Here is a 57671-nt window from a genome sequence, read left to right as displayed (position 1 = left end):
GAGCAAAAAAAAAGGCGCGAGTTCAACACTCGCGCCTCCCTTTACGCCAAACGGCGCAGGACAAGCCCTTACGGACGGTCGTCCACACCCTCGGCCTTGACCGGCGGGATCAGGTCTTCGCTGTTCAGGTTCAGCCAGATCAGCACCACGTTGGCGATGTAGATCGACGAATAGGTACCCGCCATGACACCGATGAACAGGGCCAGGGAGAAGCCGAACAGGTTGTCGCCACCGAAGAACAGCAGCGCAGCGATCGCCAGCAGGGTGGACACCGAAGTGGCGATGGTACGCAGCAGGGTCTGGGTGGTCGAGACGTTGATGTTCTCGATCAGCGAGGCCTTGCGCATCACGCGGAAGTTCTCACGCACCCGGTCGAACACGACGATGGTGTCGTTGAGCGAGTAGCCGATGATCGCCAGCACCGCCGCCAGCACCGTCAGGTCGAAGGTGATCTGGAAGAACGAGAGGATGCCCACGGTCACGATCACGTCGTGAATCAGCGAGACGATCGCACCCACCGCAAACTTCCACTGGAAGCGAAACGCCAGGTAGATCAGTACCCCGCCCAGCGCCAGCAGCATGCCCAGGCCGCCCTGGTCACGCAGTTCTTCACCGACCTGCGGGCCGACGAACTCGACACGCTTGACGGTGGCCGGGTTGTCGCCGCCCAGTTTCTGCAGCGCCTGGGCAACCTGATTGCCCAGTTGCGGGTCGTCGCCAGGCATGCGCACCAGCAGGTCGGTGGTGGCACCGAAGCTCTGCACGATGGCCTCGTGGAAGCCGGACTCGACCAGTTCGGCACGCACCGCCTTGAGGTCGGCCGGACGCTCGTAGGTCAGCTCGATGAGCGTACCGCCGGTGAAGTCCAGGCCGAAGTTCAAGCCCTTGTGCCACCAGCTGAACAACGCCAGTACGGTCAACAGGACAGTGACGGCGAACGCAACGTTGCGCACGCCCATGAAGTTGATGGTTTTCATCGCAGCTCCCTCAAACCCACAGCTTCTTGATGTCACGCCCGCCACAGGTCAGGTTGACCATTGCGCGGGTCACCATGACGGCGGTGAACATCGAGGTGAAAATCCCGAGGGACATGGTGACCGCGAAGCCTTTGACCGGGCCAGTACCCATGGCGAACAGGATGCCGCCGACCAGCAGGCTGGTCAGGTTGGCGTCGATGATCGCGGTGTAGGCACGGTTGAAGCCTTCGTGGATGGCGCGCTGCACCGACATGCCGTTTTTCAGCTCCTCGCGAATTCGCGAGAAGATCAGCACGTTGGCGTCGACCGCCATACCCATGGTCAACACGATACCGGCGATACCCGGCAGGGTCAGGGTCGCGCCCAGCAGCGACATCAGCGCCAGCAGCAGCACCATGTTGCCCGTCAGAGCGATGGTGGCGATCACGCCGAAGCCACGGTAGATGGCGATGATGAACAGCGAGACGAACAGCATGCCCCACAGCGACGCATCGACACCCTTGGTGATGTTGTCGGCACCCAGGCTCGGGCCGATGGTACGCTCTTCAGCGAAGTACATCGGCGCTGCCAGACCACCGGCACGCAGCAGCAGGGCCAGTTCCGACGACTCGCCCTGGCCGTTCAGGCCAGTGATGCGGAACTGGCTGCCCAGCGGCGACTGGATGGTCGCCAGGCTGATGATCTTCTTCTCTTCCTGGAAGCTCTGTACCGCCACTTCCTTCTCGACGCCGTCGACGGTCTGCTTGACGTAGCGGGTCACCGGCTTCTGCTCGATGAAGATCACCGCCATGCTGCGACCGACGTTGCTGCGCGTGGCGCGGCTCATCAACTCGCCGCCGTGGCCGTCCAGGCGGATGTTCACCTGCGGACGACCGTGCTCGTCGAAGCTCGCCTGGGCATCGGTGACCTGGTCACCGGTGATGATCAAGCCACGCTCGACCGCAGCCGAACGGTTGCCATCACGGAACTCGAAGACCTCGGTAGTCGCTTTCGAAGCACCTGGCTCAGCGCCGAAGCGGAACTCGAGGTTGGCGGTCTTGCCGAGAATACGCTTGGCTTCGGCCGTGTCCTGCACGCCGGGCAGCTCGACCACGATACGGTTGGCGCCCTGGCGCTGAACCAGCGGCTCGGCCACACCCAGCTCGTTCACACGGTTGCGGACGGTGGTCAGGTTCTGCTTGATGGAGTATTCGCGGATTTCGGCGACCTTGGCCTGGGTCAGCGCCAGACGCAGCACGGAGAGCTCATTGCGCTCGGTGGTGGTGATGTCGAAATCATTGAAATTCTTGCGGACCAGGGCACGCGCCTGTTCGCGGGTAGCATCGTCGGAGAAGCCCAGCATGATGCTGCCGTCCTGCTGGGGCAGGCTACGGTAGCGCACGCGCTCTTTGCGCAGCAGGGTCTTCACTTCGCCGTCGTAGACCTTCAGGCGGGCACTCATGGCCTTGTCCATGTCCACTTCCAGCAGGAAGTGCACACCACCGGAGAGGTCCAGGCCCAGCTTCATCGGGCTGGCACCCAGGTTGCGCAGCCACTGCGGGGTGGTCTGGGCCAGGTTCAGTGCGACGACGTAGTCGTCACCCAGGGTCTTGCGCACCACATCCTTGGCCGGCAGTTGGTCTTCCTGGTTGGTCAGGCGCACCAGCGCACTGCCCTTCTCGCCCAGGCTGCCACCCTTGACGGTGATACCGGCATCAACCAGCGCCTTGGTAGCGCGGTCGAGGTCGGCCTGGCTCACGTGCAGCGCGGAACTTGCACCGCTGATCTGCACCGCCGGGTCATCCGGGTAGAGGTTGGGAGCGGAATAAATAAAGCCGACCGCCAGTACCACCAGGATCAGCAGGTATTTCCACAGAGGGTATTTGTTCAGCATCACGCCGCCCGTTCAAGACGCGGGGCGCTTTGCGCGCCCCGACTGGAAAAAATGAAACCGGTAACTCAGATAGCCTTGAGCGTACCTTTTGGCAGGGTGGCCGCGATGGCACCCTTCTGGAACTTCAGCTCGACGTTGTCGGACACTTCCAGTACCACGAAATCGTCGGAAACTTTGACAATCTTGCCGGCGATACCGCCGTTGGTGACCACTTCATCACCCTTTTGCAGTGCGCTGAGCAGGTTTTTCTGCTCTTTGGCGCGCTTGGCCTGCGGGCGCCAGATCATCAGGTAGAAGATGACCAGGAAGCCGACCAGGAAGATCCACTCGAAGCCGGTACCAGCTGGGCCGGCGGCAGGGGCTGCAGCGTCCGCGTAAGCGGCGGGAATCAGAAAGCTCATGTAGCACTCCAGTTGCTGAATTTAGTTATGTGTGCGAACAGTCAGTCCAAAGGCGGAACGGGAAGTCCGCGCTTGGCATAGAAGGCGTCGACAAAGGCGGCCAATTTACCCTGTTGAATAGCCTCGCGTAAACCGGCCATCAAGCGCTGGTAATGGCGCAAGTTGTGGATGGTATTCAGCATGCTGCTCAACATTTCGCCGCACTTGTCCAGGTGATGCAAATAAGCGCGGGAGAAGTTGGTGCAGGTATAGCAGTCACAGGTCGGATCCAGCGGCGAATCATCGTGGCGATGGAACGCATTGCGGATCTTGATCACCCCTGTATCGACGAACAGATGGCCGTTGCGCGCGTTGCGCGTGGGCATCACGCAGTCGAACATGTCGACGCCGCGGCGCACACCCTCAACCAGATCTTCCGGTTTGCCTACCCCCATAAGGTAACGAGGTTTGTCAGCAGGCATTTGTGCCGGCAGGTAATCCAGCACCTTGATCATCTCGTGCTTGGGTTCACCCACCGACAGGCCGCCGATGGCCAGGCCGTCGAAGTCGATGTTGACCAGCGCTTCCAGCGAGCGCATGCGCAAGTCCTGGTACATGCCGCCCTGAACGATGCCGAACAGTGCCGCGGTGTTGTCGCCGTGGGCGTTCTTCGAGCGCTGGGCCCAGCGCAGCGACAGCTCCATGGAGGTGCGCGCCACGTCGTGCTCGGCCGGATATGGCGTGCACTCGTCGAAGATCATCACGATGTCCGAGCCCAGGTCACGCTGTACCTGCATCGACTCTTCCGGGCCCATGAACACCTTTGAGCCGTCTACCGGCGAGGCGAAGGTCACGCCCTCTTCCTTGATCTTGCGCATCGCACCCAGGCTGAACACCTGGAAGCCGCCGGAGTCGGTGAGGATCGGGCCTTTCCACTGCATGAAGTCGTGCAGGCCGTTGTGCTTCTTGATCACCTCGGTGCCCGGGCGCAGCCACAGGTGGAAGGTGTTGCCCAGGATGATCTCGGCGCCAATGGCCTCGATGTCCCGCGGCAGCATGCCCTTGACCGTGCCATAGGTGCCCACCGGCATGAACGCCGGGGTTTCCACGGTGCCACGGGGGAAGGTCAGCCGACCGCGACGGGCCTTGCCGTCGGTGGCCAGCAGTTCGAAGGACATTCGACAGGTGCGACTCATGCTTGATCCTCGGGGCCGCGCGGCGCCGGATTGCGGGTGATGAACATGGCATCACCGTAACTGAAGAAGCGGTATCCCTGCTCGACCGCCGCGGCGTACGCGGCCATGGTCTCGGGATACCCCGCAAAGGCCGAGACCAGCATCAGCAGCGTGGACTCGGGCAAATGGAAGTTGGTTACCAGGGCATCGACCACATGGAACGGCCGGCCGGGGTAGATGAAGATGTCGGTGTCGCCACTGAACGCCTTGAGCACGCCATCGCGCGCGGCGCTCTCCAGCGAACGCACGCTGGTGGTGCCGACCGCGACCACCCGCCCGCCACGGGCGCGGCAAGCCTCGATGGCATCGACCACCTCCTGGCTCACTTCGAGCCACTCTTTATGCATGTGGTGGTCTTCGATCTTGTCGACCCGCACCGGCTGGAAGGTGCCGGCGCCCACGTGCAGGGTGACGAAGGCACGCTCGACGCCCTTGGCGGCGATCTGCGCCAGCAGCGCCTCGTCGAAGTGCAGGCCCGCCGTGGGTGCAGCAACCGCACCGGCACGCTCGGCGTACACGGTCTGGTAGCGCTCACGGTCGGCGCCTTCATCCGGGCGGTCGATATACGGCGGCAGCGGCATGTGACCGACGCGATCGAGCAGTGGCAGCACCTCTTCGGTGAAGCGCAGCTCGAACAGCGTCTCATGGCGCGCGACCATCTCGGCCTCGCCACCGCCATCGATCAGCACCGTGGCGCCGACCTTCAGTGCCTTGCTGGCACGCACATGGGCCAGGACCCGATGGCTGTCGAGCACGCGCTCGATCAGCACTTCCAGCTTGCCGCCGGAGGCTTTCTGACCGAACAGCCGCGCCGGAATCACCCGAGTGTTGTTGAACACCATCAGGTCGCCCGGGCGCAGGTACTCGAGCAAATCGGTGAAGCGCCGGTGCGCCAGCTCCCCGCTCGGCCCGTCAAGGACCAGCAGACGGCTGCCATGGCGCTCGGCCAGGGGATGGCGGGCGATGAGGGAATCAGGGAGTTCGAAGGAAAAATCGGCGACGCGCATGATCGTGTTCGGCTTGGCAGGGCCGGGAAGTTTAGCCCAATGCATGAAAATTGACCATGAAAGCCGATTGACCGACTGCAGGAGCCTCTCTATACTGCGGCGCCACAAGCCCTGATGGCGGAATTGGTAGACGCGGCGGATTCAAAATCCGTTTTCGAAAGGAGTGGGAGTTCGAGTCTCCCTCGGGGCACCAAGATCCAGAAAAAACCGACCTTATGGTCGGTTTTTTTGTGGCCGGGATTCAGGGCCTGAAAGCGGTAAGCGTCAGCGGAAATCGCCCTCTTCTCATCTCGCCCTGGTCGTAGTGGGCATATCGGGGCGGCGAACCGCGACGAACACTGGCAATGCCGATGCCACCCAGACAGTCAGTGGCTTCGCGGGTAAACCCTTTAGTGATTTACGTGCCAACTCGGAAACTGTTTGTGGGCTGCCTAGACGGCAGTGAACGTGATTCATTGGATGGATCGGGCGACCGAACTTTTCTGAGCTGCCTACACGGCAGTGAACCTTGATAGAGCGCGCTCTGGCTCATGCCCGTGTGTTTCTGAGCTGCCTAAACGGCAGTGAACAGCTTGTCGGCACCGGCGGCGCCCGTGTCGTGTTTCTGAGCTGCCTACACGGCAGTGAACGAGGACACCTTCTATGATCGCCCTAGCCTACATTTTCTGAGCTGCCTACACGGCAGTGAACAAGGGCACGGCGGCGGCTGTCGCTTCCGTCAATTTCTGAGCTGCCGTGTAGGCAGCTCAGAAAGACGCCCAACAGGTGAATCCCTGCAACTGTCCGTTCACTGCCGCGTAGGCAGTTCAGGAAAGGCAAAAAAATACCGCCAGGCGGCGGTTGTCTGTTCACTGCCGTGCAGGCAGCTCAGAAACAAGCCCAGCCCCGCACTGGGCCGAGGCCGTAGTTCACTGCCGCGTAGGCAGCTCAACAAAATAGTCGTAGCGAAACTACTTCTGGTTACTCGCCGAGGATGGCACGAACTACACCGTGCTCGCGGCGTTTCGACAAGCCCGTGGCTGCAAGGAGTCGTATCGCAGCCTTTAACGTCGGCTCAGTGCCAAACGTGCAGCGAACAGTACAAAGACCATACCTGTTACTCGATCCATCCATTTGATGAGGTTTCCTTTGCGCAGGATGCCTGCAAAGGATTGTGTCGCACTGATCAACCCCACCGCCCAGATCAACCCCAGCAGCACATGAATGCCCACAAGCCCGAAGGTCCATGCAATCAATGGCTGGCCTTGCGGAATGAATTGCGGCAGGAACGACACGTAGAAAATCCCGACCTTAGGATTGAGCAGATTGCCCATCATGCCCTTGAGGAACCAGTTCGCTGCCGGTCTCCCCTCAGCCTCGGCAGGCGCCAGCGACTGGCGTGGGCGCAGGAGCATGTTCACGCCCAACCATGCCAGATAGGCAGCGCCACAGTACTTGAGGATGTCGTACGCCAGCTCGGAGACAGCGATCAATGCGCCAAGGCCGAAGGCGACCGCTGCGCCCCAAAGCAGGCAACCGGCGTTGATGCCCAGGGCCGCGCGCAGTCCCTGCTTGCGTCCTTCGACGGCGGAGGTTCTGAGGATCAGGGCGGTGTCGAGGCCGGGGGTTATCGTCAGCAGGGTAGCCGCGAGCGTGAAGGCAATCAGATTGTCGGCGATGGACATGGGGGCTCTACCTGACGGGAAGTTGCCCTAGATTAGCTTGGGCGCAGCTTTTTTCGTTGTGGATAAGTGGCTCGATTTTCAGTTTTTCCCCATTCCCTGTAGTCCGTTTCCCAAACATACTCTCGGCCGCCTAAAGCCGTTGCGGTGCCATGGGGCGCGTTCTAGTCTCGCCCGGTCGTTGCTCATCAACGACCGGCTATGACAGGCCGAATCAGCATTGCAACTCACACGGCTTCGCTTTTATGGCGGCTGTAGGTGGGGCACCTTCGGGTGCGCCGGGTTTCCTTGCTGACCGGTCTGTCAACCTGCTTACAGCTGCCACCCTCTTGTTTGACAGCAATGGTGGTGGTCCCTTCATCAGCGAGGAGTTCACCATGTTAAAGATCGTCCCCGATCCCCCTTTCTCCCCCGAAAATCCCCACGCCCTCGAAGACCTCGTCCTCCAAATCATCGAACACCTCACCTGCGCCCTCGCCATCACCCACCACAGCACCGCCCTCACCCTCGGCACCCCCGCCCAGCCCCTGACCATCGCCACCGCCCACGAAGTCGATGCCGCTCTGAGGCTGGCGGAAACCGCACTGAGCAGGATCCAGGTCCGTCACTGAAGGAGCATCGAACATGAGCGATACCACTGCAGGCGTCACCGGGTTCGGTTACGGCGATGGCGACAAGCCGCTGTTCCGGGTCGAGCCCGGGCATGATTCGAAACTGGCAATGGAACAGGCGTCGGCAATGATGGCCTGCGCCAAGCGCATGACCTTGCTCGCCTCCACCGATGGCGAAGCCGACCTGGGCTGGGCTGCGCACTTGCTGTGCGACATGGTCAAGGCGGTGATGGATGACGTGGAGATAGGGCGCGGACGGGAAAGCCGCTAGGTCAGAGCCGCATTGTCGATAGGTGGGGCTGCACGTAGCCCCGGCCTATTGAGTCGCATCGGCTACACAGGCTGTGATTCAGTCGCTTGGGCGAACCGCTGGCTTCGCACCAGCAGTACCAAACTCCACACTTTAACGGCTTCCGTGACAACTCCCAGTAGAAAAAGCAGCCAGGGTGCTGGCGTAACAAGGATGTTGGGCCATAGGAAGGCGATAGGTATCGAGGGAAGCAGGATCATTCGAAATGGCGCCTGGGCCAGGCCGACATAGGCCGCAACACGCACACCTTTGATAAACAGCAAACCACTGGCGACTACCGAGAGATGCACCGCTACGCCTGTAAGGCCGATAAACAATGCCAACTCACCATGCTCGCGTGACAAGGCCACAATGCTTTGCAGATCATCCCAAAATGGAATCCGACCACGGCGAATGCTGGCGACTGCGTAGAGCACGATGATGAGCGCATCCATCGCGCCCCAGCATAATTGGGTGAATCGCTGAATACGATCGTTCATCAGGGCCAAAAAACACCTCCTTTCTGTTCATAGATAGTGTCCGCGACGACAGGTCGCCAATGCCAAGACTTACCGTCAACAGGCCAATGATCATCAGCCTCGACATAAACCTGTCTAATGTGCCGAATTTCGCCATAGTTACGTTTGGTTGAGCGAAGCGACATCCGCAATTCATGCTCCTCCAGCGGAGTCCATCTCTGTGTGATCGTTCGAACCGTATTCGAGTAATCCTTGCCTTCAGACAAGAACATTCGGTCTTCACCGCGAGACACCAGGAGGTTGGCAGCGAAGGCCAAGGCACTTTTTCCCATATCAACACTGATATCTACTGTTCGCCATTTTCCAGGACCTTCATGCAACACGGAGGTGCTAGGACAACCTGGATTGGATTGGCACCATGACAAATGCGGGTAATGGCCAAGTCCACCGGAGACGAAAGGCCTGAGCGGCCTAGGAGTAATTAACAGCCATCGCCCGTGCTCGACGTGTGCTAGCAAGGTTTCAGTGCAAGACGTACCAGCTCGCAGAGGAGATGAATGAGTACAGGATCGGATCAGCTCATCAAGGCCAACAAGATACTCATCATGCCGAAGAGCGCTTTCAACCCTGCGTCTGGCAAATGTTGGGCTTTCAATTTGCGCAAGATGCTCCGTTTGCACCTTGGTCCACCGGACCAGCTTTTCCATGGCAAACATTCCAGCGTCGAAACGCCAGTTCTAACCGTTTGCCACTTACCAGATCAGCAGTACACATCCCAAATATCAGTCGGATTTTTCCGCATGCAGCCCGCCATTGACGCTCAGCCCAGAATCCTCTGTGCGGTGGTCGCATTGCGCGCCAGTTCCAGCACCTTGCCTTGCAGAAAGTCCGCGTAGTACTCCTTCAACTCATCAGCCCAACCGGCAACCGGGTCCGCCTCATCCTGCGCGGCGGGAGAATAGATGAACTCGCCAGGGCGGTTGCCACTCAAGGTCAGGCGCCCAAGCGTCAGAACCTCACCGGTCTGGGGGGGCTCCGTGTAGATGTAGGCACTGGGCATCAGAAGTCCTCCGGCTTGGCGCGACGTCTGCGCGCTCGGCGGCCACTGGTCTCGTCCTTCAACTCAACGAAGGAGACTGAAGCGTCCTCCAGAGGACGGAAAACCTTGTCTGTGAGACCAAGGTTCCACAACACGAGCATCAACGATCTGACGCTGACGGATGGATCACCACGTTCGATGCGACGCAGCATCTTCTCGGTAACGCCAAGTCTACTGACGACATCCAGTTGCCGGACAACCTGCTCCAGGCGCGCCGTTTTGACTAGGCTCTGTATGAAAAACCTTGATACTCGGTGATGCTGCGTTGAAAACAGCCTCGGAATGCTCATTTACAACCCGTAAACTCCGCTTCCTCGGCTGTTTTCGCCTTGCCTGACCTTCGTCTCAAGGCTTTTCATACAGACCCTAGAAGCCCTATACGCTGGAGGCTTGCGTCACAATCTACCGGAAAAAATCTTTCCATAAGCGGCCAAATATGTCCGACTAATTAAAATAAACGGACGATTAAATCCGTTTATCCATAGGGTTGGGTACGCCTAAACATAGCTGAAGAGCCTGCTTATCGAGAACAATCGGATGATTGGCGTCCGTTTATTTTTGAGCTGCGCGGGTCAGAAGAGGTCGACCTGCTGAGCCAACTAAAAACCAACACATAGCAACTATGGAATTGCTGGTGTTAGACCATCGCCCCATACCGCCCCGCCACCACAATCCGATTTCGCCCCGCACTCTTGGCCTGGTACAGCGCCATATCCGCCTCATGCAACCAGGCCTCGGCGCTCTGAAGATGCCCGCCAAAAGGCGCGATGCCGATGCTCAGGCTCAACCCCTGCTCCGGCAATTCAGGATGGCGATAACACTCCACCGCCTCGCGCAGCCGCTCGAGCACTTCTTCGGCCTGCGCCACGCTGACGCCGGGCAGCATCACGCAGAACTCATCACCGCCATAGCGCGCCACCGGGTCGCTCTTGCGCAGGTGGGTCGGCAGGAACGCGCTGAGGGTGCGCAGGATGTCGTCGCCCATCAGGTGGCCGTGACGGTCGTTGATCTGCTTGAAATGGTCGATGTCGATCAGTGCCAGCACATTGGCCTGATTGTCGCGGCGGCAACGCTGGAATTCGCGCAGCAGCAGGTCTTTCCAGGCGCCGTGGTTGATCAGGCCGGTGAGGCTGTCGGTCTGGCTCAGGCGCGCCAGGGTGCGTTTGTGCTGGGCGAGCTGGACGGTGACTTGATAGCAGATCAGGCCGATGGCCATGGGGTAGATCAGCAGGATCGGCAGGCACGCAAGCATCTGTGCCTGGCTGGTAGGCGGGAATAGCGGTGGCGCGTACAACCAGAGCCCCAGGCCAATGCCCAGCGCCTGGGCGAGGAAGGTCTTGCCGAGCATGTGCCAGCCGCCAGCAGCGATCTTGTCCATGGCGATCATCGACAGGATGATCACGCTCGGCAGCGGGTTGAGCCCCATGACGCCAGCCCAGCAGCCTCCTGCAAAGCCATCGAACACCAGGTTGCGCTGCTCGGCGCGAAAGGGCTGCTTCGACAACCGGGCCAGCTGATAAGCGACGTGCGGCCAGACGAAGCCGTGCAGCGCTAGCAAGGCCCAGGTCCACCAGGCCGGCTGCAGCGGCCAGATGCCGATCAGCACACAGAAGAACCCCAGCCCGGTGCCAATGGCGCGGGGTGGGTACATGCGTTTGGCGAAGGAAAGACCCTTACCCGTTCGCTCGATCATTGAGGGCTCACCGAAAAAATGGACTGTCCTTGAATGCACCGGACAGGCAGCCAGGCGGGAAAATGCCCTGGGGGTCGGCGTTCGAGCATTGTGCCACTATCGAAAACAGGACTTCAAACGTGCTGGACGAAATACACTAACCGTCGGGTTAATTCCGTCTCGACCTCGCGAGAAACACGTCCAGTAACATCCAGTCCACCGAACCTTGCCCCGCCCCCGACGTCGGATCCTTCATCCGCTCCACGAAGAGATCCCTGCGTGAAAAACTACCTCGTGCGCAAGTACCGCCTGGTCCTCAAGACCTTCAACTACATCGGCTGGTCGCTGCTGTGGCTGCTGGTGTGGGACATCCTGGTCACCATCGACTTCATGCTGTTCTTCAACAGCAAGTTCAGCCTGCCGCTGATCCCGCTGACGCTATTGGGTTCGGCGCTGGTGGTGCTGGTGAGCTTTCGCAACAGCAGTGCCTACAACCGCTGGTGGGAGGCGCGCACGCTGTGGGGGGCGATGGTGAACAGTTCACGCAGCTTTGCGCGGCAGGTGCTGACGCTGGTAGACGATCCAGATGACGGGCTCAACCCGGTCAAGGCGACCTTGCTGCGTCGGCATGTGGCCTATGTGAACTGCCTGGCAGCGAACCTGAAGAACGAGCCGTGCCCGCCGGAGCTGATGGCGTTCATCCCGCATCACGAGTTCGAGCGGCGCAATGGTTCGAACAACTTCGCCAACGACATCCTCGCCGGCTCCGCCGCCTTGCTGGCACGCGAATACAAGGCCGGGCGGCTGGACAGCATTCGCCTGGCGCGGCTGGAGTCGACGCTGGTGGACCTGTCCAACGCCCAGGGCGGGATGGAGCGGATCGCCAATACGCCACTGCCCTACCCTTACGTGTATTTTCCGCGGTTGTTCATCACGCTGTTCTGCGTGATCGTGCCGATCGGGCTGGTGGAGTCGCTGGAGTGGTTCACGCCGCTGGCTTCGACAGTGGTGGGCTTCATGCTGCTGGCGATCGAGCGGATCGGCACCGATCTGCAGAGCCCGTTTCGACGCAGCGAGCACCAGATTCCGATGGACACGATCTGCGAGGCCATCGAACGGAACCTGGAGTCGATGCAGCGCGAGGCGCAGTGTGGGGAATGGGTGGATTGAGGTCGATGTGTGGGAGCGGGCTTGTCCCGCGATCACCGGCAAAGCCGGTGCCATCCCCACAGTAGCCAGCGAATCGCCACGCTTACGGAGAGTGCTCAGGCCCGCACATAGCGCTGGCGCAGCACATCGCTGAAGGCATCCACCAGCAACACCAGCACCAGCATGCCGATGATCACCGTGCTGGCCTGGGCTTCCTGGAACAGGCTGAGGGTGGTGTAGAGCATCTGCCCCAACCCGCCCGCACCAACGAAGCCCAGCACACTGGCCATGCGGATATTGTTCTCCCAGCGATACAGGCTGTAGGCCAGCAACTGCGGCCACAGATTGGGCAAGGTGCCGAAGCAGAACGCTGCGACCTGGCTGCCGCCCTGCAAGCGGATCGCCGCCGCCGGCTCTGCGGGCGCGTTCTCCAGCGCCTCGGCGAACAGGCGCCCCAGCACGCCTGCCGTGTGCAGCGCCAGGGCCAGGGTGCCGGCATTGGGCCCGAGCCCGGCTGCCAGCACGGTCAAGGCCGCCCACACCAGCTCAGGGATAGCCCGCAGGGCATTGAGCAGCAAGCGCGCCGCCCCCTGCAGCGGCCAGCCGAAGCGCCCGGCCGCGGGCAATGCCAGCAGCAGGCCAAGCACCATCGCCAGCAAGGTGCCCAGCCCCGACATCGCCAGGGTTTCCAATGCACCACGGCCCACGGCACGCAGATGCTCGGGGGACAGGTCGGGGCTCAGGAAGCGCGAGGCGTACTCGCCCATCTGCGCCAATCCACCATTGCCGACGACGGCCGCAAGGTCGAGTTCCAGGTAGGCGAACGACGCCACCACCGCCGCGACGATGGCGACGATCACCAGCAGGTTGATCGCCCGGTTCATGCCAGCCTCCCACGCAACACGCGGCTCAACACATCGGCCAGGGTCACCAGTACGAGAAACGCCAGCAGCATGCTCGCCACCTCGGCGCCAGCGAACATGCGCATCGACAGGTCGATCTGCTGCCCCAGCCCGCCAGCACCGACAAAGCCCATCACCACCGAAGCCCGCACCGCGCATTCCCAGCGATAGACCGTGTAGGACACGACCTCCGCCGCCGCCACCGGCAGGATGCCATAGCAAAACGCACTCAGCCGTCCGCTGCCGGCCTGCATCAAGGCGTGGGCCGGGCGCTGGTCCACCGACTCGAAGATTTCGGCATAGACCTTGCCAAGCATGCCGCTGTAGGTGATGGCGATGGCCAGTACCCCCGCCGTCGGTCCCAGCCCCACGGCGCGCACGAACAACAGCGCCCAGACGATCTCCGGCACGCTGCGCAGGAACACCAGCAGGCCGCGTACCGGCATGCGCACCAGCCGCGACCAAGGCCCGGGGCGACCCGCGCGGGATGCCGCCCTCAACGACAATGCCCGGCTGCCCAGCAGGCTGGCGGGGATGGCCAGCAGCAATGCCAGGGTCATGCCGGCAGTGGCCACGGCAAGCGTCTGCAGGGTGGCCTCGAACAGCAACGCCAGAAAGTCCCGGTCATGGGCCGGTGGCCAGAAGGCGCCAACGAAGCTTGCCATCTGTTGACGGTTCTCGGCCTGCAACAGCACCCCGGGGTCGAGTTCGCTCAACTGCACGCCCGGCCACAACAGGGCCAGGCACAACAGCGTCAGCAACAGGCGTGGCAACGCCGCAGGGTCGCGGGCATCGGTCTTCAGCATCGCGGGATCTGCACCGTCAGCGTCGGCCCCACGGTCGTTGGCGACGCCAGTTGCTCATTGGCGTAGAGGGCGTCGAGCAAGGCATCGGTCACCGCCACTGCCGGGCAATCGAACACCACGCGCCCTTCGCGGATGCCAATCACCCGGGGGAAATGCGCGAGCGCCAGCTCCACGGCATGCAGGCTGGCGACCAGTGTCACGCCATGGGTTTGCGCGTGGCGATTGAGCAGGGCCAAGCTGTGATCAGCCAGCACCGGGTCCATCGCCGAGACGGGTTCGTCGGCCAGCAGTACTTCAGGTTGTTGATACAGCGCCCGGGCGATACCCACCCTTTGCAACTGGCCACCGGACAACTGCCCGCAATGCACGAACAGCTTGTCGGCCAGCCCCAACTCCGCCAGCACCTGTCGCGCGCCCGGCACATCGCTGGGGTGCAGCAGATTGAGCAGGCCGCGCAAGGTGCCCCACTGGCCAAGGCGCCCGGCCAGGACGGCGGTGACCACCCGCTGGCGCGGCGGCAGCGGCGGCGCCTGGTGCACCAGCGCGACCCGCGCCCGCAGGCGCTGCCGCGCACCCGCCGACAATGCCCAGGGCTGTGCGCCAAGCACCTCCAGGTGCCCGGCGCCGGGCTGCACGGCCGTGGCCATCAGGTGCAGCAGGCTGGACTTGCCCGCTCCCGATGGCCCGATCACCGCCACCCGCTCGCCCTTGTCGATGCGCAGGCTCACGTCTTCGAGGGCGCGTACCTGACCATGCCGAAGCCCTGCCGCGTGCAGTTGAATACTCACTTGAGCAAGCCGGCCTCACGGGCAGCCTGTTCGGTGCCGGCGTAGTTTTCGGGTTTGGTTTCGATGAAGCGGCTGGCCGCTTGCAGGTCGAGGATCGCCTTATGCTCGGGCTTGGCCGGGTCGAGGGCGAGGAAGGCCTGCTTGATCTTGTCTTTCAGGGCCGGGTCCATGTTGCCGCGCACGGTCCAGTTGTAGTCGTAGTAGGTCGGCGTGGTGGCAAACACCTTCACCTTGCTGGTGTCGACCTTGCCCGCATCGACCAGCTTCTGCCAGACGCTGGCGTTGAGCACGCCGGCATCGACCTTGCCCGCCTGAACCCAGGCCACGGTGGCGTCGTGTGCACCGGAATAGGCGACCCGACTGAAGTAGTCTTCAGGCTTGATGTTGTCTTGCTTGAGCATGAAATAGCGCGGCATCAGGCTGCCGGACGTCGAGGAGATCGAACCGAAGGCAAAAGTCTTGCCCTTCAGGTCGGCCAGGCTCTTCACGTCCGGGTTGGCGGTGATGAACTTGCTGGTGAACTGCGCATCCTGCTCACGCTGCACCAGCGGAGTGGCGGTCGGATCCTTCAGGTGCACCTGGACGAAGGTGAAGCCCCCCAGCCAGGCCAGGTCCAGGCGATTGCTGGCCAGCGACTCGACCACCGCCGGGTAGTCGGCGACCGGTACGAACTGCACCTTCATGCCCAGTTGCTGCTCGAGGTATTCACCCAGCGGCTTGAACTTGCGCAGCAGTTCGGTCGGCGCTTCGTCGGGAATAGCGCTGACCCGCAAAGTGTCGGCGGCCTGTGCGATGACGGCGCAGCAGGACAGCATGAGGCCGGCGGCGAGCGCCAAGGGGCGTTTGAGCATGGGAGTTCTCCGGTTCAATAGCGGGGAAAGTGCCGGCGACGCACCGACTGCGGGAATTATAAGAGCCGATGGCGCAAAGGCCAGCTTTGCTACAATCGCGCAACAATTGGACCCCGAGGTGCCTAATGAGCGAGCCGATTCGCCTGACCCAGTACAGCCACGGCGCAGGCTGTGGCTGCAAGATCTCCCCCAAGGTGCTGGATGTGATCCTTGCCGAAAGCGGCAGCCAGGCGCTGGACCCCAAGCTCTGGGTCGGCAACGCCTCGCGTGACGACGCTGCCGTGTACGCCCTGGACGACGAGCGCGGGGTGGTCTCGACCACCGACTTCTTCATGCCCATCGTCGACGATCCGTACGACTTCGGCCGTATCGCCGCGACCAACGCCATCAGCGACATCTACGCCATGGGCGGCGACCCGCTGATGGCCATCGCCATCCTCGGCTGGCCAGTCAACGTGTTGCCGCCTGAGGTTGCCCGCGAGGTGATCCGTGGTGGCCGTGCGGTCTGCGCCGAAGCGGGCATTCCACTGGCCGGCGGCCACTCCATCGATGCGCCCGAGCCGATCTTCGGCCTCGCGGTGACCGGCGTGGTCGGCAAGCGCAATCTCAAGCGCAACGACACCGCGACCGCCGGCTGCACGCTGTACCTGACCAAGCCACTGGGTATCGGCATCCTCACCACCGCCGAGAAAAAGTCCAAGCTGCGTGAGCAGGACCAAGGCCTGGCGCGGGACTGGATGTGCACCCTGAACACACCCGGCAGCCGCTTCGGCAAGCTCGACGGGGTCAAGGCGATGACCGACGTGACCGGCTTCGGCCTGCTCGGCCATCTGGTCGAAGTCGCCGAAGGCAGCGGCCTGACCGCGCGCCTGCAGTTCGAGGCAGTACCGCGCCTGCCGGGTGTGGATCACTACCTGGCCGAGGGCTGCATTCCCGGCGGTACGCTGCGCAACCACGACAGCTATGGCCACAAGATCGGCACCCTGAGCGATGAGCAGAAGCACCTGCTGTGCGACCCGCAGACCAGTGGTGGCCTGCTGGTAGCCGTGAGTCCCGAGGGTGAGGCGGAGTTTCTGGGGGTCGCCGCTGAACTGGGCCTGGACCTGTCGCCGATCGGCACGCTGGTCGAGCGACAGACCTACGCAGTCGAGGTGATTTGATGCGCCCCGACTGCACCGACTTCAAACAGCTGTTCCTCGACGATGCGCCGATGATGGACATGCGTGCACCGGTCGAGTTTGCCAAGGGTGCCTTCCCCAGCGCCATCAACCTGCCGCTGATGAACGACCAGGAGCGGCAGAAGGTTGGCACCTGCTACAAGCATCAGGGCCAAAGCGCAGCCATCGCCCTGGGCCACCAACTGGTCAGCGGCGCGGTCAAGCAGGCGCGCCTGGAAGCCTGGGCCGCATTCGCCCAGGCCAACCCCCAAGGGTATCTGTACTGTTTTCGTGGCGGCCTGCGCTCGCAGATCGTCCAGGGCTGGCTGAAAGACGTGGGCATCGACTATCCGCGGGTCAAAGGCGGATACAAGGCCCTGCGGACCTTCCTGATGGACACCACCCAACAGGCAGTCGAGCAATGCGACTTCGTACTGCTGGGCGGCCTGACCGGCACCGGCAAGACCGACGTGCTGCTGCAACTGGACAACGTGCTCGACCTCGAAGGCCACGCCAACCACCGCGGCTCCAGCTTCGGCAAGCGCGCCACCGCGCAACCGGCACCGATCGACTTCGAGAACCGCCTGGCCATCGATGTGCTCAAGAAGCGGGCGCGGGGCGTGCAGCAGTTCGTGCTGGAGGACGAGGGGCGGATGGTCGGCAGCTGCTCGGTGCCGCTGGCGCTGTACCAAGGCATGCAGCAGTATCCGCTGGTGTGGCTGGAAGACAGTTTTGCCCATCGCGTCGAGCGCATCCTGCGCGACTACGTGATCAACCTGTGTGCCGAATTCGTTGCCCTGCATGGCGAAGAGGATGGGCGCCGCCTGTTTGCCGAGCGCCTGCGTCAGAGCATGGGCAATATCCACAAGCGTCTGGGTGGCGAACGCTTCCAGCGGCTGTATGCGCTGCTGGAGCAGGCGCTGCAGGTGCAATTGCACAGCGGTGAAGTGGACCTGCACCGAGGCTGGATCGAGGGTCTGCTCAACGAGTACTACGACCCGATGTATGCGTACCAGCGTGAGGCGAAGTCAGGCAGGATCGAGTTTGCCGGTGACGCGCTCGAGGTACGGGAGTACCTGAAAACACGGGCGCTGCGCCGGCGCTGATTGCCTCGTGGGGCATGGCACCGACTCTGCCGGTGCGATACCTGGAGGAGCAACTGTCTTGCTCAAAATCTAAAGGCCAGCCCACCCCCCCTGTGGGAGCGGGCTTGTCGGGGCGCCGAACCGCCGCGAACACGGGCGTAGCCCGTGCCAGGCAGCGTGTTGTATTTTTCGCGGGCAAGCCCGCTCCTACAGGGTTCGAGACCATTCACTGCCCAGGGCTGAGAATCCGCTCCAGCTCCGCGGCGCGCTCGCGGGTCATGTCCAGTACGCACATGCCGCCTTCGAGTTGCGCCAGGGTCCCGCCGCTGGCCTGCACGTGGAACTTGCAGTTCTTGTCGCGGAAGCTGATCCAGTCGCGCTGCACTTCGCGCAGGCTTTTCTGCTGCGGCGCCTCGAGCTTGCCGAGCAACTGCTTGTAGACCCGGTTGAGGCGATCATCCTGCAACTTGGTTTCATCCTTGATGCAGGCACTCATCGCAACGGTGCTGGAGGCGTTGTCCATGCATTGGGTATAGGCGGGGGAGTTCTCGTCGGCCTGTGCCTGCGAGGCGAATACCAGCGCGGCAACGACGGCTGCCAGGGAATGCTTGAACATCGAAGAGAACCCTCTGATCGGAAAGATTGCCAGCCTAGCAGCAAGTACGCCGCAAGGCCCCTGTAACCCCGTGAAATCGGACCCGTCCTACGCAGGTGAATGCCAGCCCTGGCAGTGGCGATGGATCAGCTCGCGCAACCACTGATGCCCAGCATCGCCCTCGCGCCGGGCATGCCAGGCCTGGGCAAAGCTGAACGCGCTGATCGGCAGCGGCGGCTCGAAGACCCGCAGGGCCTTGTCTGGCGGGCTTGCTGCCAGACTGCGCCGGGCCACGGTCAGCACCAGGTCGGTCCCGGCCAGCACGGTCTGGGCCACGCCCCAATGCGGCAGAGTAAGGGCAATGCGCCGACGGACACCAAGAGCCTTGAGTGCCTGGTCGATCTCGTTGTCGATGCCAGGACGTACCGCCACCAGTACATGCGGGCGCGCCAGCCAGGTGTCCAGAGTCAGGCCGCCACGTGCTGGCAGGCTGCTGCGATCGGCCACACAGACAAACGACTCCTCGAACAAGCCCTGCTCATGGACCTCCGAGGGCAACTCGGGAAACACCCCCAGGGCAAGATCCACTTCGCCATCGATCAACTGCCCGAGCATCGCCTCGCGGCTGCCCTGGGAGATGACCAGATCGATCTGCGGTGCCACGCTACGCAACTCGCGCATCAGCGCAGGGAGGACCACCTGGGCGCCGTAGTCGGACATCGCCAGGCGAAAGGTGCGGCGCGCCTTGCCCGGCTCGAACCCCGGGCTGCCCAGCAGCCCGTCGAGCTGCGCCAGCGCCTGCTGCAGCGGATCGCGCAGGGCCTGGGCGCGAGGGCTCAGTACCAGGCGGGCGCCACGGCGTACCAGCAGCGGGTCGGCGAAGATGTCGCGCAGTTGCGCCAGTGCGTGGCTCACCGCCGGCTGGCTGCGGTGCAAACGCAGCGCCGCGCGCGAGACGTGCTGCTCGCTGAGCAAGGCATGCAGGGTCAGGAGCAGGTTGAGATCGATGCGACGCAGGTCATCCATATGGCGAATAAAGCCTGTGCAGAATTCGAATTTCCATCATTTAAGCGCATACAAGAGACTGGGCCAAGGTTATCCACAGGAGCTCACGCCATGCCCAACGTCTTTGTCTTGTCCGCCATCCTGCCCTTGCTCGTCGCCCTGCTCGCCGGAGCGGCGGTGCCTTTTCAGGCTGGCAGCAATGCTGCATTGGGGCGCTTGCTCGGGCACCCGTTGTGGGCGGCGGGGGTTTCGCTGCTGGTCAGCCTGATGATGCTGGTGCCAGCGCTGCTGTTGATGCGCGCGCCCATGCCACAGCTGCAGAACCTGGCCCAGGCACCCTGGTGGGCCTGGCTGGGGGGCGTCGCCGGGGTGATCTACATCACCGCCGCGTTGGTGCTGACGCCACGCCTGGGCGCGGCGGGGTTCATCGTCTGCGTGATCGCCGGGCAGGTGCTGTCGTCGTTGCTGATCGACCAGTTCGGCTTGATGGGCCTGCCGGAGAAACCCGTGAACCTGCCACGGCTGCTGGGGGTGGCGATGATCGTCGGGGGCATGCTGGTGGTGCAGTGGGGCACGGCGCGCAGCGCCTGAGGCCAGGGCTCTACAAGCTTTGTGCAGGCTCGGGCGGCATCAGCACCTGATCCACCTCGAAGCGCAGCGAGGGCATCTGCGTGGCGGCATACAGCATCACCCCGAGCGCCGCGATCAGGGCCACGTCCAGCCAGTGCCAACCTGGCATGTCGTCGGCCTTGCGGGCCTTCCAGCACCACCAGGCCTGGCCCGCGCAGAAGGTCAGGATCGACAGCGACCACAGGTAGAACCCGGCACCGAAACCTGTGACATCGTGGAACGCGTAGCTGCGGTTGTCAGGTAGCCGCTCGAGGCCAAGGCTGCTTGCGGCCAGGTACAGCGCCAGCAGACCGAACAGCAGCGACAGTCGCCGCAAGCGCCGATGGCTCAGGACCGCCAGCGCCATCAGGGGGTTGGCGAACCACTGGTACAGCTCGAATGCCACGCCCCAGGGGCCGTAGAGCAGCATCTGCAAAGCGGGCATGTGCCGCCCGGCCCCCATCAGGACGCCGTCGAAACACAGGCCAAGCAGGTAAAGCAGCAGGCTGATACTGAGGTAGTAGGCTGGCAACCGAAGCTCCATCGGATCGGGCGAAACCCCGACCTTACCGCACCCGCGCCTCAGGCGACAGGCGGTTCCAGCAACAGCCCGTAAATCCCCGAGTCGGACAGCTCGCCCGCCACGCACCAGCGGGCGCGCAGCGTGCCTTCGAGGACGAAGCCCTGGCGCTCCAGGGTGCGCGCCGAGCCTTGGTTGCGCGGGTCGATCTCCGCCTCCAGGCGGCGCATGTGCAGGGTGTGGGCCAGATAGTCGATGAAGCAGGTCAGCGCCTCGTCCATGTAACCCCGACCTTGCACGGCCTTGGCCAGGCAGTAGCCGATCTCGCCGCGACGCGAATCGTCATCGAGATTGAACAACTGGACCATGCCGATCAGCTCGCCGTTGTCGCGCCGGTACATGCCGAGCTTGAGCAGGGTGCCGGCGGCATAGGCTTCACGGTCGGCGGCCAGGGCGCTTTCGGCCTCGGCCAGTTCTTGCCAGGGGGCATGGTGCCAGAAACGCATGACCTCCGGGTCGGCCATGATCGCCAGCCACTGCGCCGCATCGCCATGACGCATGGGGCGCAGTTGCAGGCGCGGGCTGTCCAGGCACAGGTCGCTGGGGAAACTGCGGGGGTGGGTCACGCAGGGACTCCTGTCCGACTTTGGGAAGATGACAGTCTAGCGTCAGCGGCGTGACGAAAGTAAGTCGAGGTGGCGGTGAAGGCTCCGTCACGTAGCAAGCCCGCGCCCACAGGTCTTGTGGCGCGGGCTTGTTATGTAACGGGGCTGCAGAACAGCCCCTGTGGTTCAACCGATCAGAAGCCCATGCTGAAGCTCAGCACCACGCCATGGTCGCGGTTCTCGCTGGACAACTGCCCGGAGTAACCCAGGCCCAGCTTGCCGCTCTGGCCCACGGCCAGGTCGACACCCGCCTCGACCACCGCCGCATCCCGCGCGATCGGCACCCCTTCGGTGCTGAAGCTCGCACCTCCGGCGATGAAGCGTGCATCGGCATCGGGCTTGGTATCGCCGAACGCGTGGCGCCAGCCGACCGACAGGCGCGGAGTGATCTCGCTGCCGTTGTCCAGCTTGATCCGCTTGCCGGCGCGCACCCCGACGGTGGAGAAGGTCACGTCCTGATCGACGCTGGCCTTCAGGCGACCGTCCCCACCCTTCTCACGGGCACTGTCACTGTCGTAGTTGACGTAGGCAAGGCCCGCGAACGGCTCCAGGGCGATACCGCCAGCGTCGATGGCGTAACCCACCTCGCCGAACACCTGGGCGCTGCGTGCCTTGTACTTGGCTTTCAGGCGGTCGTCGTAGCTGCCCACCTGGACATCGCGCTTGGTATCGATGTCGTGCCAGGTGTAGCTGGCGCCCAGGCGTGCGGCGAAGGCATCCATCTGGTAACCCAGGTAGGTGGCCAGGTGGTAGCTGTCGACGCTGGCGTCCGACTGACGACGGTGGGCATCGATGCTGCTGCGGGTGTACCCGGCAGCGATACCGACCTTCCACTGATCGTCCAGGGCACGATCGACACCGAGCATGAAGCCCGACAGGTCACGGTCGACGCTGGCATGGCTGCTGCTGCCGTCGTAGTCACCCCAGCCGCCGATGGCGCGGATCCAGCCCACGGCCTGGCCCTGGCAACCTTCGCTGGTCAGCTGCTGGTTGGCGGTCGGCGCCAGGGTGCGGCGTGGGTCGTCCTCGCGGCTGCAATCCGGTTGACGCATACGGTCGTTGACCGCGTCGCGGATGTAGCGCGAATCCTCGATCAGCACGGTCGCGGTGCTGGCGTGGATTTCCCCGGACAGGCTGTCGAACGCCGACTGCGCGGCCTGACGGTCGAGCGGCAGGATGTTGTCGCGCAGGCTGGTCGGCGCGCCGGTGCTTTCCAGGGCCGTGGCGACACCACGCTGGTTGCTGGAGGCAGCGACATCGGCGAACGAGTTGCCGTTGCGGCTGACCGACAGGGTCACCTGGTTGGCGCCATAGTCGATCGAGCTGTTGAGGAACGCCGAGTTCACCAGGTTGTTGCTGGCGAAGGTGCCGTTGATGCCGCCAGCTGCACTGACCACGGTGTACTGCCCGTTGCCGCCGGAGAGGTTGGCAACCGTCAGGCTGCCGCCCAGGTTGGCGGTGCCGCCGACATTCAGGTAGTTCACCGGGGCGGTGCCCAGGTCGATGACCAGGTTGCCGTCACTGGCGTTGGTGAAGTTGCCACTGACATTGAGGTTGCCCGCAGGCCCTGGCAGCACGGTGCCGTGGTTGGTCAGGCTGGCGACGGTGCCGTTGCCGGTCAGCGCCGCGCCGTTGGCCACGGTGACCTGGGCGCCAAGGTTGGTGCCCGGGTTGTCGGCATTGCCGACCTGCAGCGTGCCCTGGTTGACGTTGAAGGCGCCGCTGAACGGCTGGTTGCCGGTCAGCAACAGGCTGCCCGCCCCTTGCTTGGTGGTGGTGCCGGTGCCGCTGAGGGTGCCGTTGAAGGTGCCGTTGGTGCCCTGCGCGAACACCAGGTTGGCGTTGTTGGTGATGTTGCCTTGCAGGCTGGTGGTGTTACCGGCCAAGGTGCCGCCGCTGACGGTGGTGCCGCCGCTGTAGGTGTTGGCACCGGTCAGCACCAGGGTGCCTGCGTCGAGTTTTTCGATACCGCCAGTGCCAACCAGTGGCGCACTGATCACGGCGCTGGCACCTGCGTTGACCCGTACCGGCGCCAGGCTGCCATCGGCGCCGTTGACCGGGGTCAGGCTGCCACCTGTACCCGGCACCACCTGGTAGCCGTCGCTGAGGAACTGCATGCCGCTGAACGACTGATTGCCGACCACGGTGACGGTGCCAGGCTGGCCACCGAACACGGCGAAGGCATCGCTCCAGGTTTCGCCAGTGGTGCCGTTGGCGTTGGTCCAGTTGGTACCAGGGCCCCAGGTGCCACTGCCGCCGCCGATGCTGCCGTCCGGATTGGTCTTGCCGCCGTTCCAGAACTGCAGCTGGTCGCCCGCGCCCTGCACCACCAGGTTGATCTGGTTGGCGATGGCGGTCTGCAGGCTCAGGTCGCCCAGTGCCACGCTGCCGGGGACAGCGCCGAAGACCAGACCGTTGTTGGTCAGTACCCCGCCATAGTTGAACAGCTGGTAGACACCGGTGCCGAAGCCGCCGGCATTGGTGATGTTCAGCGTACCGTCGAGCACCAGGTTGCCGTCGACCTTGACTACGGTAGTGGACGCCGCTGGCGCCCCGAGGGAGAAGTCCAGGGCACTGCCGGAACTCAGGTTCAGGCTGCCTACCGTCAACGGTGTGCTGCTCTGGCCTGCGGCCAGGGTGGCGCCGTCGGCGATCTGTACGGCGCCGGCATAGGTGCCGCTGCCGCCCAGGCGAGCGCCGGTAGCGACCTGTACCGTGGCGCTGTCCAGGCGTCCGTTGACCAGCAGGCTGCCGGCATTGACGGTAGTGGCCCCGGTCAAGCCGTTGACCCCGGTCAGCAGCAGTTCACCGCTGCCGTTCTTGGTCAGCGTACCGCTGCCAGTGAGGTTGCCGGTGTAGCTGCCGTTGGCGTTCTGCTCGAAGGTCAGCGCCGCGTTGTTGAGGATCGCACCCTGCAGGCTGGTGGTGTTGCCGACCACGCTGCCCGCGTTGATCTGGGTGCCGCCGCTGTAGCTGTTGCTGCCGCCCAAGGTCAGCAGTCCTGCGCCATTCTTGACCAGCCCGCCGACACCGCTGATGTCGCCGTTGAGGGTCAGCGCGTTGCTGCCGCCGATGGCCAGTGCGCCGTTGAGTACCGCGGCGTTGGCCAGGGTGACGGCGGTGTTGCTGTCCAGGGTGGTGCCCGCGGCGGCCGTCAGCGTGCCGCTACCCAGCGCACTGTCGTTGCCGACCACCAGGGTGCCGCCGTTGAGCGCGGTGCCGCCGCTGTAGCCGTTGGCGGCGTTGAGCACCAAGGTGCCAGCATCGTACTTGGCCACGTTGCCGGCACCGTTGAGGGCGACGTTGAGGGTGGCGGTGACGCCGCTGTCTACCCGCAGGTTGGTGGTGCCGCTGGTGCTGGTGAGCAGCTCGCCCCCCGTCCCGGCATCGAGCACATAGCCGTCGGTGATGAACTGCAGGCCGGTGATGCTGTGGCTGCCGTTCACGGTGACGGTGCCGGTGGCGCCCTGGAAGACGGCGAAGGTGTCGTTCCAGGTGGTGTTGAGTACGCCGTTGGCATCGGTCCAGTTGGTATTGGTGGCATCCCATGTACCGCTGCCGCCATCGATCAGGCCGTTGGCCACGCTCTGGCTGCCGTCCCAGAACAGCACGTTGCTGGCACCGCCCACCACCAGGTTGACCTGGTTGGCAATGGCCGTCTGCACCGTCAGGTCGGTCACTGGAACGGGCGTGGTGCCAAAGGTCAGGCCATTGTTGACGAGGCTGCCGCCGTAGGCGAACAGGCGGTACACACCGGCACCGAAGCCACCGATATCAGTGACGTTCAAGGTGCCGCCAAGGGTCAGGTTGTTGGCGACGTTGACCAACGGCGAATTGCCGCCAGTCGGCGCGCCAAGGGCCGCGTTGAAGTTCGAACCGGCATCCAGCGACAGGTTGCCCGCGTTCAGGGTCGTGCCGCTGGTGGCTGCGAGGCTGCCGCCGCTGGCGACGGTCACCGCCCCACCGAGGCTGCCCGCACCCGACAGCGTCGCCCCACTGGCAACGTTGACCGCGCTGCTGGCGAGCGATCCATCCACCTTCAAGCCACCGGCCTGCACGTTGGTATTGCCGGTATGGCTGTTGCTGCTGCTCAGGGCCAGGGTGCCGGTGCCGAGTTTATTGAGCGTGCCGATGCCGCTGATGTTGCCGTCGAACACGCCGCCTTCGACGTTGAGGCTGTTGCCCGCAGCGATCTGGATCGCGCCGGTGCCACCGATCTCGCCCAGCGTGGTGTTGCCGTCAAGATTGAGGCTGGCGCCTGCACTGACGTTCAACTCGCTCTGGGTACCCAGCGCGGTGGTGCCGATAGTGCTCAGGCTGCCGGAGAGGATGTTGAGGATACCGCTGAAGGTGTTGTTGCCCGACAGGGTGAGGTCGGCCAGGCCGTTCTTGTTCAACACGCCGTTGCCACTGAGCACGCCGGCCAGTTGCAGGTCGTTGCTGCCCAGCACGTTGAGGATGCCGGTGACACTGACCGGATTGGCCAGCGTGACCGCAGCGCTGCTGTCGAGGATGGCGTTGCCGGTCACGTCCAGGCCACCTGTGCCGAGCGCGCCGTTGTTGCCGACCACCAGGGTGCCGGCCTGCAGCTCGGTGCCGCCGCTGAAGGTATTGGCGCCCAGCAGGCTGAACCGCGCGATGCCGGACTTGATCAGACGGCCAGCGCCAGCGACGGTGCCGCCGAGGCTCAGGTCATTGCCGCCCAGCACGTTGAGGTTACCGGCCAAGTTGACGTTGTTGGCCAGCGCCACGGCCTGGCTGCTGTCCAGGCTGGTGCCTGCCGCCGCATCGAGCGCGCCGGTACCCAGTGCGGTGTTGGAACCTACCACCAGGGTGCCGCCGTTCAGCGCGGTGCCGCCGCTGTAGCTGTTGTTGCCGGACAAGGCCAGTTGCGCATTGCCGGCCTTGACCAGGCTGCCGGCGCCGCCAATGTTGCCGGTGAGCGCCAGATCGTTGTTGCCGGTCAGGTTCAGCGGGCCGGCCAGGGTGATCGCATTGGCCAGGCTCACGTTCTTGTTGGTGTCCAGGGTGGTACCACTGGCAGTGTCCAGCAGGCCGGTGCCGAGGGCGGTGTTGCTGCCCAGCACCAGGGTGCCGCCGCTGAGCTGGGTGCCGCCGCTGTAGCTGTTGTTGCCGTTGAGCACCAGGGTGCCGGTGTCGAGCTTGTTCAGTTTGCCGACACCGCCCAGGCCGACATCGAGGGTCGCGATCACGCCGGGATCGACCCGCACGCTGGTATCGCCACCGCTGCCGTTGACCAGGTCGAGCAGGCCGGCGGTTCCGGCCAGCAGGCGATAGCCGTTGCTGACGAACTGCATGCCATTGACGCTCTGGCTGCCGTCGATGGTGACGTCACCTGCCGTGCCCTGGAACACCGCGAAGGTGCTGCCCCAGGTAGTGTTGACGGTGCCGTTGAGGTCGGTCCAGTTGGTGTTGCCGGCGTTCCACACGCCGGTGCCACCATCGACCTGGCCGTTCGGGGCAGTCTGGCTGCCGTCCCAGAACTGGATGTTCAGGCCGCTGGAGCTGACGAGCAGGTTGATCTGGTTGGCCAGGGCGGTCTGCAGCGACACATCGCCAAGGCTCACGCCCAGCGGCAGGGTGCCGAAGTCCAGACCGTTGTCGGTCAGCGCGCCGGCGTAGTCGAACAAGCGGTACACGCCGTTGCCGAAGCCACCGATATTGCTGACGTTGAGGGTGCCGTCGAGGGTCAGGTTGCCGCCGACATTGAACAGTGCGGTGCCGCCAGTGCCTGGCGAAGCCAGACCGACATCGACGATCGATCCGCTGTTGAGCACCAGCGAACCGAGGCCCAGGGTGGCGCCGCTCTGGCCTGCCAGGTGGCCGCCGTTGTCGATCACCACCGAGGCATTGGCAGAGCCGCTGCCGGTGAGGGTTGCGCCGCTGGCGACGGTCAGCAGGTTACTGCCCAGGCTGCCATCGATTTTCAGGGTGCCAGCGTTGACCTGCGTGTTGTCAGCCAGGTTGCTGGTACCGGTAAGGGTCAGAGTACCGGTGCCATCTTTGGCCAGGCCGCCCAAGCCGCTGAGGGCGCCACCGAAGGTCGTACTGGCGTTGTTGCTGCCCAGGTTCAGGGTGCTGCCAACGCCGACATCGACGTTGCCGCTGCCGGTGAGGGCACCAAGGCTGGTGTTGCCGTTGAGGTTGAGCTGGCCACTGGCACCGATGTTGAGGGTGTCGACGTTGGCCAGCACGCCGCTGCCGAGCGTGGTGAGCGAGCCGGCCTGGATATCGACGTTGCCGGTGAAGGTCTTGACGCCGACCAGGGTCAGGTCGTCGACACCGGTCTTGACCAGGTTGCCTGTGCCGCCCAGATCGCCACTGAGGATCAGGGCGTTGGCGGCCTCGACGGTCAGGTTGGCGCCGTTGCTCAGGGCGATGGTGTTGCCCAGTGCCATCGGCGCGCTGTTGGCCAGGGTGGCGTCGGCGGTCACGCTGAGGGTGCCGGTGCCCAGGGCGCCACTGCTGCCGAGGGTCAGGCGCCCGGCATTGAGCTCGGTGCCGCCCTGGTAGCCATTGTTGCCGTTGAGGGTGAGGTTGCCGCTGCCGTTCTTGGTCAGCCCAGCGGTACCGTTGATCACACCGTTGAGGGTCAGGTCGTTGGTGCCGGCGACAGTGAGGCCGGCGTTGAGGGTGACGTTGTTGGCCAGGGTGGTGCTGGCGACGCCGCTGCTCAGGGTCGAATCCCCGGCGACGGTCAGAGCGCCCTGCCCCAGCGCGTTGTCGTTACCCACCACCAGTTGCCCGGCGCCCAGGGTGGTACCACCCAGGTAGTTGTTGGCGCCATTGAGGGTCAGGGTGCTGGCGCCAGCCTTGTTCAGGCCACCGACACCGTCGAGCACGCCATTGAGGGTCAGGTCGGCGGTGCCTGGCAGGTTGAGCGTGCCGCCCAGCTCCACATTGTTGGCCAATGCGGCGCTCGCGCTGGCATCGAGGGAGGTATTGGCGCCTGTGGTCAGATCCCCGGTGCCCAGCGCGGTATTGCTGCCGACGGTCAGCGTGCCGGCGTTGAGCGTGGTGCCGCCGCTGTAGGTGTTGTTGCCGTTGAGGGTCAGGCTGGCGGCACCGTTCTTCACCAGGCCGTTGGTGCCGGAAACCACACCGTTGAGGGTGAGGGCCTGGCTGCCATCAAGGGTAAGATTGCCACCGGTCAGGTTGACCGCGTTGACCAGAGCCAGAGCCTGGCTGGCGTCGAGGGCTGCGGCGCCGGTGACGTTCAGGGCGCCACTGCCCAGGGCACTGGCGTTGCCCAGCAGCAGGCTGCCGGCTTGCAACGAGGTGCCGCCGGTGTAGTTGTTGGCGCCGTTGAGCACCAGTTGACCGGTGCTGGTCTTGTTAAGGCCGCCGCCGCCGCTGATGACCCCGTCGAGGGTCAGCGTCTGGGCGTTGTTGACGCCCAAGGTAGCGCCCGTGCCCAGGCCGATGGCGTTGGCTACTTGCAGGGCGCCGGTGGTGGCCAGGGTGCTGTTGCCGGTGACCGAAAGATTGCCAGCGCCCAGCGCGCTGCCGTTGCCCAGGGTCAGGGTGCCTGCGGCGAGCGTGGTGGTGCCTTGGTAGGTGTTGGCGGCACCGAGGGTCAGGTTGCCGGTGCCGGTCTTGGTCAGCCCACCAGTACCGCTGATCACGCCGCTCAGGGCCAGGTCGTTGTTACCAGGCAGGGTCAGGGTGTCGTTGAGCGTGACCTGATTGGCCACGATCAGGGGGCCAGTGGTGGCCAGGTTGCTGGCGCCGCCGACGGTCAGGTTGCCGAGGCCCAGTGCCGAGTTATTGCCCAGGGTCAGGGTGCCGGCGTTAAGGGTCACGCCACCGGACAGGGTGTTGGGGCCACTCAAGGTGAGGTTGCCGGCGCCATTCTTGGTCAGGCTGCCAGCGCCCGCGACCAGCCCAACAAGGCCCAGGTCGTTGCTGCCGGCGATGGTGAGGTTGCCGCCCAGGTTGACGGTGTTGCCGATAGTGAGCGCCGAGTTGCTGTCCAGCGTGGTGCCCGCAGCCGCGTTGAGCTGGCCGAGGCCGAGCGCGCTGGCACTGCCGAGCACCAAGGTGCCCGCGTTGAGGTTGGTGTTGCCCAGGTTGCCATTGATGCCATTCAGGGTCAGTGTGCCACTGCCGGTCTTGGTCAGGCCGCCCACGCCGTTGAAGTTGCCACCCAGCACCAGGTTCTGCGCGCCGGCGATGGTCAGGTTGCCCGCCAGGTTGAGGGCGTTGGCCAGGGTCACGTTGGCGCCTGCACTCAGGGTTGTGCCACCTGTGGCATTCAGCGCGCCAGTGCCCAGGGCGGTGTTGCTGCCAACCACCAGGGTGCCGCCATTGAGGCTGGTAGAGCCCTGCTGGCTGTTGCTGCCGTTCAGGGTGAGCACGCCGGTGCCGCTCTTGATCAGCCCACCGGTGCCGCTGAGTGCGCCGTTGAGCGTGAGGTTGCCAGTGCCTGGCACGGTCAGGTTGGCGTTCAACGCAACGGTGTTGGCCAACGCCACGTTACCCGTGGTGGCGAGGCTGGAGCCGCCAGTGACGTTCAGGCCGCCTGTGCCGAGGGCCAGGTCGTTGCCCAGGGTCAGGGTGCCAGCGGCAAGGGTGGTGCCGCCGCTGTAGGTGTTGGCGTTGCCCAGTGTCAGGTTGGCCGCGCCGTTCTTGACCAGGCTGCCGGCACCCGATACCACGCCAGACAAGCCAAGGTCGGCGCTGCCTGCGATGGTCAGCGCGCCACTCAGGGCCAGGGCGTTGCCAAGGGTGACTGCGGTGTTGCTGTCCAGGGTGGTGCCCGTTGCGGCGCTGATCGCGCCAGTGCCCAGGGCGGTGTCGTTGCCCACTACCAGGGTGCCACCGTTGAGCAGCGTCCCGCCGGTGTAGCTGTTGGCGCCGTTGAGCACCAGGGTGCCGGTGTCGAGCTTGGCCAGTTGGCCGCTGCCGGAGAGGCCGACGTTGATCGTCGCGGTAACGCCCGGGTCGACACGCACGGCAAAGGCACCGTTGCTGGCGTTGACCAGGTCCAGGCCACCGGCACCGATCAGGCGATAGCCATTGGTGACGAATTGCAGACCGGTGGCAGCCTGGGTGCCCACCACGTTGACATCGCCAGCGGTGCCCTGGAACACGGCGAAATCGCTGGCCCAGCTGCCGTTGAGCACACCGTTGATATCGGTCCAGTTGGTATTGCTGCCATCCCAGGTGCCGGCGCCACCGTCGATGACGCCGTTCGGCACGCTTTGCGCACCGTCCCAGAACTGCACGGTGCCGGTGGCACCGCCCACCAGCAGGTTGATCTGCGCGCCGATGGCGGTCTGCACCTGGACATCGCCCGGCAGAACGCTACCCGGCAACGCGCCAACGACCAGACCGTTGTCGACCAGCGCGCCGGTGTAGTCGAACAGCCGATAGATACCGGTGCCGAAGCCACCGAGGTCGGTGACGTTGAGGGTGCCGTCGAGGGTCAGGTTGCCGTTGACGTTGACCAAGGCAGTGCCGCCCGTGGAGGGCGAGCCGAGGCCGAAGTCGAGAATCGAGCCGCTGTGCAGGGTCAGCGCGCCGGTATTGAGGGTCGCGCCACTGTTGGCCAACAGGTGTGCGCCGTTGGCGATGTCGACCGCGCCCAGCAGACTGCCGGTGCCGCCCAGGCTGGCGCCGACATTGACCTGTACGCCGGAGCTGGCGAGCGAACCGCTGACATTGAGCAGGCCGCCATTGACCGTGGTGGCGCCGCCAAGCACGTTCACACCGGACAGTTCCAGAGCACCGGTACCTGCCTTGATCATGCCACCGCTACCGGCCAGGGCGCCGCTGAACACGCTGTTGAGGTTGTTGCCGCCGACCGTCAGGTCACTGCCCCCCGCCACGCTCACCGCGCCGGCACCGCTCAGGCCGCCGATCGTGGTACTGGCACCGAGGTTCAGGCTGGCGCCCGCCCCGACGTTGACGCCCGAGCTGTTGCCGAGGGCGCCAGTACCTATGGTGGTGAGGCTGCCGCCGAGCAAGTCGACGGCGCCGCTGAAGGTGTTGTTGCCGGTCAGCGTGAGGTCGGCCAGGCCATTCTTGATCAGACCTGCGGTACCGCTGATGACACCGCCCAGGGTCAGGTCGTTGCTGCCGCCGAGGGTCAGGTTGGCGTTGAGCGCGATGTCGTTGCCCAGGGTAGCGACCGCGCTGTTGTCCAGGCTGGCGGCGCCGGCCACGGTCAGGGCACCGGTCCCCAGGGCGCTGCCGTTGCCTATCACCAGGCCACCCGCGTTGAGCGTGGTGCCACCGGCATAGGTGTTGACCCCGTCCAAGGTCACGCTGGCATTGCCGTTCTTGACCAACTTTCCTGTCCCGCTGACTACACCACCGAGGGTCAGCGCGTTGCTGCCGGTGAGGGTGAGGTCGGCGTTCAGGCCGATGTTGTTGCCCAGGCTAAGTGCGGCGCTGGCGTCCAGGCTTGCGGCGCCACCGACGGTGAGGTCGCCGGTGCCGATGGCGCTACCATTGCCCAGCACCAGGGCGCCAGCGTTGAGCAGTGTGCCACCGGCATAGGTGTTCAGGCCGCCGAGGGTGAGCGTGCTGGTGCCATTCTTGATCAGACGGCCGGTGCCATCGACCAGGCCGGAGAGGTTGAGGTTGTTGCTGCCGGCCAGGGTGAGGTCGGCATCCAGGGTAACGGCGTTGCCAACGGTCAGCGCAGCCGTGGCATCCAGGGTACCGGCACCTGCGACGGTCAACTTGCCGACGCCCAGTGCGTCTCCATTGCCCAGCACCAGGCCACCGGCATTGAGGGTGGTGCCGCCCAGGAAGGTGTTGGGGCCGGAAAGCGTCAGCGTGGCGGCACCGTTCTTGACCAGGCTGCCGGCACCGGCGATCACGCCACCGAGGCCCAGGTTGGCGGTGCCGTCGAGGGTCAGGGCACCGGCCAGGTTCACGGCGTTGCCGAGGTTGACTGCGGTGTTGGCGTCCAGGTGGGTACCGGCAGCGGCATTCAGCGCGCCAGTGCCCAAGGCCGTGTTGCTGCCGACCACAAGGGTGCCGGCGTTGAGGTTGGTGGCGCCGAACTGCGTGTTGGCGCCATTGAGGGTCAGGGTCGTGCTGCCGTTCTTGGTCAGGCCACCGATACCGGCGATAACGCCGCCCAGGGTCAGGTCGTTGCTGCCGGCGAGGTTGAGGTTGCCGGCCAGGTTAAGCGCGTTGCCCAGGGTCAGCCCGGCCACCGACGAATCCAGCGTGGTGTTTGCGGCGGCGTTGAGCGCGCCTGTGCCCAGGGCGGTGGCGCTGCCGACCACCAGGGTGCCGGCGTTGAGCGCGGTGGCACCGCTCTGGTTGTTGCTGCCGCTCAGGGTAAGGGAGCTCGCCCCATTCTTGATCAGGCCGCCGGTACCGCTCAGGTTGCCAGCCAGGGTCAGGTTGTTGGCGCCGGAGAGGGTCAGGTTGGCGCCGAGGTTGACGCCATTGTTCAGGGTCATCGCCGCGCTGTTGGCGAGTGTGGATGCGCCGCCAACGTTGAGCGCGCCGGTGCCCAGCGCCGCGGCGCTGGCCAGGGTCAGGGTGCCGGCGTTGAGGTTCAGGCCGCCGCTGAAGGTATTGGCACCACTGAGGGTGAGGTTGCTGGCACCGCTCTTGACCAACGCACCAGTGCCACTGACCACCCCGCCCAGGGTGGTGGCGTTGCTACCCAGCACGCTCAGGGTGTTGGCCCCCAGGTCGATGGCGTTGCCCAGGTTGACGGCCACGCCCGCGTCGAGGCTGGCATTGCCGCCCAGGCTGAGGGCACCGGTGCCCAGTGCGGCGTTGTTGCCGACGGTCAGCACCCCGGCGTTGAGGGTGGTGCCACCGCTGAAGGTGTTGGCGCCGTTGAGGGTCAGGCCGGCGGCGCCGTTCTTGACCAGCGCGCCGGTGCCGCTGACCACCCCACCCAGGGTGGTAGCACTGGTGCCCAGCAGGTTGAGGGTATTGGCGCCCAGGCTGATGGCGTTGCCCAGGTTGACACCGGTGCTGGCATCGAGGCTGGCATTGCCACCCAGGGTCAAGGCACCGCCGCCCAGGGCGTTGTTGTTGCCCACGGTGAGTTTGCCGGTGTTGAGGGTCAGGCCGCCGCTGAAGGTGTTGTTGCCGTTGAGCGCCAGGTCGGCTGCGCCGCTCTTGACCAGTGCGCCGGTGCCGCTGATCACCCCGCCCAGGGTGGTGGCACTGGTGCCCAGCAGGTTGAGGGTGTTGGCGCCGAGGTTGATCGCGTTACCCAGGCTGACCGCTGCGCTGGCGTCGAGGCTGGCGTTGCCAGTCAATGCGAGAGCGCCCGTACCCAGCGCGGCGCTGTTGCCGACAGTGAGTTTGCCGGTGCTGAGCGTGGTGCCGCCGCTGAAGGTATTGACGCCGTTCAGGGTCAGGTCGGCCGCGCCGTTCTTGACCAGGCTGCCGGTACCGCCAATCACACCGCCCAGTGTGAGCGCGTTGTTGCCAGTCAAGGTCAAGGCACTGCTGCCCAGGTTGATGGCATTGCCCAGGGTCATGACGGCCGTGGTATCGAGGGTGCCGTTGCCGGTCAGGGTCAACGCGCCACTGCCCAGACCGCTGGCATTGCCGAGGGTGAGCGTGCCTGTGCCGAGGGTGGTGCCGCCGGAGAAGGTATTGACGCCATTGAGCGTCAGGTTGCCGGTACCGCTCTTGACCAGCGAGCCCGTGCCGCTCAGCACGCCGCCAAGGCTCAGGGCGTTGCTGCCGGGCAAGGTCAGCGCCGCGTTCAGCGCCACCGCGTTGTTCAATACCAGCGGCACACTGCCTTGCAGGCTGCCCGCACCGCTGACGGTGAGCGCTCCACTGCCGAGCGCCGCAGCGCTGGTCAGGTTGAGGCCGCCCGCAGTCAGGTTGGTGCCGCCGCTGTAAGTGTTGGTGGCACCGAGGGTGAGCAGGCCGGCGCCGGTCTTGGTCAGCCCGCCGACGCCCGAGACCACGCCGTTGAGGGCCAGGTCGTTGCCACCGCCGACACTCAGGCCGGCGTTGAGGGTCAGGGCGTTGGCCAGGCTCAACCCCGCGACACTGCCCAACAGGCTGCCACCGTTGACGGTGATGCCGCCGCTGCCGAAGGCGCTGGAGTTGTCGAAGTTGAGCACGCCGCCGTTGAGGGTGGTCTGGGTCGTGCCGCTGAGCACCGCGCCGATCAGGCTCCAGGTGCCGCTATCGACGATCAGACGGCTGAAGTTGATGTAGTTGTTGGCGTTGATCGTGCCGCTGCCGGCAGTCCCGCTGCCGCCACCAATAGCGTTCTGCAAGGCCAGCGTGTTGGTGCCGCCGGCACCGCCGTCGATCTTGCCGGCGGCTGCGAAAGCCAGGTTGGGATTACTGGTGACCAGCAAGGCGACACTGATACCAAGCCCGGCACCGACACTCGAACCAGTGATGGCATTGAAGCGGTTGGTGCTGTTGGCCCCCATCGACAAGCTGCCGGTCAAGGTGCCGGCGTTAGTGAAGGTGTTGCCTGCGGCAGAAGCCTCGAACGCTGCCCGGCCAAGAATGGTGCCGGTGTTGGTGAAGTTCACCGTGCTGCCGCCGGTAACCGCGATGACCGGGGTGTCTTCACTGAGCAGCGTCAGTGAAGCCAATGCCGAGGAGCCAATGCTGCCGGCGTTGGTGATGGTAGTGGTACCGGCCGCACCGTTGCGCGCGTCCAGCGCCATGCCCGTGAGGTTAAGAAGGTTGGCGCCGAGCAAGGCACCCGTGCCCTTGATCACACCCGTGGCATTGTTGTTGATGTTGAGCGTGCTGCCGGTGCCGGTATTGCCGATCAGCACTGCACTGGACTGAATGCTCAACAGCCCCAGCAATGTAGGGTCGATGGTGCCGGAGTTGTTCAACGTGTTGTTGTTGCCCGCCAGCGACAGCGACGTGCCCCCTACGCCCAGCAAGGTACCCAGGCTGGCGCCAGGGTTCACGTTGACCGTCAGGCCGCTGCCGCCGTTGGTATAGCTCGGTGCCAGAGGGTTGGCGGCGCCGTTACACGTGATGGTGGAACCGGCCGCACTGCACACGGCCAGGGCCTGCTCGCTCGTCAGACCGAAGGCCAGGCCTCCGACAGCCAGGCTCACAGCGAGCGACAAATGGGAAAGACGGGTAGGCAAAATGGAGGCGACGCTTCTGTCCACGGAGAGCTCCTTCGTGGATCAGGTGGTTCGGTCCTTGAACGCGTGCACTGCTATGTTGCCGGTTAGTCGAACACGCGACGACGAAACACCTGACCATGGCTACATGATTCCTTGTTGGGAATGTGTAGCCGCTGGCGAGCAGGCGCGAAGGGACGCGGGGACGGTCAAATGGTGTTAATACTTTCTCGAGGCAGCACGTATTTCGCGGGCTGCAGCAGGGTGTCGCTTGGATCCAACCGACGAACGGTCATGTCCGGTGGGCAAAACGTGATGTGTTTGGCGGTTCAGGCGACCTCTGCCCCATCGTCAGGCCAGTGCGGTTCGTTGGCGCCAGGCGGGGTCAGCGGTGGCAGGCCATAGGCGGCACGGGCGTCATCACAGCTGGGGTTGTGCACGCCGTTCTCCCACGACGCGTCGAACTCGCGACAGGGGCTGGAACGATTCTCGTAGATGGTGCACCCCACCTTGTTGCCGATCTCGCCTTCCAGGCTGATACAGCGGCAAGGCTTGGCGTCGGTGCCGATCATGGCCACGCGGGTCGGATTGATCTGCACCACCAGATCGTCGGGCACCAACCCGCCCGAAGACTGGCATTCACCCCAAAAGAAAGACACACGAAAGTAGCCGCAGCAGGCGCCGCAGGTCAGGCAAGGGTTCTGTTCGGACATGATGGCCAGGAAGGGAAGTTGTTGTTATCGAGCGGGCGCTCGCGGCGCCATTTTTAATCCAAGCACGAGCGGCTGGATAGAGGGGAAATGAAAAAAAGACGGCCGCTGGTCGCAGCCCTCGAGCGCCATGCCGACCGTGGCAGGCAAAAGCCGCAATCGGCCTGCCATCGCAGACCGGCTTGCGGCTTGACGCCTGGGGCTTACTTGCTGGTCAGCCCGTCGGCGCGGAACATCTGACGGATACCGCGGATGGCCTGGCGGATGCGGTCCTGGTTCTCGATGAGGGCAAAGCGCACATGGTCATCGCCATAGTCGCCAAAACCGATACCGGGCGAGACACAGACCTTGGCCTCGGCCAGCAGCTTCTTGGAGAACTCCAGCGAGCCGAGGTGTGCATAGGCTTCGGGGATCTTGGCCCAGACGTACATCGAGGCTTTCGGATTCTCGACCATCCAGCCCATCTCATGCAGCCCCTTGACCAACAGGTTGCGGCGTTGGCGGTACTGCTCGGCGATGTCGCGCACGCACTGCTGGTCACCTTCCAGCGCGGCAATCGCCGCCACCTGCAGCGGCGTGAAGGTGCCGTAGTCGTGGTAGCTCTTGATCCGCGCCAGGGCGCTGACCAACTCGGGGTTGCCGACCATGAAGCCGATCCGCCAGCCCGCCATGTTGTAGCTCTTGGACAGGGTGAAGAACTCCACCGCGATATCCTTGGCGCCAGGCACCTGCATGATCGAAGGCGCCTTCCAGCCGTCGTAGACGATGTCGGCGTAAGCGAGGTCGTGCACCACCAGCACGTCGTACTGCTTGGCCAGGGCCACCACTCGTTCGAAGAAGTCCAATTCCACGCACTGCGCGGTCGGGTTGGAGGGGAAGCCCAGGATCATCATCTTCGGCTTGGGGATCGATTCGCGGATCGCCCGCTCCAGCTCATTGAAGAAGTCCACTCCCGGCACCAGCGGCACGGAGCGCACCTGGGCACCGGCGATCACCGCCCCGTAGATGTGAATCGGGTAGCTGGGGTTGGGTACCAGCACCGTGTCGCCATGGTCGAGGGTGGCGAGCATCAGGTGCGCGAGGCCCTCTTTCGAGCCGATGGTGACGATGGCTTCGCTGTCCGGGTCGATCTCGACGTCGTAGCGTTCCTTGTACCAGTTGGAAATGGCGCGGCGCAGTCGCGGGATGCCGCGCGAGGTGGAATAGCCGTGGGTATCTTCACGCTGGGCGACCTGCACCAGCTTCTCGACGATGTGTGGCGGGGTCGCGCCATCCGGGTTGCCCATGCTCAGGTCGATGATGTCTTCGCCACGACGGCGTGCCGCCATCTTGAGCTCGGCAGTGATGTTGAAGACGTAGGGGGGGAGACGATCGATGCGCGCAAAGCGGCGCGGCGAACCTGGGTTGGCCATGCTTTCCTCGAGAGACGTAAGCGCCCGGAACCGTCCGAGCGACGTTGGCCACTGCGGTGGCCGAGGCAGAAAATAGTCTGGTTGCCCCGGCGTTGTAAAGGGGCTATCGATAGATTCGCCGCCCACCAGCGAGACTTACCCGCTGGTGGGTCGAAGAACTCAGCGCAGGGCTTTGTAGGCGTGCAGGTCGAAACGCTGGATACTCAACCCATCGCTGGGGTCCAGGTGCTCGCCACGCACCTGGCTGAACTCCGTGGCAATGCTGCCGCGATGAACCATACGCTCATCGGCAGTGCCTTCGGTCAGTACGGTATAGGACTTCTTGCGCATGGCGCGGTAAAGCTCATCGTTCGCATCGATGGTCTTGTGATAGGTCATCAGCCCCGCATCGTCCAACTCCAGACACTTGTCCAGCTTTACGCCCCAACGCTTCAGGCAAACCTCCGCGAAGTGCCGCACGATCATCCCCGGCTCAGGCAGTGCCTTGCCAGAACCTGCGCCGTCTATCGAAGCATTGCCCACCAGCGTTGCATGGCGGCCCGGCATCGGCAGTACGCTGACACGTGTACCGTACGCTGTGGCAGGCACCACACAGGCGAACCCTTTGGATCGCTCGTCTCGCGCATAGAACCCCACGTACTCCTTCACGTTGGCTCCCAGTTGCACGCGCTCAGACTTCAGGTTGCCTACCCCCGGCACCGGATCGATGGCAAAGATGTTGACCTTCACATCACGCAGCTCCGGATCTTGCGCCATTGCGTTGGCGAGCATGTGACAACTGATTCCGCCCCTGCTCCACCCCACCAGGTTGACCGTGATCGGGATCAACGGTTTGCGCAGTTGCCTGATCATCTGCTCTTGCAAGGCCTGGGGGGTCACCGCGCGATCACCATAGTCGTAGGTGCGCCAGAACCACGAGCCACCGGCCTCGGCATCAGGAATTGGAATGCCAGCGCTCTTCAGGTTCTGGTATTGCTGCTCGGTGAGCTTGGTGCGGGCCCAGGTACTCTTGCCCTTGATGACCTGCAGGGCATGCCGCACGTTCTCATCCCAACCTTTGCCGAACAGCGTGCCGGTCACTTTGTAGTAGTCGCCGTCGTCAACGAACAAGGCATCGTCCTGCAGGTTGCCACTGCCTGGGCCATCGACTGCGATCCAGTCGACGAACTCCCTGCCGAAGGTATGGTTGGCCAGCGTGGCGATCAGCTCGCCATTCCAGAAATTAGGGTTGTTGTGATCGAAACGGTGGGAGCCGGTTCCGCAGAAATAGACGGTAAAAACACTCATTTGGATGCTTCCTTATGACTTGGAAGCTCAAACTAGTGCGTTCGGATACCAGCGCGCAGACGGAAAATCTACCAATAAAAAACCCGGCCACAGGCCGGGTTCTTGTAATGCGCGTAGGCTTCAGCGTGCGTAGGTCATCAGCACGTCGGCAGCAGTCTGGCTATCCACCGACATCATCACGCTCAGCGCGGTGACGGTCAGGATGGAGAAGCCAAACACTTTGCGTGCCCACTTGCTGTCATCTTCGGCCTTGTAGCCACCCCAGGCCATGTACAACCAGTACAGACCCATGGCGGCTGCGACGGCCAGGTAACCCAGACCGGCGTACCCACCCAGCGTCAGCATCAACGTGGCGAGCACGAAGGCCAGCACGTACAGCACGATCTGCTTCTTCGCCGCCAGGATACCGCGAGCCACCGGCAGGACCGGGATGTTGGCTGCGCTGTAATCCTTGAAGCGGAAGATGGCGATGGCAAAGCTGTGCGGCATCTGCCACAGGCTGAACATCACCAGCAGCGTGACCGCTGCCAGGTCGAAGCTGTTGCTCACTGCGCAATAGCCGATCACCGGAGGCATGGCACCGGACAGGCTGCCGACCAGGGTGCCGTGCACCGATTTGCGCTTGAGCCACAGGCTGTAGAAGCCGACGTACACCACGAAGCCGATCAACGCACAGAACGCCGACAGCGGGTTGGCCTGGACATACAGCAGGCTGAAACCCGCCACCCCGAGCAGGGTGGCGTAGATCAGTGCGAGGGGCAGCGACATGCCGCCCTGAACCATGACGCGGTTCTTGGTACGTTCCATCTTCTGGTCGATGTCACGGTCGATGCAGTTGTTGAACACGCAACCGGACGCAACCACAAGCGAAGTACCTACCACCACCGCCAGGAACAGGGCGAAATCCACATGGCCCTTCGCGGCAAGGAAGAAACCGCCTGCCACGGAAAGCACGTTACCGAAAATGATCCCCGGTTTGGTGATTTGGATAAAGTGCTTCACGGACATGCAGTCTTACCTCACTTGGCCAACATTTCGTAGTGGATGCTGAACATGATCCACAGCGACAGGCCTACCAGCAGTGCGATTACCAGAGCGGTGAACAGGAACGTCGAGACAGTGGAGCGCTGCTCTTTCGAGCGGTCCATGTGCAGGAAGTACACCAGGTGCACCACGACCTGAATGACGGCCATGGCCACCACGATGAGGACGGTCAGGTTCTTCGGCAGGGTCGGATACATCACCAGGCCGAACGGGATCGCGGTCAGGATGATCGACAGGATGAAGCCGATCATGTAGGACTTCACGCTGCCGTGGTTACCTTCGTGGTGAGTGTCGTGTGCGTTAGCCATTACAGAACCCCCAGCAGGTAGACGACGGTGAAGACGCAGATCCAGACCACGTCCAGGAAGTGCCAGAACAGGCTCAGGCAGCTCATGCGGGTCTTGGCAGTCGGCGTGATGCCGTGCTTGTTGATCTGGTACATCAGGATGGCCATCCAGATCAGACCCGAGGTCACGTGCAGGCCGTGGGTGCCGACCAGCGCGAAGAACGCCGACAGGAAACCACTGCGCTGCGGGCCGTAGCCTTCAACGATCAGGTGATGGAACTCGTAGATTTCCATCGCGATGAAGCCTGCACCGAACAGGAAGGTGATAGCCAACCAGCCCAGTACGCCTGCCTTGTTACCGGCGAACATCTTCAGCATGGCGAAGCCGAAGGTGATCGAGGACAGCAGCAGGAACGCGGTTTCGACCAGCACGAAGTCGAGCTGGAAGATGTCATGACCCGACGGGCCGCCGGCAAAACTGCCGGACAGCACCGCGTAGGTGGCGAAGAGCGACGCAAACAGGATGCAGTCGGTCATCAGGTACAGCCAGAAACCGAAGACGGTCATCTGGCCCGAGTCGTGGTGGTGATCGTCGTGCCCATGGTCGTGACCATGCGCATCGCCGTGAATTACTTGACTGGACATTGATTACACCCGTTCAAAGGTTTCGACACGTGCGCCACCGGTAGGTACACCGGCAAGCTGCAGGGCCCGCTGGCGTTCGCCTTCGATGCGCGCCACTTCTTCGGCAGGAACCATGTAGCCCTGATCGTCACGTGCAGCGTGGCGAACGAAGACCGCGATGGTTGCTACCAGGCTCGCACCCACCAGCCACCAGATGTGCCAGATGAAAGCGAAGCCGAAGATGGTCAGGAACAGACCCATGAACAGACCGGTCGAGGTGTTGTTCGGCATGTGGATCGCTTCGTACTTGGCCGGCACCTTGTAGGCGACACCGGCTTCCTTGGCTTCTTGCCAGGCGTCCAGGCCGACCTTCTCAGGCATGTGGGCGAAGTTGTAGAACGGAGGTGGCGACGAAGTCGACCATTCCAGGGTACGGCCACCCCATGGATCGCCAGTGACGTCCAGGTTCTGGTTGCGGTCGCGAACCGATACGTACAGCTGGATCAGTTGGCAGGCGATACCGAACAGGATCAGCACCGCACCGACCACGGCCACGTACAGGTAGGGTTCCCACAGTGGGTTGTCGGAGTGGTTCAGACGACGGGTCATACCCATGAAGCCCAGCGCGTACAGCGGCATGAAGGCCACGTAGAAACCGGACAGCCAGAACCAGAATGCCGCCTTGCCCCACTTCTCGTTGAGGGTGAAGCCGAAGGCTTTCGGGAACCAGAAGGCGAAGCCGGCAATGTAGCCGAACACCGCGCCGCCGATGATCACGTTGTGGAAGTGGGCAATAACGAACAGGCTGTTGTGCAGTACGAAGTCAGCACCTGGAACGGCCAGCAGTACGCCGGTCATGCCACCGATGGAGAAGGTGACCATGAAGCCCAGGGTCCAGAGCATCGGCGGAGTGAAACGCACGCGACCCTGGTACATGGTGAACAGCCAGTTGAACAGCTTCACACCGGTCGGAATGGAGATCAGCATCGTCGCCAGACCGAAGAAGGTGTTGACGCTGGCGCCGGCACCCATGGTGAAGAAGTGGTGCAGCCAGACCGCGAAGCCCAGTACGGCAATGGCACCCGATGCGTAGATCATCGCGTGGTGGCCGAACAGACGCTTGCTGGAGAAGGTCGAGGTTACTTCCGAGAACACGCCGAACGCCGGCAGGATCAGGATGTACACCTCAGGGTGACCCCAGGCCCAGAACAGGTTGACGTACATCATCGGGTTCCCACCAAGCTCGTTGGTGAAGATGTGGAAGTCCAGATAACGGTCAACGGTCAGCAGGGCGAGTGCGGCGGTCAGGATCGGGAAGGAAGCGACGATCAGCACGTTGGCCCAGGTGCAGGTCCAGGTGAAGATCGGCATGTCCATCAGTTTCATGCCAGGTGCGCGCATCTTCAGGACGGTGACCAGGAAGTTCACGCCTGTCAGTGTCGTACCCAAGCCTGATAGCTGTAGCGCCCAGATGTAGTAGTCAACCCCTACGCCCGGACTGTACTGGATCCCCGACAGTGGCGGATAGGCAACCCAACCGGTCTTGGCGAATTCGCCGACGCCCAGGGAGATGTTGACCAGCAGCACGCCTGCCAGCAGCAGGTAGAAGCTCAGGGAGTTCAGGAACGGGAAGGCAACGTCACGTGCACCGATCTGCAGAGGCAGGGCCAGGTTCATCAGGCCGGTGAAGAACGGCATCGCCATGAAGATGATCATGATCACACCGTGGGCGGTGAAGATCTGGTCATAGTGTTCAGGCGGCAGGTAGCCTTCGGAGCCGCCGGTAGCGGCAGCCAACTGGGTACGCATCATGATGGCGTCGGCGAAGCCGCGCAGCAGCATGACCATCGCGACGATGATGTACATCACCCCGATCTTCTTGTGGTCGACCGTGGTCAACCACTCGGTCCACAAGTAGGACCACTTGCGGAAATAGGTGATGGCACCAACGACGGCGAGGCCCCCGAGCGCGATCATGGCAAGCGTCACCATGACTATCGGCTCGTGATAGGGAATCGCCTCCAGGCTTAATTTACCGAACATCTCTTACTCCTCTGCACCGGCAGCTGGTTGCATACTCGTTTCCACACCCTTGGTAGTGGCCAGGTCTTTGCTGCCTGCTTCTTCGTGGCTCGGACGACCACGGTTCATGCCTTCGTACTTGTCGACGATGAGCTGGAACGTGTCAGGCGAAGCCTCGCTGTACAGCGCGACTGGGTTGTTTTCGCTTGGTTTGGCCAAGGCGTCGTATTCGGCCTTGTCCAGCTTCTTCGGCGAGGCCTTAACTTGCGCGACCCATGCATCGAAGTCGGCTTGCGAAGTGGCGGTTGCCTTGAATTTCATACCGGTGAAGCCAGCACCGCTGTAGTTCGCGGAGATACCGTCGAACTCGCCATTTTCGTTGGCGATCAGGTGCAGCTTGGTGGTCATGCCGGCCATCGCGTAGATCTGGCCGCCCAGCGCAGGGATGAAGAACGAGTTCATCACGGCGTCGGAGGTCACGCGGAAGTTGACCGGGGTGTTAGCCGGGAAGACGATCTTGTTGACCGTGGCAATGCCCTGCTCCGGGTAGATGAACAGCCATTTCCAGTCCAGGGCGACCACGTCGATCTGCACCGGCTTCACATCGGAATCCAGCGGACGATAAGGGTCGAGCTTGTGGGTGGAGTGGTAGGTGACGTAGCCCAGGGCGATGATGATCAGGATCGGGATGATCCACACCGCGGCTTCGATCTTGGTCGAGTGCGACCAGTCGGGGGTGTAGGTGGCAGCCTTGTTGGAAGCACGGTACTTCCAGGCGAAGACCAGGGTCATGATGATGACTGGCACCACGACCAGCAGCATCAGGCCGGTAGCGATGAGGATCAGGTTCTTTTGCTCAATGCCGACCTGGCCCTTCGGGTCGAGCAGGGTCCAGTTGCACCCACTGAGTAAAAGCATGCCTAAAAAGGGCAATATGCCAAACAGTCTGGGGTAACGCTTTTTACTCATCTCACGACCTCTAGATCAGCTTGCTTCAATGCAATGTGTTTTGTTCGCCAACACTTCGTCCTGCCAAGCGTTAGCATTTCGAGCTCGAACCCGCGCCTGCCTGGGATCCGACTGCTGGATCTGGGCGTTGAGCGCATGGACGAGCTTGGGGTTTTCTTAGGCTAAAGGCCTGTACTTCAGACCAATTCCATTTGGTGCGGGAAAACGCGGAGGGGTGTCCGCCCGGATCGCCGTTGGGCGAAACTTGTCGAAGTCAGCAAAAGGAGCGCTGGGGCTTCCTTCAATCCTGCGACTCGCAAGCAGTGCCGAACGGAAATTGGGGGCGATTGTAGATAGGTCGCCCCCCCTTGACTATGACTTATTGAGCAACAGTCTTTTACAGAATTTGTAATAATCCTGCCTGAAAAATCAACTTCGCGACAGTTTGTCGCACCCGGCTTGATAGCCCTGAAACCCTTGTATTACAAGGGCTCAACGTTGATCAGGATCAGTCTCTGGGGAAATTTTGCCGGTTATCTCACCGTGCAATAGACCTGCATCAAATCGGGACTTTTGTCTAAGCCCGGCGCCGATTCCGATAGATGCCCAGCGGCACCAGGATGGCAGTGAGGACGAAGGCCACCAGCGCCCATTGCGCCAGCGACAGACCCAGGATGGGCGGGTACGGTGTGGTGCAGAAACCGTCGACCTGGAATGCCAGGGGCCAGAGCCGCGCCAGGGGCAGGTCGTCGACGATTGGTTGCAGGACATCGACGCCGCAACTGGCGTACGGGTTGGCGAGTATATACACATGGTTGCCGGCCGCAACGATTCCGCCAATTGCGCTGAGCACGACCAACGCCTCGAAGAAGGTCAGGCTCCGTCGTCCGGGCATGGCCGCGGCAATGAACGCGAACAGCGCGATCAGCAGCAAGGCATAGCGCTGCAGGATACACAGCGGGCAAGGTGCCTCGCCTAGCACGACCTGCATGTACAGCGCGCCGCCGATCAGCGAGAGGCAGATTACCCCCAACAGCACGAGGAAGCGCCGTTCCCGATTCAGGCGCAGGGTTTGTTCGTTCATTGCCGATTCCTTGGATGGATAGGTGGCAGCGTGTTCCGCCTGCCTGGCGCAAGTCTACACGCAGGGATGGTCTCTTAGCGTGTCGAGGAAGCGGCGAGACAGCGCTGCGCAGGGCTATCCGGAGATGCTGTGACCGGTGTTGGCGACATCGGTTCAACCTTGGCCGGTAAAAAAAACGGCTGCCCGGGCGTCGCGCAGGGACCAGCCCCTCGACACCCGGGAGTGAAGGATACAGTGATTAAAGCAGGATTAAAGATGAAAGCTGCGGGACGCTGTTCATCCTTCTTTATATATGCACAGGCCAACCCCTCCGACTTGCCCGCGAAGACGCCAACCTGGTCAGTAGATCATTCCAGAGCAGCCGCCGGCCCGAAGAATTCGTAGCGGCTCTGCGCATCCGGAACCCCCAGCCCCTTCAAGTGACGACGGATCGCCGCCATGAAGCCCTTCGGCCCAAGGAAGTAGGCATCCACGTCACGCTCACGCGGCAGCCACTCGGCCAGCAGATCCTGGCTCAGCAGGCCGACTGCATTCGCATCCCGGCTGCCGTCGTCCTCGGCGTAGCAATAAAAACGCTGCAGTTGCGGATGTTGCGCGGCCAGACCGTCGACCCAGTCACGGAAGGCGTGTACCGAACCGTTGCGCGCACAGTGGATGAAGTGCACCCGACGCTCGGTCTGCAGCGCCGCCTCGAGCATCGCCAGGGTCGGGGTGATGCCGACACCACCACTGATCAGCACCAGCGGCTTGTCGCCAGCCGCCAGAGTGAAGTCGCCCGACGGCGGGAACAGCTTTAGGGTGTCGCCGACCTGCAGTTGATCATGCAGATGGTTCGACACCTTGCCCCCGGCCTCGCGCTTGACGCTGATGCGGTACTGCTGGCCATCGCACAATGCCGAGAGCGAATAGTTGCGACGTTGCTCGGCACCGTCGATGAACAGCTGCAAGCCGATGTACTGACCCGGCTCGGCCTTGAGTACCGGCTTGCCATCGACCGGAGCGAAGTAGAACGAGACGATCTCGCTGCTTTCCTGCTCACGGCGCACCACACGAAAATCGCGAGCACCGCGCCAGCCACCGTCGGCCTCCTCCTTGGCCTTGTACAGGCCCTCTTCGGCGCCGATGAGGATATCAGCCAGCTGGCCATAGGCTGCGCCCCAGGCAGCGATCACCTCCGGGGTGGCGATGTCCTTGCCCAGCACTTCCTCGATGGCGCGCAGCAGGCAACTGCCAACGATGGGGTAGTGTTCGGGCAGGATCTGCAAGGCCACATGCTTGTTGATGATCTGACCAACCAGGCCACCCAGTTGCTCCAGTTGGTCGATATGGCGGGCATACATGAGCACACCGTTGGCCAGCGCACGCGGCTGGTCACCACTGGCCTGGTGCGCCTGGTTGAACAGGGGACGGACCTCGGGGTACTCGCTGAGCATCATCTTGTAGAAGTGGGTAGTCAGCGCCTCGCCACCGCTTTCGAGCAGCGGGACAGTGGCCTTGATGATTGCACGTTGGTCGGCATTGAGCATTGCAGTGACTCCTGAGCCTTGGGCTTCGAATGGTTACCCAGACCATCGCAATTACGATGCCAAAAAATAAAACACTAGAAATCAATGAGTTATAAATAAAATTGTCAATATGACCAATGCGCGAGCATGGTCATATCGACAACATAGAGTCTAAATGACAACGGCCTGAGTCAGCAGACATGCGCTGACTCAGGCCGTTGCTCACAACACCAACGCTATTACGCAGCGTTGCGCTCGACCGAATAGGTCACGAATACATCAACTTCCTCGAAGGGCAGAATATCCGCGTTACCCACAGTGAAGCTGAACGGGAACCCGGTGAACGTCTTGGTCTCGGTGTAGGCAGGCGGGGTATTGCCGACAGCCGCCTCCCAACGCAGCGTGACCCTGTCGTTCACACGCAGAGGAGCATTTGCCGGCACCTCGATGATCGCGTTGATGGTATCCGATGGCAGCGACGCGCCCGCACCACTGCCCTCCACCTGGGCGCAGGTCGGTGCAGGAAAATCGACTGCCGCACTGTCCAGAACGCTGTAGACGTGCTCGGGCGAAGATCGCGTGATACCGAATTCCGGGGTAAGCACCGAATAGCTCAAGGTCAGGGTGCCATCCACCGCCGGGATCAGTAGCGGTAAATCGACCTCGAACACGAGTTCGTTTTTTTCTCCCCCCACAGGAACGGTCAGGTCTGTTCGCCAGGTCGCGCCGCCGCTGCCACCGCTCCTGGCCGTCCAGGCCAAGGTGACGACATCCCCTGCGCTTTGCCCAGGATAGAGAGGGATGCGCACGTGAACCTTGTCTGTGGTCAGGTCGGCAAGATCGATGACATCGCCTGTTGCCTCGACCAGGTCCGGGCGTTGCAACACAATGCCCTCCCCGACAATGGTGAGCGAGCGCCGGCGAGAAGGTCTGGCTGCACCACCAGCGGCAGGTATCGACTCATAAAAGACAGTGGCCAGGCCATTCACCACCAGCACCGCAAAGAGATAGGGCAGGCTGAAGATCTTGTCGCGTGTGCCGGTGATCGTTCTGATGGGCCAGTCATAACGCACTTCTCTTGCATCGGTTCCGGCACTGAGCCCGACCCAATGCATCGTGACTCTATCGCCGGGCGTATAACCGACATAGTCCGGCAAGTAGATGGTCACATCCTGCCCCGCCAACGGCACCAGATCCAGCTGGTAGGGTGGACTCTCCGCACTTTCGACTTCAGGTGCCGCGAGCGCATCGGGATCTTCGACCTTTACATAGGCCGATGGAGACGGCCGCGAGTAGTTCTGCACCCGGTCACGGATCTCGTAGTAGACCCGCAGGTCTTCGCCGCTTCCGCCCTTCTCTATCACATCCGCCGGAACATCAATCACCCAATTCTTGCCTACGTCGCCTGCGCCCAGGCGTGCCCCCACATGACGAACACCGCTCCAGATCAAGGTGACCTGGTCATCCGGCTGCATGAAACGCCAAGGCACGATCGAAACGCGTACCGGAGTGGTTGGGGATTCGATCGTGGAGGGCGTTACTAAAGGCGCGACAAGAAATTCGTTGACCGGCGTTTCCGGATCGGGATCAAGCCCCCCGGGCACACGCAGGTCGATCAAGACCTCTCTGTACTGCGAGTAGCGCCTGGATGTTGAGATCGGGTCATACAGCGAGTAATAGAAATAACCGAAATAAGGATAGGGAATCTGCTCGTCCGCTGGCAGTTTCAGGTCACCCTTGACCACACCGAAGCTCAACCAGCCTCGCGCCTGCATTTCGGCATCCAACAGGTAAAACTGCACTGCAGCCTCAGACGGATCGGCTTGCGGCGGTTGCGTAACTGGCTTGGTAGCCGTCCAGAAAAGACTGATCTCATCACCCTGGCGATACGCCTCGGGCAACTTCGCCAACATCGGCACGACACGCTCTGGATCAGACAACTCATTCCAACCCAGGCCATCGCGTTGCGGTCCTCCGGAATCCATGTCAGTGATGACCAGTGGATTCAGCTCACCTGCCAGAGCCGACACCGGCAGCCGACCAAGGAACATCTCTCGTTTGGTCATTGCAGATTACCCTCGCCTGTTGAAAAGGATGTTCGACCAGTCCCGCACACGCACAAAGCGCCCTGGCCGCAGTTGTCGCTCGACTCTACCCTTCGCACGCGAAGCCGTAACCTGACAGTTTTACCAGGTCCGATTGCCGTTCAGCCTGCTGCATCGCTGCAAGCGGACCTTGACGTCAGCCCGACAACTCGCCGACCGTATGGTCAACACGCCGTTCCGGAAAACCCGCATGTTCGCAAAACCCCTCCTCACCGCCCTCCTGCCTCTGGTCAGCGATCTGTCTCGCGACCTGCCGGACCAGGAACGCTATCGCCGCCTACTGCAATCCATGCGCAGCCTGCTACCGTGCGATGCTGCAGCACTGCTGCGCCTGGATGGAGAGTGGCTGGTGCCGCTTGCGGTCGACGGCTTGTCGACAGACACCCTGGGGCGGCGTTTCAAGGTCAGCGAGCATCCACGTTTCGAGATACTGCTCAGTCGGCCTGAGCCGACGCGCTTTGCCAGTGACTCCGAACTGCCTGACCCCTACGATGGCCTGGTCGCTGCAATTGATGCAGACCTGCACGTGCACGACTGCATGGGCTGCCCGCTGATGGTCGACGAACGCCCCTGGGGCTTGCTGACCCTTGACGCCATCACCCCGGGCCGGTTCCAGAGCCTTGAACTCGGCGCCCTCCAGGCATTCGCAAGCCTCGCTGCGGCAACCGTCACCGTCGCCGAGCGCATCGAGAAGCTGGCCCTGCGCGTGGAAGACGAGCAGCAACGCGCGGAGGTCTACCGACAAGCCAACGACCAGCGCAAGGAACTGATCGGCCAGAGCCCGGCGCACAAGCACTTGCTGGAAGAAATCCGCCTGGTGGCAGGCAGCGATCTGACCGTATTGATCACCGGAGAGACCGGTGTCGGCAAGGAGTTGGTCGCGCTGGCACTGCACCAGGCCAGCAAGCGTGCGGACAAACCAATGGTCAGCCTCAACTGCGCCGCCTTGCCCGATACCCTGGTCGAAAGCGAACTGTTCGGTCATGTCAGGGGCGCCTTTACCGGCGCTCATGGCGAGCGGCGCGGCAAGTTCGAACTGGCCCACGGCGCAACGTTGTTTCTCGACGAAGTCGGCGAGCTGCCTCTGTCGGTACAAGCCAAACTGCTACGGGTATTGCAGAGCGGCCAACTGCAGCGCCTGGGCTCGGACCACGAACACAAGGTAGATGTGCGCCTGATCGCCGCCACCAACAGAGACCTGGCCAGCGAAGTGCGCAACGGGAACTTTCGCGCCGATCTTTACCACCGCCTCAGCGTATACCCACTGCAGGTTCCACCGCTGCGCGAGCGAGGACGGGACATATTGCTGCTGGCAGGTTTCTTTCTCGAGCAAAACCGTTCGAGACTGGGGCTGGACAGCCTGCGCCTGAGCAGCGAAGCCCAGACGTCACTAGTGGCTTACGACTGGCCAGGCAACGTGCGTGAACTGGAACACCTGATCGGACGCTCGGCGCTCAAGGCCCTCGGTCAGCACCCCGAACGCCCGCGCATCCTCACCCTGCAAGCAGCAGACCTCGACCTTCGCACTACGCTGCCGACAAAGGCGGCTTCATTGGCCCCCATCGAGCCTGCCCTGCCGTTGCCCGAGGGTGGTCTGCGCGAAGCCGTCGACGCTTACCAGCGCCAAGTGATCGATAACTGCCTGCAACGGCATCAATACAACTGGGCCGCAGCGGCACGGGAACTTGGCCTGGACCGGGCCAATCTCGGCCGCCTGGCTCGTCGACTCGAGTTACGCTGAGCCACGCGGTGCATCGATGCGGCCCGGCAAGGGCGGGTAAAATAATGCGCCTCTTCCGATATCGGTATCCGCAAAGAGGCGCAAGGACAACGTCAACTAACGGGCTGGCGTGATATCTACTTCGATATCCATGAGGCGAGAAAGCACGCTGTAGTTACCCGCTTGGTCTTGCACCCGGTAACCAAAGTAGCGCAAACCATTCGAGAGCTGCGCGCGTGTGAAATACACCACTTGAGTCGCCCTGGGATCGTCGACCACCCTGCTGACGCCCAGATATTCGCCCAACCCCTCGTCCGCAGACGAGCCCAGCCACAACTCGATTTTATCGCCCTGTTCACCATACAAGTAAGCGTGAACATTAACGGCCAGTCGGTCATTGACCAGATCGGTATCCCTGATACCGTTCCTCACTTGTTCAGGGGTAAAGCCCAACGCGGAAAGGGCATTTCCACCTGGCGCTCGGCGGTCCAGACGCACGCTGACCGGCAAGTTGGCGACCACCCCCGTTTGGGTGACGGTATCAAACAGCTCGTAATCCAACGTGAACGTCTCATCGGCGCCCTCCCGTGGAAAGTCCTTCTGCTCGATATTCAGTTCGAATTGAACCACTTCGGGATCGTTCAACTCTTCTGTCGTCAATCGGTAAGGCCTGCCATAGCCCTCGAAGTCACGCAGCAGACGGAGCTCATGCGCAGGGGTCATGACATCTGCCTTGGTAATCTGAACGACCAAGTCGTTCTTCAGGTATTCGACAGGCACGATACCGGTGTCGGCATCGCGGCCAGGAATCGAGAGCGGTTGCAGAGGACCGTTCATCCGTGAGGTTTTACTCACTTCGCGCAGTGCCGTTTGTACGCCTGCGCCAAAGCTGGAGGATGTCATCTGCGTATCAACAGCAAAGCTCAGCAGACACTGCCCCCCTCCGTCATTTAATGCGATATACACATAGGCTACAGGCGCCCGCACCGGAATTTCCAGATCATTGATCAATGAGTAGTTCAATTCCGCACCATTGCGGCAGATGCGCTGCAACAGGGTGCGGTACAGCAGGGGCACCTCATAGTATCCCTGGTCAAGATCAGCTTGGGTCAGTGGCACGTTGGATGCCTCGAGGCGAGTACCGGGAAGCGGGGTCCATGGTTTTTCCGGAGGTTTGACATCGTTGCCCGTGTTAAAACCTTCGAAGAAGTAACTCAGTCTGGGGTTGCGTCCTATTTCTATGTTGGCGACACCCGCCAGAGGAATTCGGAACATCGTATCCCTCCTGCCAACGTCGAATTGGATGACTCGGTAGACCCCGCCTGTGTGTTCGTCTTCGTAATCGACCGCTTCCGGGAAGCTCCCCAACTGAAGCGGCGTAGTCCCGCCCGGCAGCTCCGAGCCGGCGGAGACAACGACTTCCTGATCGGGAGATCTGGCCGTTACAGGGGTAGTACCGCCACCAGGCAAATCCAACTCACGGGTAATGACAAAGAAGATTTTCGGTGTGCCTGTTCCGACCGCTTCGATCACATCGGCGAACGGAACCTCAATGCTGATATCGCTGCCTTCATTTGCCGTAGTGATCACGGTCGGCACGATAGGCGCGGAGATCGTGTCATAGGTCAGTTGAATGCTGTCGCCGATCTTCCAGATCGGCTGATTATCTCCAACCCTGGCACGGGAAATCTTTACACTGGCGGCTTTGCCAAAATCTTCAGGCAGGATGGTGTTGGGTGGACTGGAACCACAGGTAAGTACTGCAGGCCTGATTAACTCATGAACCGGTGTTTCCGGATCCGGATCCGGATCCGGACCACCGGGTGACTCAAGATTGATATTTACAATGGTATCGGGAGAAGGCACAACCGGCTCAGAACCACGCCTCAAAGAATAGTTGATCGTGGTCTGCCCGAGAGGCCGCTTTGCGACGGTAGCGTAGGGAACCCGGATGATCGTGAGTGGGTCTTTGTCCAGGTCGGCCGACTGCAGGATATAAGGGAATGTATCGCCCTCCCAGGTCAGGGTGATGAGATCCCCCGCGGCAGGCGTACCGACTGTGTAAGTGGGTATTTCTACCTCGATAAAGGGCGTGGCATCATTATAGGTAATCAGCCCCTTTGCAGCCGCCGGCACTACAGCCGCGGCCAGCCCCGGTTGATCCAGATAGACCGGGATCTCCGTAGTGCTTGAAAGACTGCTGACATTACCTGACCAATCCGTTACCCGGTAACCGAAATAGAGTTTGCCGCTTCCACCGAAGGCGGTGAGCTGTTCCCGGGTGAAGTGAACATCCAGGATATTAACCGGGTCAGCAACGTCAAATGCCGGGGTCAGGTAGAACCGCTCGTCCTCGGCATCAACGTTGGAAACCCATAACTCGACTTTGTCCTCAGCCTCACCATCGTGATAAGGGTCAATCTTGACCTTTAATAGATCACCCTCCATATCGGCTTCCGTAATCCCCCTGAGCTGTTCACCGGTAAAGAAGATACCCGGGAGATTATCGCCACCCGGCGCCAACCGGTCGAAACGCAACGAAATAGGGCGCAGAGACAAATTACCTCTATTTGAAATAGGGTCAAAAACTCGGTAATCCATCGTGTACGTGACGTCGGCACCCAGTGGTGGAAAGTCTGCCATTTTAAAGGGAATAGAAAAAGCCGTGACCGTATTATCATCAAAGCCCAGGTCTGCCAACCTGTATTTGGCACCGAAAGGTTCACCATTTCGATACAGTTCAAGACTGTCTTGACGACGCATGTCTTGTGCCCGCGGAATAATAACTTCCACGTCGTCCGACAGAAAATCTTTGTGTATACGTCCCCCGACAGGGTCACGGTTAGGAATAGTCATTTCTTCGAGCAATATCTCCGCAGCCGGTGCAACACTTCCCTGCCGGCGGCTCTTGATATTCATCCTTGTGTTCATGTTCATGCCCTCACCCAATCTGATTTACCTGATATCAAGTGCGCAGCGTTTAAACAACAAACATGCTCTCACCCACGAGACAACACATATCGCCCGTGACTCAGAACGACCCAGCCACATCACCATTCGTTGTCTACCAGCAAAAACATACAAGCATGAATATTCAATGCCGTAACCTAGCATTTTTAACAGGTGTGCGATCTCGAAACAGACTTCTATACTCGCTCTCATATCAAGTGCATGCGCTGCTCGGAATACGTGTACCGGGCACCGGGCGATGTTGAAACCTATCCGTTTGGAGCATGAGCCAATGCAAGGAAGCATTTCAGTCAAGAATCCGCCTATCCAAAGCGTGCTGTGCTTGTTTGCCCTTCTCGCAGCCCCCCTTGATGCCGCCACACTTCCAGCGGGAGGTTCGGCGACCGTAAGAGCCGGCGACGTGAGCGAACGCTGGACACTGACTGCCGCCACACTGCTCATCGAGCCCGGAGGGCAGGCGCTGGACATTTATGCTGACCCAGATTCCACAGTCACGCTGGACGGCGCCACAGTACGAGGCGGCAGTCGAGCGGCGCTTGATCTCATTGAGAGCCAAAGCACTATCCGCAACTCATCGCTGACCTCCACCGGTAATATGGGGCTTTCGGTTTCCACCGGTTTAGTCTTCAACGGCCGAACTTCGACCGCCTTGGTGGAAGGTAGCGAGATCAGCGGCTTCGGTCGTGGGTTGAATGTCTCGGGAAGCAGCAGTGCAACGTTGATCGACTCCACCTTGACCGGTACCGGCAACCCGACAGACTTCATCGTCTACAGCGGTCTTGGCATGTCGCTGGTCGGCGGAGAGGCGATTCTGAGAAACAGCACGGCAACCGGTAGCAACATCGCTGCGGCGTTGCTTGCAGTGGATGATGGCCATGCGAATTCGCGACTGGTGGTGGATCACTCCAACCTTATATCCCAGAGCGGTAGCGCCATCGTAGTCAGCAACCTTGGTATCGATCCGATGCTGGGACAGATCGAGATTCGCAACAACTCGAGCGTAACTGCCGCCAACGGCATCCTGCTGCAGGTCGGTCTCCCCGATGAAGCGCCCGCAGCCGTCACTCAGGCGCACCTGCTTATCGACTCCAGCACCCTTGCCGGAGATATTCAGGTGGCCGCTCATGCGTCAGCGGATGTAGTCATGGCCAATGGCGCCAGTCTGACCGGCAATGTGAACAACATCCGCAGCCTGTCCATGGCTGCCAGCACACTGAACGGCACGATCAACCAGCCGGTCGGCTCCAGCGCAACGGTGAGCATGACAGCACAATCGAGCATCGTGGGTGATGTCACCAACGTCGCCGCATTGACGCTGGATGCGAGCAACCTGACCGGCAGTGTCAGCACAAGCCCTGGCAGTGCCAGCGAGCTGACCCTCGCCAATGGAGCAACGCTGACCGGGACTGTCAGCAACGTTCTCGGCATTGCGCTGGACAACAGCCGGATGACCGGCAATATCCTTCACGATTCACCTGCCACAGGCACGTTGAGCCTGGCCAACGGTTCAAGCCTGATGGGTACCGTGACCAATGCAAAAGCCACCGAGATAGGTGATCGCTCCCGCTTCGACATGGTCAATAGCTCGAATGTCGGAGCATTGAACCTGCAAGGTGGTGTGGTGAATCTGCGGGGTGGCAATGACGAGTTTCGGGTGCTCACGGCAAGCAGCCTCGACGGCACCGGGACATTTGCTCTGGGTACCGACCTGGCCGCTGGTCGCAGTGACCTGGTCAACATCGAAGGCCTCGCGCGTGGCAGCTACGGCATGACTATCCAGAACAGCGGAGCAGATCCCACAGCAGGAGGCACCGCTCAGCGCGTGGTACATACCCAGGGTGGCGATGCCAACTTCAAGGTCCTCAGCGATAACGGCCTGGTCGATCTCGGTGCGTTCTCCTACTCACTGGAGCGCCAGGGCAATGACTGGTACCTGACCCAACGCCAGGACGATCCGATCATCTCACCTAGCACGCAGATGGCCGTTGCAGTATTCAGCGCCGCCCCGACCGTATGGTATGGGGAACTCAGCACCTTGCGCAGTCGCATGGGCGAATTGCGTGGTGGTTACGACCAAGGTGGCTTCTGGGGGCGCACCTATGGCAACAAGTATCGTGTCTCGGCGGCAGACCAGGTGCATTACCAGCAAGTGCAGCAAGGCGTCTCCATAGGTGTCGACAGGGCACTGCCAACCGAGAGCGGACGCTGGTTGCTCGGTATCATGGGAGGGTACAGCGACTCCCGGCTCAATATGCGCCTGGGCAGTGACGGTCGAGTGGACAGCTATTACCTGGGAGTGTACGGCACCTGGTTGGCCGACAGCGGCTATTACATTGATGCGGTGATCAAGGCAAACCGCTTCGAGAACAAGGCTAACGCGCGCATGAGTGACGGGCACAAGGCCAAAGGTGAATACAACAATTATGGCTTCGGGGGATCCGTCGAAGCCGGACGGCATTTCAAGCTCGATGACAACTGGTTCATCGAGCCTTACCTCCAGGCGTCCGCGCTTTGGGTCAACGGCGAAAACTACAGCATGGACAATGGCATGGAGCTCAAGAGCAACAAGGCCAACTCATTGCTGGGCAAGGCCGGGGCCCATGTAGGCAAAACCATCGCCCTGCAATCGGGTGGTTACGTACAGCCTTACGTAAAACTGGCAGCCGCTCGCGAATTCGCCCGCAACAATGATATTCGCGTCAACAGCACCACTTTTCATGACGATCTGTCTGGCGGGCGAGGCGAGCTCGGCGCAGGCGTAGCCATCCAGCTGGCAAATGCGCTGCAGTTGCATGTCGACCTTGATTACAGCAACGGCAAGAATATCGAGCAACCGTGGGGTATGAATATCGGATTCAACCTAGCCTGGTAAGGGCCAATAGCAGCCTGCTTGTGCACTCGGCCGCGACCCAAACCCCAGACTATTCCTACATACAACTTCCGAGACCTCCGATCAAATTCAGATCTTTTTTGACCGGAGATCTCCATGTTTTTCAAGACCACGCTGGCAATATTGAGCGCTGGCGCATACGCGAGTACAGCGATGGCGGCTGATGTCATTCTGCGTCCCGGCGAAAGCCGTGAGGTAAACAGGGACACACCGATGCATCGCTACTATCTGGTCGGCCAGAACACCCTCAATGTAAGTAGCGGCGCTCAAACGGGAAGAATCCTTGCTACAGACAATTCACGTGTAAACATCAACGATGGCCGCGTGCACAGCGTGGGCGAAAACGCGCTCAGCCTGTACAACAGCCATGCAGAGATAGATGCCAGCACCATTACAGCCTTCATCGACCCATCTCGGCCAGGGCGTTCGCTGATCGGAATTGCGCTCTCCGGCGACCGACAGGCCTCCAGCGCACGCATCACCAATAGTAAAGTCCAGGCCACTGGTCGCGGTATCAACATAAGCCAAAACGCCACTCTTGACCTTGCCAATACCTACGTCGAAGGCTTGGCAGGCGCTGACGAAGAGGGCCCCATTGGCGGCGGAGTCGGTCTGGTGATTGCCGGCGCCACTGCATCTGTTCGCGCGGGCAGCGTCATCACTGGCGACAACAATGGCATCGTCATGCTGCCGGATGTCACAGATGGTTCTGAAACCAAGGCCAATCTGGTACTGGACCAGTCAAGTGTGATCGGTCGTGAGGGCAGTGCTATCAAGGTGCTCCGACATATCGACGATGAAGACGTGAACATCGAAATCAACAACGGCTCCACCCTTTCGGGCGGTAACGGCATGATTCTCGAGGTTAGCGAAGGCGCTCGCGCCAATGCGGCGATCAACAACAGCCATCTGACCGGCAACATCGTGGCCGACAAGAACTCCACCTTGAATATAAGCTTGGCTGATCATGCCAGCTTGACGGGTTCCATCGAGAATGCCGCCTCGCTGAAGATCGATGCCAGCTCCAGCTGGTCCCTGACCGGCGATTCCAGCGTCGACAAGCTGAACCTCTCGGACGGCACCGTGAACCTGCGCGGCCCTGGAGGCAGCACTGGCTTCAACCGCCTGCAACTGGGCGAGCTGTCTGGCTCGGGCACCTTCGTGCTTGGCGCCGACCTGGCCACCGGCCAAGGCGACTTCATCGACGTCAGCGGCAAGGCCAGCGGCGAACATCGCCTGCTGGTGGAAAGCACCGGCACCGACCCGAACGCCGCAGTGATCGACCATCAGGTCGTGCACACCGGCGAGGGCAGCACCTCGCAATTCGACTTGATCGGCGGCCAGGTGGACTTCGGCACCTTCGCCTACGAACTGGAACAGCGCGGCGACGACTGGTTTCTGGTACGCAAGGGCAACACCACCACCCCGGGCACACGCACGGTCACCGGTCTGTTCAGCGCCGCGCCTACCGTGTGGTACGGCGAGGCAACCACCCTGCGCTCGCGCATGGGCGAGCTGCGCAACGGCAACACCCAAGGTGGTGGCTGGCTGCGCACCTACGGCAACAAGCACAAGGT

General features: G+C 62.4%; 40 protein-coding genes, 1 tRNA gene and 1 CRISPR repeat array (1 of these 42 only partly in view). Of the genes, 10 read left to right on the top strand and 31 right to left on the bottom strand.

Going from position 1 to position 57671, the window contains the following annotated elements:
- Positions 1-68: 68 nt before the first annotated feature.
- The 5 genes from secF to queA form a co-directional block, all read right to left on the bottom strand.
- Complete coding sequence (gene secF, locus HU748_RS19545; protein ID WP_186668243.1) at positions 69-977, bottom strand: protein translocase subunit SecF; 909 nt, start codon at positions 975-977, stop codon at positions 69-71.
- 10 nt (positions 978-987) lie between these two features.
- The gene (gene secD, locus HU748_RS19540) at positions 988-2850 is read right to left on the bottom strand and encodes a protein translocase subunit SecD (RefSeq protein WP_186668245.1); all 1863 of its coding nucleotides are present in this window, start codon (positions 2848-2850) and stop codon (positions 988-990) included.
- 65 nt (positions 2851-2915) lie between these two features.
- Positions 2916-3251, bottom strand: coding sequence for a preprotein translocase subunit YajC (gene yajC, locus HU748_RS19535; RefSeq protein ID WP_186668247.1), 336 nt, complete (start codon positions 3249-3251; stop codon positions 2916-2918).
- 41 nt (positions 3252-3292) lie between these two features.
- Entirely contained in the window at positions 3293-4408 is a 1116-nt protein-coding gene (gene tgt / locus HU748_RS19530) for a tRNA guanosine(34) transglycosylase Tgt (protein ID WP_162144435.1), read from the bottom strand.
- Between the two features lie 14 nt (positions 4409-4422).
- Positions 4423-5472 carry a tRNA preQ1(34) S-adenosylmethionine ribosyltransferase-isomerase QueA gene (gene queA, locus HU748_RS19525; RefSeq protein WP_186668249.1) on the bottom strand — a complete coding sequence of 350 codons (1050 nt, stop codon included), beginning with the start codon at positions 5470-5472 and terminating at the stop codon, positions 4423-4425.
- 108 nt (positions 5473-5580) lie between these two features.
- Between queA and HU748_RS19520 the strand changes: the two genes are divergently transcribed.
- Positions 5581-5665, top strand: a tRNA-Leu gene (locus HU748_RS19520).
- Positions 5666-5891: 226 nt separating this feature from the next.
- Positions 5892-6402: a CRISPR direct-repeat array (repeat unit 28 nt; unit sequence TTTCTGAGCTGCCTACACGGCAGTGAAC).
- Between the two features lie 113 nt (positions 6403-6515).
- Here HU748_RS19520 and HU748_RS19515 read toward each other — a convergent pair.
- Positions 6516-7136 (bottom strand): LysE family translocator, encoded by a 621-nt coding sequence (locus HU748_RS19515; protein WP_186668251.1) that lies wholly within the window; start codon positions 7134-7136, stop codon positions 6516-6518.
- Between the two features lie 374 nt (positions 7137-7510).
- On the opposite strand from HU748_RS19515, the gene HU748_RS19510 reads away from it, so the two are divergent.
- Positions 7511-7744, top strand: a complete 234-nt coding sequence (locus tag HU748_RS19510) for a hypothetical protein (RefSeq protein WP_186721558.1) — start codon at positions 7511-7513, stop codon at positions 7742-7744.
- A 13-nt stretch (positions 7745-7757) separates the two neighbouring features.
- On the top strand, positions 7758-8015 hold the full coding sequence (locus HU748_RS19505) for a DUF3077 domain-containing protein (RefSeq protein WP_054892538.1): 258 nt from the start codon (positions 7758-7760) through the stop codon (positions 8013-8015).
- A gap of 62 nt (positions 8016-8077) precedes the next feature.
- On the opposite strand, the gene HU748_RS19500 is transcribed toward HU748_RS19505, so the two are convergent.
- The 4 genes from HU748_RS19500 to HU748_RS19485 all read right to left on the bottom strand — a co-directional run bounded on the left by HU748_RS19500 (position 8078) and on the right by HU748_RS19485 (position 11304).
- A complete protein-coding gene (locus HU748_RS19500) occupies positions 8078-8542 on the bottom strand; it encodes a hypothetical protein (protein WP_186721556.1) in 465 nt (154 codons plus the stop codon).
- Positions 8533-9219, bottom strand: coding sequence for a hypothetical protein (locus tag HU748_RS19495; RefSeq protein WP_186668257.1), 687 nt, complete (start codon positions 9217-9219; stop codon positions 8533-8535). The genes HU748_RS19500 and HU748_RS19495 overlap by 10 nt, the downstream gene beginning before the upstream one ends.
- A 113-nt stretch (positions 9220-9332) precedes the next feature.
- The gene (locus HU748_RS19490) at positions 9333-9572 is read right to left on the bottom strand and encodes a hypothetical protein (protein WP_186721591.1); all 240 of its coding nucleotides are present in this window, start codon (positions 9570-9572) and stop codon (positions 9333-9335) included.
- A 676-nt stretch (positions 9573-10248) separates the two neighbouring features.
- Positions 10249-11304 carry a diguanylate cyclase gene (locus HU748_RS19485; RefSeq protein ID WP_186668268.1) on the bottom strand — a complete coding sequence of 352 codons (1056 nt, stop codon included), beginning with the start codon at positions 11302-11304 and terminating at the stop codon, positions 10249-10251.
- Positions 11305-11562: 258 nt separating this feature from the next.
- Between HU748_RS19485 and HU748_RS19480 the strand changes: the two genes are divergently transcribed.
- Entirely contained in the window at positions 11563-12453 is an 891-nt protein-coding gene (locus HU748_RS19480) for a bestrophin family ion channel (protein WP_186721554.1), read from the top strand.
- Between the two features lie 95 nt (positions 12454-12548).
- On the opposite strand, the gene phnE is transcribed toward HU748_RS19480, so the two are convergent.
- From phnE to HU748_RS19460, 4 genes are read right to left on the bottom strand one after another with little or no spacing between them, the layout of a single operon-like run.
- The gene (phnE, locus tag HU748_RS19475; protein WP_186708068.1) at positions 12549-13316 is read right to left on the bottom strand and encodes a phosphonate ABC transporter, permease protein PhnE; all 768 of its coding nucleotides are present in this window, start codon (positions 13314-13316) and stop codon (positions 12549-12551) included.
- Positions 13313-14140 (bottom strand): phosphate/phosphonate ABC transporter permease, encoded by an 828-nt coding sequence (locus tag HU748_RS19470; protein WP_186668275.1) that lies wholly within the window; start codon positions 14138-14140, stop codon positions 13313-13315. The genes phnE and HU748_RS19470 overlap by 4 nt, the downstream gene beginning before the upstream one ends.
- Positions 14134-14928: an ATP-binding cassette domain-containing protein gene (locus HU748_RS19465; protein WP_186721552.1), complete on the bottom strand. Its 795-nt coding sequence runs from the start codon at positions 14926-14928 to the stop codon at positions 14134-14136. The genes HU748_RS19470 and HU748_RS19465 overlap by 7 nt, the downstream gene beginning before the upstream one ends.
- The gene (locus tag HU748_RS19460) at positions 14925-15779 is read right to left on the bottom strand and encodes a putative selenate ABC transporter substrate-binding protein (RefSeq protein ID WP_186668279.1); all 855 of its coding nucleotides are present in this window, start codon (positions 15777-15779) and stop codon (positions 14925-14927) included. Before HU748_RS19460 ends, HU748_RS19465 begins: the two co-directional genes overlap by 4 nt.
- A gap of 125 nt (positions 15780-15904) precedes the next feature.
- Here HU748_RS19460 and selD point away from each other — a divergent pair, with 125 nt between their 5' ends.
- Together selD and mnmH are read left to right on the top strand one after the other, a co-directional pair.
- On the top strand, positions 15905-16939 hold the full coding sequence (selD, locus tag HU748_RS19455) for a selenide, water dikinase SelD (protein ID WP_186721550.1): 1035 nt from the start codon (positions 15905-15907) through the stop codon (positions 16937-16939).
- Positions 16939-18042 (top strand): tRNA 2-selenouridine(34) synthase MnmH, encoded by a 1104-nt coding sequence (mnmH, locus tag HU748_RS19450; protein ID WP_186721548.1) that lies wholly within the window; start codon positions 16939-16941, stop codon positions 18040-18042. Before selD ends, mnmH begins: the two co-directional genes overlap by 1 nt.
- A 205-nt stretch (positions 18043-18247) precedes the next feature.
- Here mnmH and HU748_RS19445 read toward each other — a convergent pair whose 3' ends face one another.
- Positions 18248-18637 carry a lysozyme inhibitor LprI family protein gene (locus HU748_RS19445; RefSeq protein ID WP_186708077.1) on the bottom strand — a complete coding sequence of 130 codons (390 nt, stop codon included), beginning with the start codon at positions 18635-18637 and terminating at the stop codon, positions 18248-18250.
- 87 nt (positions 18638-18724) lie between these two features.
- Positions 18725-19642, bottom strand: coding sequence for a LysR family transcriptional regulator (locus HU748_RS19440; protein WP_186721547.1), 918 nt, complete (start codon positions 19640-19642; stop codon positions 18725-18727).
- A gap of 90 nt (positions 19643-19732) precedes the next feature.
- On the opposite strand from HU748_RS19440, the gene HU748_RS19435 reads away from it, so the two are divergent.
- Complete coding sequence (locus HU748_RS19435; protein WP_186721545.1) at positions 19733-20212, top strand: DMT family transporter; 480 nt, start codon at positions 19733-19735, stop codon at positions 20210-20212.
- 10 nt (positions 20213-20222) lie between these two features.
- Here HU748_RS19435 and HU748_RS19430 read toward each other — a convergent pair whose 3' ends face one another.
- The 14 genes from HU748_RS19430 to HU748_RS19365 all read right to left on the bottom strand — a co-directional run bounded on the left by HU748_RS19430 (position 20223) and on the right by HU748_RS19365 (position 48475).
- Positions 20223-20762: a hypothetical protein gene (locus tag HU748_RS19430; RefSeq protein WP_186668292.1), complete on the bottom strand. Its 540-nt coding sequence runs from the start codon at positions 20760-20762 to the stop codon at positions 20223-20225.
- A gap of 50 nt (positions 20763-20812) precedes the next feature.
- Entirely contained in the window at positions 20813-21376 is a 564-nt protein-coding gene (locus tag HU748_RS19425) for a GNAT family N-acetyltransferase (RefSeq protein ID WP_186668294.1), read from the bottom strand.
- A gap of 173 nt (positions 21377-21549) precedes the next feature.
- Positions 21550-35532 carry an autotransporter-associated beta strand repeat-containing protein gene (locus tag HU748_RS19420; RefSeq protein WP_186721543.1) on the bottom strand — a complete coding sequence of 4661 codons (13983 nt, stop codon included), beginning with the start codon at positions 35530-35532 and terminating at the stop codon, positions 21550-21552.
- Between the two features lie 284 nt (positions 35533-35816).
- A complete protein-coding gene (locus HU748_RS19415) occupies positions 35817-36200 on the bottom strand; it encodes a YkgJ family cysteine cluster protein (protein ID WP_186668298.1) in 384 nt (127 codons plus the stop codon).
- Between the two features lie 200 nt (positions 36201-36400).
- A complete protein-coding gene (gene alaC / locus HU748_RS19410) occupies positions 36401-37609 on the bottom strand; it encodes an alanine transaminase (RefSeq protein ID WP_186708085.1) in 1209 nt (402 codons plus the stop codon).
- Between the two features lie 159 nt (positions 37610-37768).
- Entirely contained in the window at positions 37769-38896 is a 1128-nt protein-coding gene (locus tag HU748_RS19405; protein ID WP_186721541.1) for a hypothetical protein, read from the bottom strand.
- Between the two features lie 120 nt (positions 38897-39016).
- Positions 39017-39904 carry a heme o synthase gene (gene cyoE, locus HU748_RS19400; RefSeq protein WP_054892516.1) on the bottom strand — a complete coding sequence of 296 codons (888 nt, stop codon included), beginning with the start codon at positions 39902-39904 and terminating at the stop codon, positions 39017-39019.
- 11 nt (positions 39905-39915) lie between these two features.
- A complete protein-coding gene (gene cyoD, locus HU748_RS19395; RefSeq protein WP_054892515.1) occupies positions 39916-40248 on the bottom strand; it encodes a cytochrome o ubiquinol oxidase subunit IV in 333 nt (110 codons plus the stop codon).
- Positions 40248-40871, bottom strand: coding sequence for a cytochrome o ubiquinol oxidase subunit III (locus tag HU748_RS19390; RefSeq protein WP_186668302.1), 624 nt, complete (start codon positions 40869-40871; stop codon positions 40248-40250). The genes cyoD and HU748_RS19390 overlap by 1 nt, the downstream gene beginning before the upstream one ends.
- Positions 40872-40874: 3 nt before the next feature.
- Positions 40875-42893 carry a cytochrome o ubiquinol oxidase subunit I gene (cyoB, locus tag HU748_RS19385; protein ID WP_186668303.1) on the bottom strand — a complete coding sequence of 673 codons (2019 nt, stop codon included), beginning with the start codon at positions 42891-42893 and terminating at the stop codon, positions 40875-40877.
- Positions 42894-42896: 3 nt separating this feature from the next.
- Entirely contained in the window at positions 42897-43841 is a 945-nt protein-coding gene (gene cyoA / locus HU748_RS19380; protein ID WP_186668304.1) for a ubiquinol oxidase subunit II, read from the bottom strand.
- Positions 43842-44397: 556 nt separating this feature from the next.
- Positions 44398-44904, bottom strand: coding sequence for a disulfide bond formation protein B (locus HU748_RS19375; RefSeq protein ID WP_054892511.1), 507 nt, complete (start codon positions 44902-44904; stop codon positions 44398-44400).
- 347 nt (positions 44905-45251) lie between these two features.
- Positions 45252-46430 carry an NO-inducible flavohemoprotein gene (gene hmpA / locus HU748_RS19370; protein WP_186668305.1) on the bottom strand — a complete coding sequence of 393 codons (1179 nt, stop codon included), beginning with the start codon at positions 46428-46430 and terminating at the stop codon, positions 45252-45254.
- 218 nt (positions 46431-46648) lie between these two features.
- Positions 46649-48475 (bottom strand): hypothetical protein, encoded by a 1827-nt coding sequence (locus HU748_RS19365; RefSeq protein ID WP_186721539.1) that lies wholly within the window; start codon positions 48473-48475, stop codon positions 46649-46651.
- Between the two features lie 229 nt (positions 48476-48704).
- Here HU748_RS19365 and norR point away from each other — a divergent pair, with 229 nt between their 5' ends.
- Positions 48705-50255 (top strand): nitric oxide reductase transcriptional regulator NorR, encoded by a 1551-nt coding sequence (norR, locus tag HU748_RS19360; protein WP_186721537.1) that lies wholly within the window; start codon positions 48705-48707, stop codon positions 50253-50255.
- Between the two features lie 96 nt (positions 50256-50351).
- Here norR and HU748_RS19355 read toward each other — a convergent pair whose 3' ends face one another.
- Positions 50352-53153, bottom strand: coding sequence for a hypothetical protein (locus HU748_RS19355; RefSeq protein ID WP_186668308.1), 2802 nt, complete (start codon positions 53151-53153; stop codon positions 50352-50354).
- Positions 53154-53604: 451 nt separating this feature from the next.
- Here HU748_RS19355 and HU748_RS26740 point away from each other — a divergent pair, with 451 nt between their 5' ends.
- A complete protein-coding gene (locus HU748_RS26740; RefSeq protein WP_186721536.1) occupies positions 53605-56076 on the top strand; it encodes an autotransporter outer membrane beta-barrel domain-containing protein in 2472 nt (823 codons plus the stop codon).
- Between the two features lie 231 nt (positions 56077-56307).
- Positions 56308-57671 carry the 5' portion of an autotransporter outer membrane beta-barrel domain-containing protein gene (locus tag HU748_RS19345; protein ID WP_186721535.1) on the top strand. The gene runs 754 nt beyond the window's last position, so the window shows 1364 of its 2118 coding nt (coding positions 1-1364); the start codon lies at positions 56308-56310; its stop codon lies beyond the right edge, outside the window.

The organism is Pseudomonas sp. RW3S2 (assembly GCF_014268955.1).
Classification (GTDB): Bacteria; Pseudomonadota; Gammaproteobacteria; order Pseudomonadales; family Pseudomonadaceae; genus Aquipseudomonas; species Aquipseudomonas wayambapalatensis.
This window is presented reverse-complemented; position numbering and strand designations above follow the sequence as displayed.

Bases quoted from the DNA above. Each gene is read 5' to 3' on its own strand.
- secF (WP_186668243.1), bottom strand. From the start codon at position 977: ATGAAAACCATCAACTTCATGGGCGTGCGCAACGTTGCGTTCGCCGTC.
- secD (WP_186668245.1), bottom strand. From the start codon at position 2,850: ATGCTGAACAAATACCCTCTGTGGAAATACCTGCTGATCCTGGTGGTA.
- yajC (WP_186668247.1), bottom strand. From the start codon at position 3,251: ATGAGCTTTCTGATTCCCGCCGCTTACGCGGACGCTGCAGCCCCTGCC.
- tgt (WP_162144435.1), bottom strand. From the start codon at position 4,408: ATGTCCTTCGAACTGCTGGCCACCGACGGCAAGGCCCGTCGCGGTCGG.
- queA (WP_186668249.1), bottom strand. From the start codon at position 5,472: ATGCGCGTCGCCGATTTTTCCTTCGAACTCCCTGATTCCCTCATCGCC.
- HU748_RS19515 (WP_186668251.1), bottom strand. From the start codon at position 7,136: ATGTCCATCGCCGACAATCTGATTGCCTTCACGCTCGCGGCTACCCTG.
- HU748_RS19510 (WP_186721558.1), top strand. From the start codon at position 7,511: ATGTTAAAGATCGTCCCCGATCCCCCTTTCTCCCCCGAAAATCCCCAC.
- HU748_RS19505 (WP_054892538.1), top strand. From the start codon at position 7,758: ATGAGCGATACCACTGCAGGCGTCACCGGGTTCGGTTACGGCGATGGC.
- HU748_RS19495 (WP_186668257.1), bottom strand. From the start codon at position 9,219: ATGGAAAAGCTGGTCCGGTGGACCAAGGTGCAAACGGAGCATCTTGCG.
- HU748_RS19490 (WP_186721591.1), bottom strand. From the start codon at position 9,572: ATGCCCAGTGCCTACATCTACACGGAGCCCCCCCAGACCGGTGAGGTT.
- HU748_RS19485 (WP_186668268.1), bottom strand. From the start codon at position 11,304: ATGATCGAGCGAACGGGTAAGGGTCTTTCCTTCGCCAAACGCATGTAC.
- phnE (WP_186708068.1), bottom strand. From the start codon at position 13,316: ATGAACCGGGCGATCAACCTGCTGGTGATCGTCGCCATCGTCGCGGCG.
- HU748_RS19470 (WP_186668275.1), bottom strand. From the start codon at position 14,140: ATGCTGAAGACCGATGCCCGCGACCCTGCGGCGTTGCCACGCCTGTTG.
- HU748_RS19460 (WP_186668279.1), bottom strand. From the start codon at position 15,779: ATGCTCAAACGCCCCTTGGCGCTCGCCGCCGGCCTCATGCTGTCCTGC.
- selD (WP_186721550.1), top strand. From the start codon at position 15,905: ATGAGCGAGCCGATTCGCCTGACCCAGTACAGCCACGGCGCAGGCTGT.
- mnmH (WP_186721548.1), top strand. From the start codon at position 16,939: ATGCGCCCCGACTGCACCGACTTCAAACAGCTGTTCCTCGACGATGCG.
- HU748_RS19445 (WP_186708077.1), bottom strand. From the start codon at position 18,637: ATGTTCAAGCATTCCCTGGCAGCCGTCGTTGCCGCGCTGGTATTCGCC.
- HU748_RS19440 (WP_186721547.1), bottom strand. From the start codon at position 19,642: ATGGATGACCTGCGTCGCATCGATCTCAACCTGCTCCTGACCCTGCAT.
- HU748_RS19435 (WP_186721545.1), top strand. From the start codon at position 19,733: ATGCCCAACGTCTTTGTCTTGTCCGCCATCCTGCCCTTGCTCGTCGCC.
- HU748_RS19415 (WP_186668298.1), bottom strand. From the start codon at position 36,200: ATGTCCGAACAGAACCCTTGCCTGACCTGCGGCGCCTGCTGCGGCTAC.
- alaC (WP_186708085.1), bottom strand. From the start codon at position 37,609: ATGGCCAACCCAGGTTCGCCGCGCCGCTTTGCGCGCATCGATCGTCTC.
- HU748_RS19405 (WP_186721541.1), bottom strand. From the start codon at position 38,896: ATGAGTGTTTTTACCGTCTATTTCTGCGGAACCGGCTCCCACCGTTTC.
- cyoE (WP_054892516.1), bottom strand. From the start codon at position 39,904: ATGTCCGTGAAGCACTTTATCCAAATCACCAAACCGGGGATCATTTTC.
- cyoD (WP_054892515.1), bottom strand. From the start codon at position 40,248: ATGGCTAACGCACACGACACTCACCACGAAGGTAACCACGGCAGCGTG.
- HU748_RS19390 (WP_186668302.1), bottom strand. From the start codon at position 40,871: ATGTCCAGTCAAGTAATTCACGGCGATGCGCATGGTCACGACCATGGG.
- cyoB (WP_186668303.1), bottom strand. From the start codon at position 42,893: ATGTTCGGTAAATTAAGCCTGGAGGCGATTCCCTATCACGAGCCGATA.
- cyoA (WP_186668304.1), bottom strand. From the start codon at position 43,841: ATGAGTAAAAAGCGTTACCCCAGACTGTTTGGCATATTGCCCTTTTTA.
- HU748_RS19375 (WP_054892511.1), bottom strand. From the start codon at position 44,904: ATGAACGAACAAACCCTGCGCCTGAATCGGGAACGGCGCTTCCTCGTG.
- hmpA (WP_186668305.1), bottom strand. From the start codon at position 46,430: ATGCTCAATGCCGACCAACGTGCAATCATCAAGGCCACTGTCCCGCTG.
- HU748_RS19365 (WP_186721539.1), bottom strand. From the start codon at position 48,475: ATGACCAAACGAGAGATGTTCCTTGGTCGGCTGCCGGTGTCGGCTCTG.
- norR (WP_186721537.1), top strand. From the start codon at position 48,705: ATGTTCGCAAAACCCCTCCTCACCGCCCTCCTGCCTCTGGTCAGCGAT.
- HU748_RS19355 (WP_186668308.1), bottom strand. From the start codon at position 53,153: ATGAATATCAAGAGCCGCCGGCAGGGAAGTGTTGCACCGGCTGCGGAG.